The organism is Streptomyces sp. BE303 (assembly GCF_036290945.1).
GTDB lineage: Bacteria > Actinomycetota > Actinomycetes > Streptomycetales > Streptomycetaceae > Kitasatospora.
Genome location: NZ_JAQYWZ010000773.1, coordinates 56,425 through 112,435, shown reverse-complemented (window position 1 = coordinate 112,435; position 56,011 = coordinate 56,425). Strand labels below are relative to the sequence as shown.

Genomic DNA, 56,011 nt, shown 5'->3' with positions numbered 1-56,011 from the left:
CCACCGCCCCGGGTCCACGGCGACGGCCGCCGTGTGCAGGTCGGGGTGGTCGGGCAGTTCGGCGAGCGCCCGTTCGACGGCCTCGGCGGGGTCGGCGTCCTCGGGGAGCCGGTCGAGGCGGCGGGTGGCGGCGGCCGGGGTGCCCGGCGCGCCGCCCCGGCGCAGGCCCGCGCCCAGCCAGTGCCGGACGGCGGGCCGACCGAAGTCGGCGCTCAGCCCCCGGAATCCCGGGCCCCAGAGGAAGCCGTTCATGCCTTCGGCCGTGCGCCAGAGGTAGAACGGCGCGTACTGGTTGACGGGCGACCCGTCGAGGCCGCGCTCGCGGACCAGATAGGCCTTGAGTCCGAGACCGGGGTGGCCGTCGAGGAGGTGTCCCCTGGTGGCGATCCGCCGGTGGACGATCGTCATGTCGTAGTCGGCGGGGAGGGTGATCTCGTACTGCATGGCGTGCACGGGCGAACTCCCCGGGGGTCGGCGGAACGCGGGCGGGTGCGACGCGGGCGGGACGGCGGTCCTGCGGCCCCGTTCAGCCGGCCCGGTGCGCGGCGAGCAGGGCGGTGACACCGCGCACGGCCCGCTCGAACGGTTCGGCGCTCTCGGCGGCGCGGGCGAGGACGTAGCCGCCCTGGACGACGGCGACCACGGCGGCGGCGAGGTCGGCCGGGTCGGCGGCGGAGCGGAGCTCGCCGGTCGCCTGCCCCTCGGCGACGACCTCCGCGATCCGGCCGCGCAGCCAGGTGAAGGTCTCCTCGACGGGGGAGCGCAGCCGCGGGTCGGCGACCACCTCCGGGTCCTGGGCCATCCGGCCGATCCGGCAGCCGCGCAGGACGTCGCGCTCGCGGTTCAGGTAGGCGGCGATCCGGTCGCACGCGGTGCCGGGAGCCGCCAGGTCGGCCTCGGCGACGGCGCGCATCTGCTCGGCGCTGCGGCGCAGGGCGGCGGCCGCGAGGTCGGGCTTGCCGTCGAAGTGGTGGTACATGCTGCCCTGGCCGACGCCGGCGCGCTGCTGGATGGCCTTCGGGCTGGTGCCGACGTAGCCGCGCTCCCAGAGGAGCTCCTGGGTGCTCTCGACGAGACGGTCCTGGGTTGCCATGACGATCACGGTACCCACCGGAGGGCGCAATGTACATACCAGTAGGTACAGAACCCTCGGGAGGCCCGAAGGCCCGGAGACGCCCACGGGCCGTGGGCCGCCCTCCGGCGGTCCACGGCCCTGCGAGATCGTCGTCCCCGGCGGGGCCGGGCGGCATTCACCGCAGGACGGTGGCGCGCATCACTCCGCACACCGCCGGGCGTCACGGAGCGTCACGCCTGCGGCCGGACGGACGGCAGCTCGCGCCGGATCACGGGGGCGACCTCGCTCGCGAACAGCTCCAGCTGCTCGTGCTGGACGTCCTCGGTGAGCGCGTCCACCCCGATCCCGACCACCTCGTTGCCGAAGGCCTCGTGGTAGCGGTGGATCTTCTCGATCACCTGCTGCGGGCTGCCGACCAGCGCCGAACCGCGCTCCAGCGCGTCCTCCAGCGACTCGAACGGCGACTTGTTGTGCCGGCCCGCCGCCGAGTCGAACAGGGCGTCCCAGTACGGGCGGAACCCCTCCACCGCGTCCTGCGACCGCTCGGCGATGAACAGCCCGCCGAACCCGGTCCCCACCCGGGCGTCCTCGGGGGCGCGGCCGTAGTGCTCCCAGCGCTCGCGGTAGTGGTCGACCAGCGCCTTGTACTTCGGCAGCGGGTGGAACGCGTTCGCGGAGAACAGCGGGTCGCCGTAGCGGGCCGCGAGCTCGGTGGACAGCGTGCTGGTGGCGCTGCCGTGCCAGACCGGGATCGGGGTCTGGTACGGGCGCGGCCAGGTCGTGACCTCCTTCAGCGCCGGCCGGGTGGTGCCCTCCCAGCTGACCCCCTCCTCCCGCCAGAGCCTGCGCAGCAGGCCGTAGTTCTCGGCCAGCGCGTCCCACTGGCGGTCCTCCGGCAGGCCGAACAGGTCGAAGTGGCGCGGGTCGTTGCCCTTGCCGATGATCAGTTCGAGCCGCCCTCCGGAGAGCTGGTCGACCAGCGCGTAGTCCTCCGCGACCCGCACCGGGTCGAGGACGGAGAGCACCGTGACGGTGGTGAACAGCCTGATGGTCAAGGTGCGGGCGGCGATGGCGCTCAGCAGCACGGGCGGCGCCGGGGAGAGGAACGGCTCACCGTGCCGCTCCCCCACCCCGTAGCCGTCGAAGCCGAGCCGCTCGGCGGTGACGGCCTGGTCGATGACGTTGTGCAGCTTCTCGGACGGGGTGCGCTGCACGCCGGTGACGGGGTCGGGCCCGTTGGACACGAGGGACGAGACGGTGAACCGCACGACGGTCTCCTTGTTGACGTTCGATGGGGTGCCCGTCGGGACCGCCCGGGAGGGCCGTCGGACTCCGGGGTCCGGGCTCCGAGGTCCGGAGGGCCGGGGATCCGGCGACGCTCAGGAGGTCCGCGGGGCCCGGGACACCGGCGGCGTCGGCACCGGTGGGTTCACCCGGGCCGGAGCCGGGACGGGGGTCGGGGGCGGGGTCGGACGGCGGCCGGGGTGCGGCCCGACGGGGCCGGACGGCCGGCGCGGCAGCCCGGCGCAGCGCACCACGGACGGTCGCTCACGCCGGGGCAGCACCGGGAAGGGGATCACGCCGGAAGCCGGAGCTCCGGCCGGCTCAGCGCGAGGTGCTGCGGGAACGACAACAGCGAAGGAGGGTGGTACGAACGGACATCCGGCTCCCCCTTCGTCTCGCACACACACGATCCACCGCGAGCATAGGCACCGGTCAGGAGCGAGGCAAGGGTCGCCGGGCGAGCGGCGCCACGGGCTCGGCAAGTCCCTCGGCCGAACGCCCCCGGCCTGGCAGGATGTCCGGCATGAGCTACCTCGCCGCGGATGACCGCTATGCCTCGATGACCTACCGCCGGGCCGGCCGCAGCGGCGTGCTGCTGCCGGCCGTCTCCCTGGGCCTGTGGCACAACTTCGGTGACGCCCAGCCACTGGACGTCCAGCGGGCGGTGCTGCGCCGCGCCTTCGACCGGGGCATCACCCACTTCGACCTGGCGAACAACTACGGCCCGCCGTACGGCAGTGCCGAGCGCAACTTCGGCCACCTGTTCGCACAGGACTTCCGCCCGTACCGGGACGAGCTCTTCATCGCCTCCAAGGCGGGCTACGACATGTGGCCCGGCCCGTACGGCGAGGGCGGCAGCCGCAAGTACCTGCTGGCCAGCCTCGACCAGTCGCTGGGCCGGATGGGCCTGGACTACGTGGACGTCTTCTACTCGCACCGCTACGACCCGGACACCCCGCTGGAAGAGACGATGGGCGCGCTGGCCTCGGCCGTCCGGGCGGGCAAGGCCCTGTACGCGAGCATCTCCAACTACCCGGCGGAGCAGCACCGGGAGGCGGTGGCGATCCTGCGTGACCTGGGCACGCCGGTGCTCCTGAACCAGTGCCCGTACTCGATCCTCAACCGGTCGGTGGAGGACGGGGTACTGAACGCGGTCGGCGACACCCAGACCAGTCTGATCGCCTACTCCCCGCTCGCCCAGGGCCTCCTGACGGACCGCTACCTGTCGGGCGAGGTGCCGTCCGGTTCGCGGATGTCGGTCGGGCACTTCCTGAAGGAGGAGGCGCTCACCGGGCGGAAGCTGGAGCAGTTGCGGGCGCTGAACAAGGTCGCGGAGCGGCGCGGCCAGACGCTGGCGCAGCTGGCGCTGTCATGGGTGCTGAAGGACCCGCGGGTGGTCTCGGTGATCATCGGGGCCAGCAGCGTGGCGCAGCTGGACCAGAACATCGACGCGCTGGCCGGCGGTCCGCTGACGGCCGAGGAGCTGGCGGAGATCGACTCGCTCAGCGGCTGAACGGCCGAGGAGTCGAGCGGCTGAGCGGTCGGGCGGCGGCGGGCGACGCGCCCGCCGTGGCGCCCGACAGCGGCACCCGGTCGGTCACTGGTGCGTGACCGACCGGGTGCCGCTGTCGTTGGACCGTCCGTACGCGACCGTCGAGACACCCGGGAGCCACCGTGCGGACCTACCTGCTCAGGGCCGTCGTCCGTTTCGCCCGCCAGTTGGCGCTGACCTCACCGGTTCCGTTCCCCCTCGGACCGGGCACGCTACCGCCGGTTGACACCCAGGGCCGGTAGCACCGTCTCGGCGACCCGGTGGGCCTCCTCCAGCAGTGGATTGCCGGAGAGGATGAAGGTGTCCACCCCGAGCGACTCGAACTCCTGGAGCCGTTCGACCACCTGGGCCGTCGATCCGACGACCGCCGTCCCCGGGCCGGGACGGAACAGGCTCATCCCCGGCCAGAGGTTGGGGTAGACCTCCAACTCCCGCGCCCGCGCCGGGACCTTGCCGCCGTGCTGGCGGAACTGCCGCTGCCAGCCGACCCCGTCCTCGCCCCGCGCGTCGCCGAGCTGGCGGGCGTAGGTGGCCTCGCCGGTGACGTCGAGCAGCCGGTCCGCGGCGGCCCAGGCCTCGTCCTCCGTATCACGGACGATCAGGTGCAGCCGCAGCCCGATCCGCAGCGTCCGCCCGTGTGCGGCGGCGCGCTCGCGGACCAGGTCGAGCTTCTCCTTGAGGAGGTGCGGCGGTTCGCCCCAGGTCAGGTAGACGTCCACGTGTTCCGCGGCCATCTCGATGCCGGGCGCCGAACTGCCGCCGAACCAGAGCGGGATGCCGCCCGGCTGGACGGGGGTCAGCTCGCGCAGGCTCGCACCGGCGTTCTTCAGGTCGTAGAACTCGCCCTTGTGGTCGAAGACCTCGCCGGCGGTGAGCCGCTTGACGATCGACCAGTACTCCGCGCTGAGCCGGTAGCGGTCGTCGTGCTCGACGTGCAGGCCGTACTCGCGCAGCTGGGCGGTGGACCCGTTGACCACGTTGAAGCGCAGCCGCCCGCCGTGCAGGTGGTCGAAGCTGAGCGCCATCTTGGCCAGTAGGGTCGGCGACACCAGCCCGGGGTGAACGGCCAGCAGGGGCTTGAACGCCGGTGTGGTCGCGGCGGCCAGCGCGTTGCCGAGGTCCCAGACGTCGTAGAGGTCGGTCGCCAGCAGCGCGCCGGTGTAGCCCAACCGCTCCACACTGCCGGCGAGTTGCTGGAGGTAGCGGAGGTCGACCGGGCGCCGGCCGGCCGGCTCCCACGGGTAGTGGCCCTCGCGCGGGATGATGTACCAGAGGAACTCGGAGGCCATCGGTCAGACCGCCTTGGCGAGCGCGGCGGCCACCGGGGCCTCCAGAGCGGGAAGGTGGGCGTCGGCGACGGTCACCGCACGGTCGATGAAGCCGACGCCGTGGAAGATGTCGGCCGCCTCCTGCTGCTCGGTGACGAATCCGGCGGTGGCGGGCTCAAGCCGCCACGGCAGCAGGGCCAGCGCCGCCTCCCAGTCCTCGGCGCTCCCGCCCAGGTCCTCGGCGGCGATCGCGGCCGCCTCCGGCAGGTGGGCGGCCACCCAGGCGTCCGCACGGCTCAGGGCGGCACCGATCGCGGCGACCACCTCGGGGCGGTCGGTGGCGAAGTCCCGGCGGGTGAAGAAGACCGAACGGTCGGTGATGACGTCGCCGGTGCGGATCAGCTCGCGGAACCCCCCGGTGCGGCGGGCGGCGGCCAGCTCGGCACCCTGGGCGATCCAGCCGGCGATCTCGCCGTCGCGCAGCCGGCGCGCCTGGTCCTCGCCCGCGGCCGGGCGGACCGCGGTGATGTCGGTCGCGTAGGAGAGGCCCTCGGCGTGCAGGGCCTTCGCCAGCAGGTGGGTCTGCCAGGAACCGATGCCGAGGACGACGGTGCCGCCCCGGAGGTCACCGACGGTGTGCACCGGCCCGTCGGCGCGCACCAGGAGTGCGCCGTGGTCCGGGCGGGGCGCCGAGACCGCCGCGTACACCAGGTCGTGGCCGGCGGCCTGGGCGGTGACCGGCGGGGTGGAGCCGGTGCCGCCGAAGTCGATGGTGCCGTCGGCCAGCAGGGCGCCGGTGCGGGTGCCGTCGGCGTAGTGGTGGAACGCGCCGGTCTCACCGAGTGGGGCCAACTCCTGCTCCAGGTAGTCCAGTCGGGACAGGTAGTAGAGGGAGGGGTTGCTGGCGTGGACGCCGAGGGTGATGGCCATGGGGATCAGCTCCTGTGGTGCGGGCGGTGCGGGCGGGTGGTCCGGGCGGGGCGGGCCGTGCGGTGCGGGGCGGGCGTGACGGGTGGGTGCTCAGTGCACGCCCAGGTCGGCCAGCAGGCCCCGCCGCAGCTCGGCGAAGGCCGGATCGGCCGGGTCGCGCGGGTGCTCGACGGCGACCCGCTCGTCGCGGACGAGCTTGCCGTCGCGGAGCACGGCGACCCGGTCGGCCAGCCGGACGGCCTCGTCGACGTCGTGGGTGACCAGCAGGACCGCGGGGCGGTGACGGCGGACCAGGTCGCCCACCAGGTCCTGCATGCGCAGCCGGGTGAGGGCGTCCAGGGCGGCGAACGGCTCGTCCAGCAGGAGGAGCTGGGGCTCGCGGACCAGGGCGCGGGCGAGCGCGACCCGCTGCGCCTCACCCCCGGAGAGGGTGGCCGGCCAGGCGTCGGCGTGCCGCTCCAGGCCGACCTCGGCGAGCGCCTTCAGGCCGGTCTCCCGGGTGGCGGCCCCCCGTGGCAGGCCGACGGTGACATTGGCGAGCACCCGCTGCGAGGGCACCAGGCGGGGCTCCTGGAAGACCACCGTCCGGACCTGCGGGACGAGCACCGTTCCGGCGTCGGACCGGTCCAGAGCACCGAGGATGCGGAGCAGGGTGGTCTTGCCGGTGCCGCTCGCGCCGAGCAGGGCGACGAACTCGCCGCGGGCGATGTCGAGATCGACCCCGTCGAGGACGGCCCGGGTGCCGAACACCCGGCGCAGGCCCCGGAGGTGGACGGCCGGGGTCTCGGCGGGTGCGGGCCCGTCGGCCGGGGCGCTCCCCGGGGTCGGGGCGGTGCGGGTGGTGGGGACGGTCGGGGTGCTCATCGGCCGGCTCCTTGGGTGGCCTTGCGCCAGGGCATCAGGTATCGCTCCAGGAGGCGGACGACGCCGTCGGCGGTGAGCCCCAGCAGTCCGTAGATCAGGATGCACACGGCGAGGACGTCGGTGCGGGAGTAGTTCTGCGCCTGGGCCATCAGGTAGCCGATGCCCTCCGTCGAGTTGATCTCCTCGGCGGCGATCAGCGCGATCACGCTGAGGGTCATGGAGAGCCTCAGCCCGGAGAGGAGTGAGGGCAGCGCGCCGGGCAGGACGACGGTGCGGACGATCGCCCAGCGGCCGAGGCCGAAGCTGCGCATCGCCTCGATCAGCTTGCGGTCGCTGTTGCGGACCCCGCCGGAGGTCGACACGTACATCGGGAAGCTGGTGGCGACACCGATCAGCGCCACCTTGGCGGTCTCGGTGATGCCGAACCAGACCATGAACAGGGGCACCAGGGCGAGGAAGGGAACGGTGCGCAGGACCTGCACCGCCGAGTCGAGCAGTTCCTCGCCGAGCCGGAAGAAGCCGGTGACCACACCGAGCACCAGGCCGACGGTGGCTCCGAAGAGCAGGCCGAGACCGGCCCTGGTGAGCGAGACGGCGAGCGCGTCGGTGAGTTGGCCGTTGCCCCAGAGCTCGCCGACCGCCTCGGCCACCTGGGCGGGTGAGGCGAGCACGTCCTGGGTGAGGGCGCCGGTGGCGGAGGCCAGGGCCCAGCCGCCGAGCAGGGCGACGGGGCCGAGGGTGCGCAGGACCAGGGCGAGGGCGCGGGGGCGCGGGGTCTGGAGGCGGGTGCGCGGCTCGACCAGGCCGACCGCGCGGGCCGCGGCCGTGCCGGCTTCGGTGTCGTGGCCGGTGCCGGCGTCGGTGCCGGGCCCGCCGCCCTCGGGCCGGCCGTCGACGGCGCCGGCCGGGCCGGAGGCGTTCTTGGCCGTGGCGCCGGTCGGCGCCTGGGTGGTGGCGGTCACTTGGCGCCGTCCGCGAGCTTGCTGATGTCGATCAGGTAGGGCTTGACGTCGACCTGCTCCTTGGTGACCTTCTGGTCGGCGAAGAACTTCGCGACGGTCCCGAAGCGGGTGATGTCGGCGTCGCCGATGACGTCGGCGGTGGCTCCCTGCCTGCCGACGTTGACCGCGACCTCCTTCTCCGCGGGGGTGACGGCGGTCGGACCGGAGTCCGTGAAGACGTTGAGGTAGGCGGCCGGGTCGGCCTTCTCCTTGAGACCGTTGTCGTGCAGGTAGGTGTAGAAGGCCTTGACCACCTCGGGGTGCTTGTCGGAGAAGCCGTTGCGGACGGCCCAGACCGCGTAGTTGTCGGAGCCCACCTCCTTGCCGTTGACCAGGAAGTGCGAGCCGGAGTTGGCGATCGACGGGGTGGAGAAGGTGTTCCAGGTGGCCCAGGCGTCGACCTGGCCGGAGTTGAAGACGCCCGAGGTCTGGTCGGCCCGGAGGTAGACCCGCTCGACCTTGTCGGTCGGGACGCCGTTCTTCTCCAGCGCCTTCAGGAGGAGGTACTCGCTGGTGCCGCCCTGGCTGACCGCGACCTTCTTCCCGACCAGGTCCTGCACGGTCTTCACCGGGGAGTCGTTCTTCACCAGGATGCCCTCGCCGACCCCGTCCGGCGCGGTCTGCGCGAACAGCTTGAAGCCGGGCTTCTGGGCCAGTGCGGCGACGGCGGAGGTGATCGAGCCCTGGGCGACGTCGAGCTGGTCGGCGGAGAGCGCCTGGGCCGCGGGGGCGAACGGGCCGGCGCTCCCGGTCCAGGCGACCTTGGCGTGGACGGCGGCGAGCGCCTTGTCCAGCGAGCCGTCCTTCTTCCCCAGGGCGAGGAAGCCGTTGTTGCCCGGGTCGGGTACGCGGAGGACCACCTCGGCCTTGCCGCCGTCGGCGGAGGCCTTGGCCCCGTCGGCGGACGAGCCGCAGGCGGCCAGGGCGGTGGTGGCGAGCAGTGCGGTGGCGGCGAGCGCGAGGCGGGAGGGGTTCACGGGGTCGACTCCTGAGGAGAGCGGGGCTGACGAACGTTCGAAGGCCGTCGGCGGGCGGCCGGGGGAAGGCCGGGGGCGGGACAGCGGGGGGAGCGGTGGGGACTGCGGGGCCGGGGTTGACGGACGGCCGGTGGCGGCGGCCGTCAGCCGTCCGCGCCGCGGCGGGCGGCGAGCAGGGCGCGGGCGGCACGGAGCGGTTCGGGATCGGCCCAGGCGCGGACGTCGACCGGGGCCTCCAGGAAGCCGTGCCGGTGGAGGAACCGTTCCTGCTGCTCCAGCAGGCCCAGCCGCTCCTCGGAGAGGTCGAGGTGCAGGGTGCGGTGACTGCCCGGCGCGTACGCGCCGGCCACGCCCTCCTCCCCCGCGCCGGTCTCGGCCTGGAGGATGCGGCCCACCTCGGCGGGGTGCTCGGCGGCCCAGTCGGCGGCCTCCAGCAGCACCGAGAGGAAGCGTGCGACCAGGTCCGGGTGCTTGTCGAGGAGGTCCTGGTGGACGGTGATCGGGCGCGGCGTGCCGTTGTTGACCCGGGCTCGGCGGTCCGGCGCCACGTCCAGGTCGACGGCGACCTCCGCGCCGATGCGCCGGGCCGCCTCCACGGCCAGCGCGCCCTTCACGTACACCGCGTCCACGACGCCGTCCCGCAGGGCGGCCAGCTCCGCGGCCCACTGCCCGCCGTCCGGGGCGGCCGGGACGTCCACCCACTCGGCATCGTCCGCGGTGAGTCCGGCGAGCGACAGCGCACCGTGCAGGCCGGAGAGGGCCATCGCCCGCCAGAAATCGATCCCGATCCCATGACGTGGGACGGCCAGGCGTCGGCCGCGCAGCTGCTCCGGGCCTGCGATGCCGCTCCCGGCCCGGACCAGGACGACCTGCCGCTCCTCGATCCAGGTGAGCCCGACCAGCCTGGTCCGCTCGCCGCGCGAACGGGCCCAGAGCGCCGGCACGTTGCCGCCCTCGCGGAACAGACCGGTGAGGGCGTGGGTGTAGTGGTGGTCGGCGGCGACCTCCGGCGGCACGTCCTGGAGCGAGCGGACGGCGATGCCGTCGGCGGCGAACTCCCGGGCGAACCGGCCCTGGTCGGCGGCGATGCCGGTGGCGGTGGGGACGGGGCAGCGGGTGAACCACAGGGTCGGCGGGGCGTCGGCGGCGGACGCCGGCGCGGTGGCGGCGGTCCTGCTGGTGGGGCTGGGCACGGTGGCGGGTTCCTCTGCGACGGGGTGCACGCGGGTGCGGCGGTGCGCGGCACGGGGCGCGCACCGGCCTTGCGGCGGCGGGGCGTAGGCGGTGGGCGCGGACGACGCGTCAGCGACAACAGGCGCAGGAGGCGGGGCACCGGTGGGTCGTCACGGCGCTGCTCCTTCCTGCGGTCCGGCGCGGTGGACGGGGCTCGTCCGGTGCGCTGCGCCGAGCGTTCCACGACGAGGGAGCCAGAGGCAAGCCTTTGCCACATCGTGGGATCACTTGTTCATGAACGGCATCCCATTGCAACGCTGTTGACACAATCCCGCAGCACGGGCTGCCCTAGTCTGGGAGCGACTCCGGTGAACCGGCCGGAGCGCCGGACAGAACGTGAGGTGCCATGGCCGAGGCCGCCACCGCCGTCCAGAGCCCACCGGCCGGCGCCCAGGCCGTGCAGCGGGCCCTCGGCCTGCTGCACTGCTTCCACGACAACGGCCCCGACCTGAGCGCCTCCGACCTGGCCCGCCGGACGGGCCTGTCGGTCTCGACCGCGCACCGGCTGGCCCGCACCCTGGTCAGCGCCGGGTTCCTGGAGCAGGACGAGCAGTCGGCCCGCTACCGGCTCGGTCCGGCCGTCGCCGAACTCGGCCAGCTCTCCTTCCACCAGCGCGGCCTGCACCTGGCAGCGCCCGAGCTGGAGTTGCTCTCCCGGCGCACCGGCGCCACCGCCGACCTGGCGATCCGCAGCGGCCCGCACGCGGTGATCCTGGTCGGCGCGTCCGTCCGCCCGGAGAGCGGGCTCGGACTGCGCCGCCCGCTGCACTCGACGGCCCTGGGCAAGGTCCTGCTGGCCTGGCCGCGCCCGGGCGAGGCCGGGGTGTCGGCGCTCGGCCCGCTGCCGCCGTTCACCGACCGGACCATCACCGAACCGGAGCGGCTGGACGAGGAGTTGGCGAAGGTCCGGTCGGCCGGGTACGCGCTCAACGACGGCGAGTCGGCGGCCGGAGTGCGCACGGCGGCCGTACCGGTGCTGGACGGCACCGGTCACGCCCGGTTCGCCCTGGCCGTCCGCTCGACGCCGGCCCACCTCACCGACGACCGGCTCGACTGGTTCCTCGGACACGCGCGGTCCTGTGCCGACGCGCTCGCCGTGCTCCTGCTCCCACCGGACCAGCGGGCCTGACCGGCCGCGGCCACGCACGTACGGGCCGGGCGTTCAGGGGAACGCCCGGCCCGTACGGCCGTGCTCGACGACTCTCGGTGGTTCTCGACGGCCGCCGACGGCCGGCCCGCACCGCGGGACACGGCGCCCGGCACGGAGCGGGTGAAGCACGGCGGATCCGGCACATCTCAGGGGCGGTTCACGCCACCGGGGTGTACTTGTAGCCGACCCGACGGACCGTCACGATGCTGTCCCGGTAGGCCACGCCGAGCTTGCGGCGGAGCCGGGCGACGTGGACGTCCACCGTCCGGCCGTCACCGACGTGGCCGTAGCCCCACACGGCGGAGACCAGGTGGTCGCGGGTGTGCACGCGCTGCGGGTGCTCGGTCAGGTGCGCCAGCAGCTCGAACTCCAGGTAGGTGAGGTCGAGCAGCCGGCCGTCGACGTAGGCGTTGCGCCGCTCCACGTCCACGGCGATGCCGCGGCCGGCGGGCCGGACCGGGCGGACGGCGGCGGACGCGGCACCGGCCGGTGCGACGCCGGCGACCGGGGAGGCGGTCGGCGCCGCGGGAGCGGGGACGCCCGCGCCGGGGACCGCACCCGGGACGGCGCCGGCGGCCGACGCGTTCTCGGCCGGGACCAGCACCAGGTACCCGACCATCGGGTGACCGGCGGCGGCGCCGAACTGGGCACCGTACTGGGCCAGCAGAGCCTGCGGGAGCGTGCCGTGCGGCAGCGCCGCGACGACCGCCGCGCCTTCCGGCAGGGCCGCCAGCAGCGCCTGGGGCGGCACCGGGACCTGGCCGAGCTGCGGGACGTCCGACCCGTACGACGGGTGCGGGACCGACGGCGGAACCGCGGCCGCGGAGGGGACGGACTGGGCGCCCGCCGCACGCGGCGGCACCGGCCCGCCGTGCCATCGTTCGCCGTTCGAGGGGACGGAGCGGACCGCGCGCAGGTGCGGGGTCGCGGCGGGGAGGGGAAGGGTGGCCGTGGAGGAAGAAGACATGATGCCGCTCATTTCGCGCGTGACGGACGGGGTGGAGTCGTCTGCGCGTCGACCGGGCGTGCTGCCGAGAACTGACCCGAGGTCAGCGGAGGGAGAGCCGGGACGCGCTGGGCGACCCCGGACACGTCTGGTCGAACAGGTGCGGCTGCCGGGACGGCCAGAACGGCTGGAGGTCGAGGCGACGACCTCTGCTGCTGTCCGCGACGTGGTTCATGCGCCCATTCAACCATGTGAACGGACCGTTGCACCGCTCCGTCCGGGCAGCCCCGACCGCACGGGCGGTCATGGCGGCAGCTGCCGGAGGAAGGGCGGGACGGGATCGGTTCACTGGTGCTCTCCGCGAAGCGGGCAGGGTTGACGGCGGCCCACAGGACGGCTGTCCGGTGCTGCCGGGTCGACGAATTGATGGACCGTCAGATTCCGCGGAGGGGCCTGCGGTGCGGACCCTGGCGGGACGCGCGGACCGGGAGGTTCCTCGGAAGGACGACGACGGGTACGGCGACGGCTGGCAGGGTCACCGACAGCAGGCGCTGCAGATGAGCGCGTGGTCGATGTAGCGCCGAACGGTCAACGCCGGAGTGACCGGGGCCGGGGCGGGCGCGGCTGCTGCGTATCGCTGCTCGAAGCTCACGACACTGCCCTCCCCCTCTGGATCACGGTGCGTCCGCACGGCTCGTGCGGCACTGCGCCGCACGCGTTGCGTTCGCCGGTCGAGGCGTCCCGGCAAGGGGCCGGACGGCCTTCGTCGACAGAGCCTTCCATGCCCGGGCGGTCAAGGCAACCTACCCGGCCAAGATCGTCCGACATGTGGACACGAGAATGAGACACGGCCGTCACCGAGGCGTCACAAGTCCCCCGCCGGACCGCCTCAGTGCCCGGCGGGCCCGGCGGACCGGCGGCGGACGGCGGCGTGCTCGACCAGCGCGACCAGGATCTCCTTGCCGTCCTCGCGGAGGCGGGCGTCACAGAGCACGACCGGGATGTCCGGGTCCAGGTCGAGGGCGTCCCGGACCTCCTCGGGGGCGAACACCTCACTGCCCTCGAAGCAGTTCACCGCGACCAGGAAGGGGATGCCGCGCTGCTCGAAGAAGTCCACCGACGGGAAGCAGTCCGCCAGCCGGCGGGTGTCGGCGAGCACGACCGCGCCCAGCGCACCACGGGCCAGCTCGTCCCAGACGAACCAGAACCGGTCCTGGCCGGGCGTGCCGAACAGGTAGAGCGCGAGTCCGGGCTTGAGGTCGATCCGGCCGAAATCCATCGCCACCGTGGTGGTGCGCTTGGTCTCCACCCCGGCCGTGTCGTCCACCGGGCGGCCCAGTTCGCTCAGCTCCTCCTCGGTGCGCAGCGGACGGATCTCGCTGACCGAGCCGACGAGGGTGGTCTTGCCCGCGCCGAAACCGCCCGCGACCAGGATCTTCACCGCGACCGCCGGGCCGCCCCGCCACCGCGGGTCGCCGGACTGCGCCGCGGGCGCGGCCCGGCCGGGGGCGGAGCCGGGGACCGGGGCGGCGGCGGTCACGGGGAGGTCAGAGCGCACGGAGTCCATTGATCACGTCTCGCAACAGGCGCTCGTCCGGCAGCTCGGCGAGCGGAACGGGTCGGGTGACGCTGATCAGCTCGGCGTCGTAGAGGTCGCCGAGCAGGACGCGCACCACGCTGACCGGCAGGTCGGTGTAGGAGCCCAGTTCGGCCACGGAGAGCGGCCCCCGGCGGCACCAGGCCAGGATGGTCCGGTGCTCCGGGTCGAGCACGTGCGCGGGCACGGCCCCCGCGGCCGGAGCGGGATCGGCCGCGGTGACCAGCGAGATCAGGTCGAACAGGCCGTCCTCGACCGGCCTGGTCCGGCCGCGGGTCATCGAGTACAGCCGCACCACCGGGCCGGCGTCGTCGTCGAACCAGCGGTCGTCGACCGGGGTGCGGGGCCGGAACAGGTCGAGATCGGACGGGTCCGCACCCGGGCCGTCGCCGACCGCACCGTCGTCGGCCGGACCGCCGCCGACCGGACCGCCCCCGGCCCGGCCGCCCGGGCGCGGGTCGCCGGAATCCTGTTCGTCCACGATCCGCTCGCCCGCGGCCCGACCGTCCGGCGCGGGCCTCGACTCCTCCGCCACAGGGCCGCTCATCTCACCGGCGGGGCCACGTCGGCGCGCGGCTCGGCGGCCAGGTGCTCACCGACCCGCTTGACCAGCAGGGCCATCTCGTAGGCGATCTGGCCGATGTCCGCCTCGGCCTCGCTCAGCACGGCCAGGCAGCTGCCGTCGCCGGCCGCGGTGATGAAGAGGAACGCCTCGTCGAGCTCCACCATGGTCTGGCGGACCCCGCCGACCTTGAAATGCCCACCGGCGCCCTTCGCCAGGCTGTGGAAGCCTGCGGCGACGGCGGCCAGGTGCTCGGCGTCCTCCCGTTCGAGGCCCCGGGAGGCACCGGTGGCCAGCCCGTCGCTGGAAAGGATCACCGCGTGCCGCAGGGCCGCGACACGTCCTACCAGGTCGTCCAGAAGCCAGTTGAGGTCTCCGGACGACTGCGTCGACAAGGTCATGAATCTGTTCCTTCCGCTGGTGCGGGTGGTGCGGGTGGTGCGGATCGAGCCGGTCGTACGGGTCGTGCGGGCGAAGCCGGTCCTGCGGATCGTACGGGCGCTGCGGGTGGTGCGGTGCGTGCGGGCGGTCCCTCGGTCAACGGACCGGCGGGTGCGCCCGGTTCCGCGAGCGGGAGCGCGGCCGGGGCGATCCTGGCCGGCGGCCGGACGGGCGCGCGGCGCGCCAGGGGCGCGGTTTCGCCCGCGGCGGGACCGGGCAACGCCGGGGGCGCCGGTGCCGGAGCGATCGCCCGGCGGTCCGGGTTCTGCGGCAGCCAGGCGGCCACGGGCGGGGGCGCCGTCGCGGGCCCGGCGTCCGCCGCCGGGCGCCCCGCCCCCGACGGGCTGCCGGCGGTCCGGCCCCGGGTGAAACCGCGTTGGAAGGAGGCGAAGGTGGCCCGGGCCTCCTCGGGCGAGCGCTCGCGCGCAGGGTCGGCCTCGACGCCGTCGGATCCCGCGCCCTGCCGGGCCGCAGCCCGGTCCCGCAGCTGCGGGGCGAGGCTGGCCTGCCGGACGCGGCGCGGGAGGGCGCCCGGGCCGGCGGCCCCGGCGGCCGTGACGCTCCGTCCGGGCGCGGCGTCCTGCGGGACCGTGCCCGCGGCCGGCGCCCCGTCCGACGCCGCCCCGGCGGCGGGCACACCGTCCGGCGACAGGACCCCGGGGGCGGAGCCGTCCTCCCGGCGGTGCCGTCCGGTCCCCTGCCCGGCGGGCTCGCCGGCGGGCGCCGGCACCAGGACCGGCCCGCCGCCACGGGAGCGGCGCGGCAGACCGCCCGGTGTGCGGGCAGGCTCAGGAGCCGAGGGCCGCGGTCCGCCGGCGCCGCGGTGCCGTCCGCCCTGACCGCTCGCACCCGCCGACCGTCCGGCGCCGCCCGGGCCGTCGGCCCGGCTGTCCTCGCCGGCACCGTCCGGGCCGAGCGCGGGCACCGCGACGAGGTCCCGCTGCCCGCGCCGCCCCGCCACCGGGCGCCGTCCACCGGACGGGCCGGTCGCCGGTCCGGCGGCCGGGCCGCCGTAGGCGCCGCCGGTGCCACCGCCGTACGGGCCGCCCGCCGAACCCGTGGCCGGCGGCGGTTCGGGCAGTCCGTCCGGCGCCTCGGCCAGCAGTTCGCGCGGGATCAGCACCACCGCGGTGGTGCCGCCGTACGGCGAGGGCCGCAGGTGGACCCGGATGCCGTGCCGCCGGGCCAGCCGGCTGACCACGAACAGGCCCAGCCGGTCGGTGTCGGCGAGGTCGAACTCCTGCTCCACCGCGAGTCGTTCGTTGATCTCGGCGAGCGCCGAATCACTCAGCCCGAGTCCGCGGTCGTCGATCTCCAGCGCGAAGCCGTGCGCCACCACCTCGCCCTGGACGGTGACCTGGGTGCTCGGCGGGGAGAACACCGCCGCGTTCTCGACCAGTTCGGCGACCAGGTGGGTGACGTCCGCGACCGCGCTGCCGAGCAGCCCGGTGCCCGGGAACGGCCGGACGATCACCCGCGCGTAGTCCTCGACCTCGCCCACGGCGGCGCGCACCACGTCCACCATCCGCACCGGCTTGCGCCAGGCCCGGCCGGGCGAGCCGCCGGCCAGGATGATCAGGCCCTCGGCGTGCCGGCGCATACGGGTGGTGAGGTGGTCGACCTTGAACAGGTCCTCCAGCTCCGCCGGGTCCTCGGTGCGCCGCTCCATGGTGTCCAGCAGCGTCAGTTGGCGGTGCAACAGCACCTGGCTGCGGCGGGCCAGGTTGACGAAGACCGCCGAGACGCCGCGGCGCAGTTCGGCCTGCTCGACCGCCGCCTCGACGGCGGCCCGCTGCACGGCGTTGATGGCCCGCCCGACCTGGCCGATCTCGGCGGAGCCGAACTGCAGCTCGGGCGCCTCGGTCGCGACGTCCACGGCCTCGCCCTTGCGCAGCCGCAGCATGACCGAGGGCAGGCGGGTGCCGGCCAGTTCGTTGGCCGCGTTCCGCAGGCCGATCAGCTCGCGGGCCAGGCCGCGGCCGATCCGGTAGGAGATGACGATCGACAGCACCACGGCGACCAGGCCGATCACACCGGCGATGCCGCCGCGCCAGAGCATGCCGATCGCGTAGGAGTGCTCGCGGTCGTCGATCGTGCCGGCCAGCCGGGTGTTGATCGCCGCGAGGTCGCCCAGCGCACGGTCCGCGGTCTCCCGCCACGCGTCGCCGTTGATCGCCTGGACCACCCGCTCCGGCCCGCCCGCGCCGACGAAGTCGGCCTCGGCCCGCGCCAGCGCGGCCCACGCCTCACCGCCGCGCAGCGCGATGTAGTCGGCCTGGTCGGCCGGGTCGAGCTCGGCGATGTAGACGGTGAACAGCGCCTGCTGGTTGTGCAGGGCGTCGATGGCCACCTGGTACTGCTCCGCGGTGGGCCGACCGGTCGCGGTCCGGAGCCCCTCCATGGCCGCGTCCTCCTGGGCCAGGTACTCGCGGGCGCGCACCAGCTCGATGAGGATCGTCCCCTGCCGGGGCAGTTGGCCGCTCTGGCGGGCGACGAAGGCGGACCGGAAGCCGAAGGTCGGCTTGATCAGGTCGCTGTACTGGCCGAGCGTGAACTCCCAGTTGAGCGCGCCGCGGTTGATCTGGGAGCGCAGCGGTGCGAGCTGGTCGGCGGCGGCGAGGACCTGGAGGAGTCGCCCGCGCTGGGCCTCGTCGAGCCGGCCGCCGTCACCGTCCTTCAACTGCCGCAGCAGGGTGAGGCTCCGGTCGGTGGTGGCCTGGGCCTGTTCGAAGGCGTCCCGGGTGGCCCGTGAGGCGGGGTCGGCCAGCCGCTTGACGGCGGCCCGGCGCTCGACCTGGAGATCGTGTGCGTACCGGTCGACCGGGGGCCCGAACTTCCTGTACGTACTGCTGATCTCCAGCCGGCTCCAGACGTCTCCGGTGGTGGCGAGCGTCGCGTACACCCAGAGGGCGGTCAGGGCGACGATGGGCACCAGGAGCAGCGCGATGATCTTCGCGCGGATCGAGCTGCTGCGCAGACGCATGGAGTCCTCGGTCGGGAAGTGCCAGGCGCGGACGGGGTGCGGGGGTGGAGCGGTGCGCGGACGGGCGTCCGAGCGGGGTCCGGACCTGGGCTCCGGGCTTGGGAGCCGGGCTGGGCGGGAGCGGTGTGGGGGCGGAGCGGGCGTGGAGCCGGGCGGGGCGGGCGGAGCGTGAGCGGGGCGACGCGGCACGGGGGCGGGCGGAAGGGAGTGCGAACGACAAGTGGTACAGACCAAGCCTGGATCGAGTACGGACCGGTGCCGATTCGGGCCCGGCCGGGGAGGTCCGGCCCGAAGTCTGCGAGAGCCTACTACGCCCTGACCACTCGTTCGAGGGTCGAACCCGTCCTCTTCCCGCACCCGGCCGGATCGTGTCCGGATCGTTCCCAAGATCCCGGATCCCGCCGCATTCCCCCGGGTCCGGAGCCGCCCCCACCCCGGCACTCCCCCCCTGGACCGGTGCCGATCTCGTCGCGTCACGGTCACAACCCTGGGCAGTCGGGGAGCTATCCGATAGTTTCGCTCCACCTGCAGGAGGGATCGGGGTGATCGGGGGGATCGTGCGCGAGTTCACCACCCCCGCCCCCGCCGGACCACCGGTCACCGGCGGACTGGCCGACTCGCTGTACGACACCGCCGACCGCTCCCCCGGCCTGGTCCAGCTGGCCCGCCGCGACGGCGGGGCGCACGGCGCCCCCGGCGGCGGGTGGCACGAGGTGACCGCCGCGGCGTTCCGGGACGAGGTGCTGGCCCTCGCCAAGGGCCTGCTCACCCGCGGCGTGCGCTACGGCGACCGGGTGGCCCTGATGTCCCGCACCCGCTACGAGTGGACGCTGTTCGACTACGCGCTCTGGTCGATCGGCGCGATACCCGTCCCGATCTACCCGACCGCCGCCCCGGAACAGGTCCGCTGGATCCTCGCCGAGACACAGGCGGTCGCCTGCCTGGTCGAGAACGAGGACCACGCGATGACGGTCGGCGCGGTCTGCGACGCGTTACCCGAGCTGACCGGCATCTGGCAGCTGGACCGGGACTGCGTCGCCTCGATCGTCGAGGACGGGCGCGGCGTCCCCGACGCGCTGGTCCACCGTCAGCGGCTCGGCGTCTCGCCGGAGAACATCGCCACCGTCGTCTACACCTCGGGCACCACCGGTCGCCCCAAGGGGTGCCTGATCACGCACGCCGGCCTGGCGTCGGCGGCCGACGCGCTGCTCGACGGCTGGGGCGACATCTTCGCGGACACCGGCGGCGGCCAGGCGTCCACCCTGCTCTTCCTCCCGCTGGCGCACGTGTACGGGCGGATGGTGCAGATCGCGGCGGTCCGCGCCGGGTTCCGGATCGGCCACGTCCCCGAGGTGTCGACCGACTTCCTGCTGCCCGCCCTCGCCTCGTACCGCCCGACCTTCCTGCACGTCGTCCCGTACGTGCTCGACAAGGTGTTCCAGCAGGCCCGGCGGGCCGCCGAGGAGGCGGGGCGCGGCGAGCTCTTCGAACAGGCCCGTCAGGTGGCGGTCGACTGGGCGACCGCACGGGAGCAGCGCGCCTTCGGACAGGGCCCCGGTCCGGGCCCCGGCCTGCGGCTGCGTCACCTGGCCTACGAGCGGACGGTCTACCAGCGGCTGCGCGCGGTGTTCGGGGGCCGGGTGCGCGGCGTGATGTGCGGCGGTTCGACGCTCGACCGCGAGGTCGCCCTCTTCTTCACCGGGATCGGCTTCCAGCTGTACGAGGGGTACGGGCTGACCGAGACCTCGGCCGCCGTCACCGCCAACCCCGCCGGACGCCGGCGGGCGGGCACGGTCGGCCGGCCGGTCCCCGGCGCCACCGTGGCCATCGCCGACGACGGCGAGGTGTGGGTACGCGGCCCCGGCGTCTTCGACGGCTACCTCAACCACCCGCGCTGCACGGCCGAGTCGCTGTACGACGGCTGGTTCGGCACCGGCGACCTCGGCAACCTGGACGAGGACGGCTACCTGACGATCACCGGCCGCAAGAAGGACCTGATCGTCACCAGCAGCGGCAAGAACCTCGCCCCCACCGCCCTGGAGAACCGCGTGGAGGCGCACGCGCTGGTCTCCCAGTGCCTGGTGGTCGGCGACGACCGCCCGTACGTGGCCGCGCTGATCACGCTCGACCCGGCGGCCCTGGCGCACTGGCTGAAGTCGCGCGGACGCGAACAGCTGGACCCGTGGGCGGTGCTCTCGGACGCGGACCTGCACGCCGAGATCCAGCGGGCGGTGGCGGCGGCCAACACGGCCGTCTCCCGGGCCGAGTCGATCCGCGCGTTCCGGCTGCTGCCGCGCGAGTTCGGGCTGGACCAGGGACTGATGACGCCGTCACTGAAGCTTCGGCGGGCGGCGATCACGGAGTACTACGCGGACGACATCGAGGAACTGTACGTCCCCTGACGGGTCGTCTTGTCCCGTTTGCCGCCCCGGAGACGGCGCACGGTTCACCGGCGGTTCCCTTGACGATCCGAGTGGTCCAGTCCATTGTTGCCTCGGTCTGAGTGCGGCACGCCCAAGGCTCCCGCCCCTCGGGGAGCGCCCCAACCCGTTCTCCGCGCGCCCTCCCCACGGGCGCGTCCCCCACGCAGGAGTCGCCACGTGTCCATGTCCTCGCGCCTGTCCGCGCGCCTGTCGCCCCGCCCGGCGGCGCACGTCCCGCCCCGCCCGGCCTCCCCGCGCGCCACCTCGCGGGTCGCCGCCCGCCTCTCCGCGCTGGCCGCCTCGGCGGCGCTGCTGGCCGCCGGCTTCGCCGCGCCCGCCTCCGCGGACGCCCCGAACGCCTCCGCGCCCTCCGTCAACATCGCCACCAACCCCGGGTTCGAGATCCCCGCGTCCTCGCTCGCCGAGTGGGGCAGCGTGCCCGGCTGGCGCTGCACCGGCGGTCCGGCCGAGGCCGCCCTGACCACCGTCGCCCCCCACTCGGGCACGTCCGCCCTCGGTGTCACCCCGGTCGGCGACGACTCCACCGGCGAGTGCGTGCAGACCGTCTCCGTGCAGCCCAACACCACCTACACCGCCTCCGCCTGGGTCCGCGGGAAGTACGTCTTCCTCGGCGCCACCGGAACCGACCGCCCGACCGCCCCCGCCTGGACGGAGAACACCAACGGCGGCTGGCAGCGCCTGACCACCCGCTTCACCTCCGGACCGACCGCGAGCACCGTCCGCCTCTACGTGCACGGCTGGTACCAGCAGGGCCCGTTCGCCGTCGACGACGTCCAGGTGGACGGAGCCCTGCCCGCCCCCGCGACCGGTGCGGGCTCCGTGCCGACCAGCGACAAGGTGGTCTTCTTCACCGTCGACGACGGCTGGCAGCGCACCCCCGAGGCCGAGCGGTTCATCACCGACCACAAGCTGCCGATCACCGCCTTCCCGCTGCCGATGCCGGCCGCCGCCGACCCGGGCTTCTTCCAGCGGGTCACCGCCGCCCCCGGCTCGTCCATCCAGAACCACAGCGTCTCGCACGCGGACCTCAGCACGCTCTCGCTCGCCGAGCAGCAGGTGGAGATCTGCGACGCCCGGGACGCCCTGACCCGGACCTTCGGCACCACCCCGACCGTCTTCCGTCCGCCGTACTTCGCGTGGAACGCCGTCACCCTGCAGGCCGCCGCCAACTGCGGCTTCCGCCACGTGCTGACCGCCAACGCCGACTTCAGCTGGGGCGCCTCCAACGTCTGGCACGAGGGCACCCTCTCGCCCGGCGACGTCGTGCTGCTGCACTGGACCGACACCCTCGCCACCGACCTCCCGCGCGCGCTGGCCGCCGCCGAGGCCGCCGGCCTCAAGCCTGCGGGCCTGGCCTCCTACCTGCGCTGAGACCTCCGCGGCAGGGCGCGTCGCCGGTCCCCAGGGACGGGCGGCGCGCCCTTCGTCCTGTCGCGACCGGGTGACGGCGCGGGTGGGTGAACGCGTGGGCGCGTGGCGGCCCGGGCGCGTGGCGGCCGTGCTCCTCGACGCCGCCCCGACCGGCCCGGCGGCCCTCCGGATCCCGCTCGTTGACAGACGGCGGGCCCGGTGGCTCTAATGATCAGGTGCAGCGTGGCGCCGGCCAAAGAGAACTGGGCCGGCCGGTGGCCGAGCGAGCACCTTTCACCGAGGGACGATGCGCGATGAGTTCACACTCCGCTCCCCTGATCTGACCCGAGCGGCCGCGGCGGTTGCCCGCGCGCTCGCTTCGTCCTGTCGCCTGCCGCGCCGGAACCGGTGTGCCGCTGTGGCCTTCACTCCCCTCGTTCGGAGACTCCACAGACGTATGTCCGTTTCTGCCAGTCCCATCTCCCCGTCCGATCCCCCCGGCTCGTCCGGTTCCTCCGATTCGCTCACCCCGCCCGGCTCGTCCGACGCGCCCGATCCCCGGTCCTCCGGTTCCTTCGACTCGTTCAACCAGGCGGTCGTCGCGGAGTTCCGGTCCAACGGCGGACGGGTCGGCGGCCCCTTCGAGGGCGGCGACCTGCTTCTCCTCACCACCTCCGGGGCCGTCACCGGCCGGCCGCACACGGTACCGCTCGGGTACGTGCGGGCGGAGGGGCTGCTCCTGGTCATCGCCTCGGCGGCCGGGGCGCCCGAGCACCCGCAGTGGTACCGCAACCTGCTCGCCAACCCGGTGGTCGGGGTGGAACTCGGCACCGGGACCTTCGACGCGGTCGCCGTTCCGAGCGAGGGCCCGCGACGGGACCGCCTCTTCGCGGCCGCGGTGCGCGCGGCCCCCGGGTACGGCGACTACCAGACACTCACCGACCGGGTGCTCCCCGTCGTCGCGCTGGAGCAGTCCGGCACCGAACCGGCCGGGGCCGGGTCCCCGGAACCCCGTGAGGTGGCGAACCTCGCCGACAAACTCCTGGAGGTGCACACCTGGCTGCGCTCCCAGTTGCGGCACGTACGGGCCGAGACCGAGGCGCACTTCGCTCGCGGCCCGGCGGCCGCGACCGGGCGGGCGCCGGAGGGCCGGTCGGCGACGGGCGGCCGGTCGGCGGCGGGCGGAGGTCCGGCCGCGGACTCCGGGAACGCTCCGGCGCTCGGACTGCAGATCCGCCAGCACTGCCTGACGTTCTGCCAGGGCCTGACCGTGCACCACACCGGCGAGGACCACGGCGTCTTCCCGGCCCTGGCCCGTAGCCACCCGCACCTCCGGGAGGTGCTCGACCGGCTGGCCGAGGAGCACCGGGTGGTGACCCGGCTCAAGGACGAGCTGGTCGCGCTGGTGTCCGACATCGGCGCGGCCGAACCTGAGCGGTTCCGGGCCGAGCTGGCCCGGATGTCCGCCGAACTGGAGGCCCACCTCGCCTACGAGGAAAGGGAGCTGCTGCCGGTGCTCGCCCTGATCCCCTTCCCGCCGGGGCGGTGAAGGCGGCGCCCGCCGGTCCTGCCCCGTGGGCAGGACCGGCGGGCGCCGCGCGGTGGGCGGGTGAGCGCCGCGCGGTGGGCGGTCGGCCGGACGGGCGGTCAGGCCTGGGCGGAGAAGACCGGCAGGTAGCCGCCCGAGTGGCCGGAGGCCTTCGGGTGGTAGCTCTCCTCCACCGGCAGGGTGGTGCTGTTCAGCCAGGTGGTGGAGGAGCCGCAGATCTCGTGCTCCCGGAACACCGAGCGGACGTCACCGAAGGCGAAGCCCGCGTTGGCGGCGCGCTTGGCGAGCACGTCGGCGAGGACGTCGGCGGCGCTGTTGATGGCGGCCCGCTTGGTGTCGCCGATGCCGAAGATGCAGTTGCCGCCGACCTTGTAGAGGTGCGGGTAGCCCAGGACGACCACCCTGGCGTTGGGCGCCTTGGCGTGGATGGCCGCGTAGACCTGGTCGAGCTTGCCGGGAAGCGTGGTGGTGGCGTAGTTCTTCGCGGTGGCGACGGCGTTGAGGCACGCGCTCTCGGAGTCCAGCACGCAGGTCTGCATGGTGCCGGCGAAGCCCGCGTCGTTGCCGCCGACGCTGATGCTGACCAGCGTGGTGCCCGAGTTCAGCGCCGAGAGCTGGCTGTTGAGCACGTCACCGGTCTTGGCGCCCGAGCAGGCGACGAAGGCGAAGGAGGACGGCGCGTGCGCGTTCTTCCAGAGGTACGGGTAGGCGTTGGTGCTCCGCTTGCAGTTGCCGCTCTCGCCGGTGTAGCTGCCGGCCCCGAGGCCGGACGCGTACGAGTCGCCGAGCGCGACGTAGTTGACGCCGGCGGCCTGGGCCGAGGAAGCCGTGAAGAGGGTGGTCAGGGAGAGGAACGCCGCGAGGGTGGCGACGGACATGGCACGGGCAGGACGTAGCATGACACCTCCTGGGAGTGACGTGCGTCACATCATTTGATACCAGGCGGTAGGTATCGCGGGAAGCGGTCATGCCAAGGCAATTGACAGTCGGTCTGACAACGATGGAGTGAACTGCCGTGCCGGCGACGGAAAGTGCGACGTGCACGCCGGTGCGACGGACAACCCGTTCGGGGGACACGAGGGCAGCTCCGGGGCACGGCGCCCCGGGTCGTCGACGCGCGGTGCCGGGGACGACGGGGGGACGACGGCGGTGTGGCGACCCGACGTCAGGTCACCGCACCCCTGTGGGCGGTCTCCGTTCGACCGGCCGACGGACGATCAGGCGCGGCGGCCACCAGTGCCCGTACGGTCGGTCAGCGATCCTTCGGTCCGACCCGGGCTCGGTGGCGCGGAGCGGTCCCGCGCCCCGGCCCCGAGCCCCAGGCCCGAGCCCCCCGGATTCACGCCCCCGGATTCACCCCGGGGAACACCTCGCAGCCCTCCACCGGGAGCTCCTCGATGGCCTCGTTGGCAGCGGCCGGCACCCCCAGCCTCCGGACGGCGGTCGCCACGGCCGCCCGGGCCTGGCGCAGCCCGGGCGCACCCCAGCCGAGCAGTTCGACCGCGAGACCGGGCGCGACCAGCAGCCGCCGGTAGTGCCGCCCCGAGGCCGGGTCCGGGGCGCTGGGGCCGACCGCCCGCAGCGCGGCGGCCATCCGGACGCGGGCGCACTCGTGCCCGCCGTTGGCCGAACCGACCCGGTCGTAGAGGTAGCCGAGGTAGTACGGCGTGCCGATCAGTGCCTGGGCCTCCTCGGCCGCCTCCCGGGCCAGCGCGGAGCCCGGGTCGCCGGCGTCCTCCGGTTCCAGCGACCCGCCGGGGAGCGAGACGATGCCGTCCTTGGGGTTGACCAGGGTCAGTACCCGGCCGTCGGGGGCGAACAGCCACCCCCAGGACTGCTTGACCGGGAGCCCGGCGGGCACCCGCTCGCCCGGCCGCCACGGCCACCCCGCGGTGGGGCGACGGCGCACCTTCCCGAGCAGTTCGGCGACCTCCGCGCTGAACTCGATCCGGCCCATGCGCCCCCCCCTTTCGGTCTCGGGCTCGCCGGACCGACGGGGCGCGGGGTGGACCCGCAGTGCGCGCGGTTCGGGGCTGAGCGGCGGGGTCGGCGGCGTGGGGCACCGGCCGTTCCCACTGTTGATCTTCCCCGAAATCTTCCCCGAACAGGCGGTCGATGAACAGTCCCCAGCGCCGCTCGGTGGACGCGCCGGACCGAAAGGGCAGGTCAGCCCGAGGGCCCACCGTCCTCCCCGGGCCGCGCGCCGGCAGGCCGTCCGCCGGGCGCGCCCGGACCGCCCGGCGGCGGGTCGGCGGAGGAATCCGGGCCCTCCGGCGGCGCCTGCGGGAGCGGGAACCCCGGCAGCGGGACCGCCGCCGGCGGGAAGGGCATGCCCCGGCCGACGTCGTCCGCGAGCGAGTCGAGCACCTCCCGGACGGTCATCGGCCGCAGCCGGCCCCCGTCGAGCGCCCAGCCGCGCACCGTCTGGCCTCCGGGCGCCGCCGGGTCGCCGTGCAGCACCATCGCGCCCGCGCCGCCGCCGGCCACACCCGCCGCCAGCGTCACGCAGAACGCCTCGGTGTCCCGCCCGCCCGCGCGGAGGCGTCCGCGCTCCACCCGGACGTCCGCCGCCGAGGACAGCTCCTCGCCGTCCTCGGGGCCGTGGCAGCGGATCGTCACGAGGTGGACGCCCTCGCCCGCACCCCCGGCCAGCGCGAGGAGGACACCGACGGCGTACCTCGTCACCGCCGCCGACCGCCGCTCCGCCGCCGGCCCCTCGCCGACCGCCGACAGCAGCGCGGCCATGGCGACCGAGATCCGCACCCTGGCCCGGTGGTCGTCGGCCAGTTCGGGGAGGAGCGCCACCAGCCGCTGGCCCGCGTAGACGAACGGCTCCCCCGCCAGCTCGGGATCGGCCGCGTACGCGACCCGGGCCGCCGCGTCCGCCGGGTCGAAGCCGAGCGCTTCGCAGTAGTCCTCGAAGTCGGCCGGGTCGAAGACCCTCAGGTGCACCTCCAGGCCCTGGCCGTACAGCGCCCGGAGCTGGACCGCCGCACGCCTCAGGTAGGCCCGGAAGGGCAGGTCGCCGAAGAGGCCGTGCCGGGACAGGTCGGCGAAGTCGGCGGCGCGGACGACCAGCGCGAGCGCCACCGGCTGCGGCGGCGGCGCACCGCGCGGTCGCCACCGGCGCCGGTCCCCGGTACCGGGCCCGGTCGGACCGGCCGACCCGGGGCCGCTCGCTCCCCCGCCCGGGGGACGCCCACCGGGGGGACCGGCCGGCACGCCACCGGCGGCCGGTCCCCCCGGTCCGGGGCGGCGCCGGGCCGGACCGGCCGCCCGAAGCCGCACCGCCCGCCGCGCGGCAGCACCGGCCCGGGCCCGCCGACCGGGGCCGGGGCGGTCCCGCAGGCCCGGGGGATCGAGGTGGTCGAGGAGATCGAGGAGGTCGTCGGGGAAGGGGAAGCGGAACTGCCCGGTCATGGCCGTGTCCTTCCGTTCGGTCGTTCTCGCGGTCGCCGCCGGACCGCCCCGCACCTGCGGGCTCCCGGCGACCGCGAACATACACACCGTCACTGACAATCGACCGAGAGCGACCTCCGCCGGACCGGGGCAGGCCACGGCGGACGGGCCGCCGTCCCCGTTCCGGACCGCGTTGTCGGTGACGCCCGTTATGGTCGGGGACCATGCGACTGCTGCATACCTCCGACTGGCATCTCGGACGCTCGTTCCACCGGGAGAGCCTGCACGACGCCCAGCGCGCGTTCCTGGACCACCTGGTGGCGGTGGTCCGGTCCGAACGCGTGGACGCCGTGCTGGTCGCCGGCGACGTGTACGACCGGGCGCTGCCCGGCCTGGAGGCGGTCGCCCTCTTCGACGACGTCCTGCACCGGCTCGCCGACCTGGGCGTGCCGACGGTGTTCATCAGCGGCAACCACGACTCGGCCCGCCGGCTGGGCGTCGGCGCGGGCCTCATCGGCCGGGCCGGCGTCCACCTGCGGACCGACCCGGGCGAGTGCGCCGCGCCCGTCGTGCTCGCGGACGCGGACGGACCGGTCGCCGTCTACGGGCTTCCGTACCTGGAACCGACACTGGTGCGGGAGCGGTTCGGGCTGGCCCGCGGCGGTCACGCCGCGGTGCTCGGCGCCGCGATGGACCAGGTCAGGGCCGACCTGGCGGGCCGCTCGGCGGGCACCCGGGCGGTCGTCCTGGCGCATGCCTTCGTCACCGGGGGCGAGCCCAGCGACAGCGAGCGGGACATCGCGGTCGGCGGCGTCGCGGCGGTGCCCGCGTCCGTCTTCGACGGCGTGCACTACGCGGCCCTCGGTCATCTGCACGGCTGCCAGACCCTCGCCCCGCACCTGCGCTACAGCGGTTCCCCGCTCGCCTACTCCTTCTCCGAGACCGACCACCGCAAGACGATGTGGCTGGTCGACCTCGCGGCGGACGGCTCGGTCGCCGCCGAGCGGGTCGACTGCCCGCAGCCCCGGCCGCTGGCGCGGCTGCGCGGCCGGCTCGACGAGCTGCTGACCGACGAGGGGCACGCCGCCGCCGAGCAGGCGTGGGTGCAGGCGACGCTCACCGACCCGAGCCGTCCGACCGAGCCGATGGAACGGCTGCGACGCCGCTTCCCGCACACCCTCCAGCTGCTCTTCGAGCCCGAGGCGACGACGGCGGACGCCTCCCCGTCCTATGCGGCCAGGGTCAGCGGACGGACCGACCTGGAGATCGCCGAGGGCTTCCTGCGGCACGTCCGCCCCGGTGCCGATCCGGACGCCGACGAGCTGGGCTGGCTGCGTGAGGGCTTCGAACGCGTCCGGCAGACCACCGACCGGAAGGCCGAGCTGCCCCGATGAGACTGCACCGGCTGACCGTCACCGCCTTCGGCCCGTTCGCGGGCAGCGAGACGGTCGACTTCGACGCGCTGGCCGCCGGCGGGCTCTTCCTGCTGCGGGGAGCCACCGGCGCGGGCAAGAGCAGCGTGCTCGACGCCGTCTGCTACGCCCTGTACGGCGAGGTCCCCGGCACCCGGCGGGCCAACCGGCTGCGCAGCGACCACGCCGATCCGAAGCGGCTGACCTCGGTCCGGCTGGAGCTGACGCTCGGCGGGCGGCGGCTGGAGATCACCCGGCTGCCCGAGCAGCCGCGGCCGAAGAAGGTCGGCAAGGGCACGACGGTCGAGCGTGCCCAGACCCTGCTCCGCGAGTGGTCGACGGACGGCGGCGACGCTACCGGGGCCGGGTCCGGGTCCGGGGGGAACGGAGACGGCGACGGGAGCGGCGGGCCGGGCTGGCGGGCGGTCAGCAAGTCGCACCAGGAGGCCGGCGAGGAGATCCACCGGCTGATCGGGATGAGCAGGGACCAGTTCTGCCAGGTGGTGCTGCTGCCGCAGGGTGACTTCGCGCGGTTCCTGAGGGCCGACTCGGAGGAGCGCGGCAAGCTGCTGCGGCGGCTGTTCGACACCGAGCGCTTCCAGTCCGTCGAGTCCTGGCTGGCCGAGCAGCGCCGGGCCCAGGAGGCGGCCGTCCAGACCGGCCGCCGCCGGCTGCGGGACTTGGCCAGCAAGGCCGAACAGGCGGCCGGCCCGGACGCCGAACCCGTCGAGGGCTGGGTGCCGGCCGAGGACGAGCCGGTCGCGCCGACCGGCGTGCAGGCCGGCACCGAGCTCACCACCGGGGTGCTCGGCTGGGCCGCCGTGCTGCGCGGCGGCGCGGCCGAACAGCTCGCCGTGACCGAGAACGCGCTGGCCGGCGCGGAGGAGGCCCATCTGGAGGCCCAGCGGGCGGGGGCCGCCGCCGAACAGCTCGCCGACCGGCAGCAGCGGCACCGGCAGGCGGTGGCCGAGGCCGCCCGCCTGGCCGGGGACGAGCCGGCCCGGACGGCCGACCGCCGCCGACTGGCCGCGGCCCTGGCGGCGGTCGGGGTCGAGTCGGTGCTGCACCTGCGCGACTCCGCCGCGGTCGCCCACCGGACGGCCCGCGAGGAGGAACGACGGCACCGCGCGGCACTGGCAGCCGCCGGCGGCCCGGACGGCGAGGGCCGCGCCCTGGCGCACGCCGAGGCCGAGGAGCTGGCCGAGGCCGAACGCGGGCTGCGCGCCGAGCTGGTCCGGCTGGAGGCGGCGGCGGCGGACGAGCGGCGCTGCGCCGAGCTGGACGGCGCACAGGCGTCGCTGGCCGCCGACCGGCAGCGCGCCGACGACCTCGCCGAGGAGGCGGCCGACTGGCTGTCCGGCTTCGAGGCGCGGTTCGCCGCCCTCCAGGAGGAGCAGTCCGTCGCGCGGGACGCGGCCGCGCAGGTCGACCGGCTGGACGTCCGGCGCAGCGAGCTGACCGGCCGCCTGACCGCCGCACGCGGCCGGGACGCGCTGCAGCGGGAGATCGACCGGGCCCGGCCGCAGGCACTCGCGCTGCGCTCCGACGCGCTGGACGCCCGCCGGCACAGCCAGGACCTGCGCGAGCTCCGGCTCGCCGGCATGGCCGCCGAACTCGCGGCACAGCTGCGGGCCGGGGCGCCCTGCCGGGTCTGCGGCTCCCCCGAACACCCGGCGCCCGCCCGACCGTCCGGCGAGCAGGTCCGCGCGGCCGACGAGGACCGCGCCCAGGCCGCCCAGACGGCCGCCGAGCAGGCGGCCGACACCGCCGAACGGGAGCTCGCCGACCTCCAGGTGCGCCAGGCCGCCGCCGCCGGGGCCGCCGGCGCGGAGAGCACCGACGCCCTGGCCGAGGCCCTCGGTGGGCTGGAGCGGGAGCACCGCACGGGGGTCCGGGTCGCGGAGGGGCTCGGCGCGATCGGGCGACGGATCGAGCAGACCACCCAGGAGCAGGCCGCCCGGCTCACGGCCCTCGGCGACGCGCGTGAGCGGAGTGCCGAGCTCGGCGCCCGGATCCGCACCCTGCACGCCGAGCGGGAGGAGCGGGGCGGCCGGGTGGCGGCGGCCCGGGGCGGCGCGCCGTCGGTCGCCGCCCGCGCGGCCGGCCTGGCCCGCCTCGCGTCGGCCGTGTCCGCCCTGGCGGGCGCGGCCCGGACGGCTGCCGAGGCGGCGTACCGGCTGAAGGAGGCCGAGGGCGAGCTGGCGCGGGCCGCCGTCGCGGCCGGGTTCCCGAGCGCGGAGGACGCCGTCGCCGTCCTGCTGCGCCGGGAGGAGCGCGAGCGGCTGGAGCTGCGGCTGGAACGCCACCGCGCCGAGCTGGCGGCGGCCGAGCGGCGGCTCGCCGAACCGGAGCTCGCCTCGGCGGCGGCCTGCCCGCCGGCGGATCTGCCCGGCACCCGGGCCCGGCTCCACGCCGCCACCGACCGCCTGCGGGCGGCGCACGCCGCCCGGGACGCGGCGCGCGCCCGCTGCGACGCGCTCGCCGGGATCGGACGGCAGCTCGCCGAGCTGGCCGGCTCGCTCGCCCCGGCGCTGGCCCGGTACGGCCGGATCAACCGGCTGGCCGCGCTCGCCGCCGGCACGTCCGCCGAGAACCGGCTGCGGATGCGGATGGAGTCGTACGTCCTGGCGGCCCGGCTGGAGCAGGTGGCCGCGGCGGCGAGCGACCGCCTGGTCCGGATGTCCGGCGGTCGCTACACCCTGGTCCACAGTGACGACCGGGGCACCGGCACCAAGCGTTCGGGGCTGGCCCTGCGGGTGGTGGACGCCTGGACCGGCACGGAGCGCGACACCGCGACCCTCTCCGGCGGCGAGAGCTTCTTCGCCTCGCTCGCGCTGGCCCTGGGCCTGGCCGACGTGGTCACCGACGAGGCCGGCGGCATGCCGCTGGACACCCTGTTCATCGACGAGGGGTTCGGCAGCCTCGACGAACACACCCTGGAGGAGGTGATGGACGTCCTCGACGGTCTGCGCGAGCGGGACCGCGCCGTCGGCATCGTCAGCCACGTCGCCGACCTGCGGAGCCGCATCCCGACCCAGCTGCTGGTCCGCAAGGGCCGGCACGGCTCCACGCTGGCCCTGGCGGGGCGGGAGGACGCCTGACCGGGGGACCGGCGGCGGGCGTTCGGAACGCCGGGGAGCGCAGGGCCCGGCGCGGTCAGCCGGAGCAGGCGATCCGCTGCGCCTGCTGCCAGGCGCACACCGGGCAGAGCGTGGTGCCCGGGTGGTCGGCGGGCAGCTCGGTCGGGTCGCCGCACAGGACGCAGTCGGCGCGCGGACCGGTCAGCTCCGGATCGTGCACCAGCGCCGCCTCTGCGCCACCGGGCGCCAGGGCACAGACCCCGCTGTCCGTGGCGTCCGTCGCGTCTGGGACGTTCCGGACGTTCCGGGCGTCCTCGTGGTTCGTGACCGCTTCGCTCATGCCGCCTTCCTACTCCGCACCCCGGCCCTGCCGCAAGGCGCCGGGGAGACCGCCCCGGGGGCGCGGCGCGAGGAACCGGGCCACCGCGGACGGCGAGACCTCGGGCGAAGGGCACGTCCTGACGTCCGGGAGGCGGCGGGTACGGTGAACCGCATGCCCGACGCCCCTGCGCCGCCCCCCGCCCTGCACCGACGGCTGCTGACCGCCCGGGCCGCCGAGCCCAGCTACCCGGAGGTCGGCGCCACGCGGGACGCCAGGCTGCCGGACGGGTACGCGCACCTGCGACGACGCGTCCATCTCGGACGCGGGCCCGAGGTGCTGGAGCGGGCCGGACGGTACGTACTGGGCTGGGGCAGCCAGCTGGGCACCGGCTTCGCCGTGTATCCGCACGCGCCCGCCGAGCCGGGGGCGACCGTCCTGCTGCGCCTCAGCCTGCCCGGCACGCGCCGCCCCCGGATAGTGATCCCGTGCCGGGTGGTGTGGACCGTCGACGAGCCGGACCGGATCGGCTTCGCCTACGGAACGCTGCCCGGCCACCCGGAGTGCGGCGAGGAGGCGTTCCTGGTGTCCATGGACGCGGCGGGCGAGGTCTGGTTCGAGGTGACCGCGTTCTCCCGGCTCGCCGCCCGGTACGCGCGGATCGGCCGACCGGTCGCGCTGCTCTGCCAGTACCTGGCGATCGAGCGGTACCTCGCCGCCGTGGCCTCCGCCGCCGTCGGCCGCCCCCGGACCGGCCCCGACGACACCGGCCCCGCCGAGGTGGCGGCCCGGCCCGCGCCGGACGCGCGGCGTACTCCACCGACGGTCGCCGCTCCGTAGCCGGCGGCCGCCGGGGCCCGGACGCCCGGGCCCGGTGCGGCCCGGCCCGGGCACCCCTGGCCCGGCCCGGGCCGGCCCGGATCAGCCCAGGAACGAGAGCCGGACGGACCGCCGGGGGTTGTCGCCGTTGGTGTCGATCAGGACCACGGACTGCCAGATGCCCAGGGCCAGTTGGCCGCCTATCACCGGCAGGGTGGCGTGCGGGGCGACCAGTCCGGGAACGACGTGGTCGCGGCCGTGGCCGGGACTCCCGTGCCGGTGACGCCAGCGGTCGTCGGCCGGAATCAGCTCGCGCAGCGTGGCCAGGAGGTCGTCGTCGCTGCCCGAGCCGGTCTCCAGTACCGCGATGCCCGCCGTGGCGTGCGGCACGAAGACGTTGAGCAGGCCGTCGCGTCCGACCGCGTGGTCGTTGAGGAACCGCGTGCAGCGGTCGGTGATGTCGAGCGCGACCTCGCGGCTGCCGGTGGTGATCTCGAAGGTCGTGGTCCGGAAGGTCGTGGACGTGGTGTAAGTGTGGTCCGCCATGCCGTCATCCTGGCTCACGCCGGGGGGTGCGGCTGCCAGCCTCGCCGACTCCCCGTGCCGGGGCGGCAAGTCACCGTAGAGTGAGAGGTTCAGACCTCTCGGAGGCCCGGGCACCCGGTCCCGCAGGTCGCCTGCGGGAGGCGTGCGGGGCGCGGCGAAGACCCGACGGTTCTGTGAGGATCCGCCGGGCCGGTGCTGGTGGGTGCGAGGGATGACGGGCACCCCGGGGCCTGGGGCCCTCAGCCGCGCCCACCGAAGAGACCCCGTCGCAGCCGGCGCAGCGGCGCCAGCAGCTTGACCCGTGCGTGACGGCGCGGCGGCGCGGTCGGGGCACTGGCGCCGCGCGGCGTCAGCTCCCTTATCAACCCGAGCGCCTCGGCGGTGTCCACCGCCGGGAGTGCGGGCGCGCCGAGCACAGCCAGGTGACGCTCGATCCGGCGGCCGGTCGCGCCGACACCGCACTGGATCGCCGGCACGCGGGGCCGAGTCCGGACTTGCATCTGTTCCATCAGTTTCCCACCCCTACGAGGCGCCAGGGCCGTGAGGCGAAGACTATCCGTGAGAGACGGCCTTCGCGCAACCGTCCTAGTGTGCTGCCACCGTATCGTGCGGCGTCAACTGACACTGCACCAGGGGCCGCTCGGCCGGTCACGACTAGGCATCAATGATGGTGCACGACCGGCCGCACGTCAGCGGGGCCTTCGGGGCACACGCCCGGCGCCCGCCCCGAAGGTGTGCGCCGGGGCGCACGGAGTCACCGCCGCCTCACCTCCCGTAGCCTCCGGGCGGGCGGTGGAGCGAGGGTCGAGCGAGGGTGGCCGGCCACAATCGGAGTCCGACTGTCCGTTTAGGAAGTGAACACAGACGAGGGATTGACGCGAGCCTTGGCTCCAAGCAATATCTCTAACGACCGCGCAGGCGTGATCCCCTTCCGCAGGCCCGTTCGACTGATGAAGATTCCGGCTCCCCCGAGCCACTGCCGGGCCGCCTCGACGCTGCGGCGACCCGGCTCGGGCGGTGCCCGGACCGGCGGCCGGCCGTAGAGGGTCGGCCGGGCCGCCACCAGGCTGCCGGTGCCGCCCCGCACGGGTCCGGCACCGGCGGTCCCGGGAGTCCCCGCGTCCACCCCGTCCCCGCCCGCACCCCGCCCCTCGGACCGGCCGCAGTGCGCCGCCGGGACCGCCCCGTCCGGCGGGTACGCGCACGCCGCTCGGTAGACTCGGCCAGCGTGCCAGTTCTCCTCAGCATCGTGCTTCCGGTCCACGGGGTGGAGCGCTTCCTGCCCCGCTGCCTCGACTCCCTCCTGGCGGACGCCCCCTCGTCCGAGTCCCGCTTCGAGGTGATCGCGGTCGACGACCGCTCGCCCGACGGCTGCGGCGCGATCCTGGACGCGTACGCGGCCCGCGACCCCCGGCTGCGCGTGCTCCACCTCGCCGAGAACCAGGGCCTCGGCGGCGCCCGGACCGCCGCCCTCCCCGAGGTCCGCGGCACCTACGTCTGGTTCGTCGACAGCGACGACTGGGTGCCCGAGGGCACCGTCGCAGCCCTCCTCGACGAACTCGCCGGCGAAGCGGCCCGGGAGGAGCGGGGCGAGACCCCCACCGACGTCCTGCTGACCGACTTCACGCACGTGTACCCGGACGGCGGGACCGAGCCCAACCCCTGGCGGCACGTGCTGACCGGCTCGCCGCTGGTGGCCGGATGCACGCTGGCCGAGCACCCGGCGCTGTTCAGGACCGTGATGTCGGTCTGGAACAAGGTGTTCCGGCGCGAGTTCCTGCTCGCCCTCGGGGTCTCCTTCGGCCGCGGCTACTACGAGGACATCTCGGTCACCTACCCGGCGCTGCTCGCCGCCGGACGACTGCGCTACCTCGACCGCCCCTGCTACTTCTACCGGCGGGGCCGCGCCGGTGCGATCACCAGCACGGCCTCCCCCCGGCACGCCGACGCCTTCGCCCAGTACGACGCGATCTTCGACTTCCTGGACCGGGAGCCGGAGGCCCGGCCCGGCCCGCCCGTCCCCGAGTCGCTGCGCACCCTGGTCTTCGAGCGGACCGTCCAGCAGGCGCTCACCGTGTACGACACCCCCGGGCTGGTGCCGGTCGGGCTGCGCCCCGAGTTCTTCCGCCGGATCGCCGGGCACTTCGCCCGCCACCGCCCGGCGGGCTACCGGTTCCCCGGCGGCGTGCGCGGCGTGCAGTACCGGCTCGCGGCGCGCGGCTCACGGCGCGCGTACGCCGAGCTGCGCCGCACCGGCCGGCTGCCGCGCGAACTCGGACGCGGGGCCCGCGCGGTGGCGCCGGCCCTGAAGAAGGGCGTGCGCAGCGGCGCCCGGTTCACCGCGTACAACGCGTTCCGCCGGCTGCCGCTGGACCGGCACCTGGCGGTGTACGCGGCGTACTGGCACCGCGGTTACGCGTGCAGCCCGGCGGCGATCTACGAGAAGGCGAAGGAGCTGGCGCCGGGGATCCGCGGGGTCTGGGTGGTGGAGAACCGCAAGCAGGCGGCGACCCTGCCGGCCGGCGTCCCGTACGTGATCGTCAACACGCCCGCGTACCTGAGGGCGATGGCCACCGCCAAGTACTTCGTGAACAACGTCAACTTCCCGCGGACGATGGCGAAGCGTCCCGGGACGGTACACGTCCAGACCCAGCACGGCACGCCGTTGAAGGCGATGGGCATGGACCTCAGGGACCACCCGGTGGCCGCCGACGGCATGGACTTCGACCGGCTCCGGGAGGCCGTCGACCGCTGGGACTTCCTGGTCTCCTCGAACCCGCACACCAGCGAGCACTTCGCCCGGGCCTTCCCCGGCCGGTACGAGATGCTGGACACCGGCTACCCGCGCAACGACCGGCTGGCCGTCGCCGCGCCGGCCGAGGTGGCCGCGATGCGCGAGCGCTTCGGGCTGGAGCCCGGGCGCACCGCCGTGCTGTACGCGCCGACCCACCGGGAGGCGCGCGGCGGGTACGTGCCGCTGCTGGACGTGCGGGACCTGGCGCGTCGACTCGGTCCCGGGTTCACGCTGCTGGTGCGCACCCACTACTTCCACACCGGCGGTCCGGGCGACCTGGCGGCGGACGAGGGCGCGGCCGAGATCCTGGACGTGTCGGCGCACCCGACCGTGGAGGACCTGTACCTGGCGGCGGACGTCCTGGTCACGGACTACTCGTCGATGATGTTCGACTACGCCGTGCTGGACCGGCCGGTCGTGATCTTCGCGCCGGACTGGGAGGAGTACCGGCGGGACCGCGGCGTCTACTTCGACCTGTTCGAGCAGCCGCCGGGCGCGCTGACCACGGACCCGGACGGTCTGGCGAGCGCCCTGCTGGCCGGGGACCCGGAGCCGGAGGCGCGGGCGGCGTTCCGTCGGCGGTTCTGCCCCTGGGACGACGGCGGGGCGGCGGAACGGGTGGTCCGCCGGGTGTTCCCGACGACCGGCTGAACCCCGCGGAGCCGCCGGCCCGGGCGGGCCGGAAGGCGGCGGGCGGGCCGGAAGGCGGCGGGCGGGCCGGAAGGCGGCGGGCGGGCCGGAAGACGGCGGGCGGGCCGGAAGGCGGCGGGCGGGGCCCGGAGGGATCCGGCGCCCCGCCCGAGCGGCCTCAGCCCTGGCGCGCGGCCAGGAACTCCTCGAACGTCAGCTCGCCGTCGTGGTTGGTGTCCATCTGCTTGATGACGGCCTCGGCCACGGCGATCGAGGTGGTCAGGTCGCCGAGCTCGCGGGCGACCTTGGCGTACTCGGTGGCGGTGATACGGCCGTTGCCGTTCACGTCGAACTTGTCGAACGCCGCGCGGATGGTGTCGACGTCTGCCATGGGTGGCCCCTCCTGAGGACTGATGAACTGCCGATCCCCCGAGCCCGCGATCTGCTGATCCATTGATCTACAGATCTGCTGATCCAGAAGACCTGCTGATGTGCGTTTCCGACGGCCGTACCCTACCCGGCCGTGGTGAGCGCCACGGTCGGCGGGAGTGGACGGGCTCGGGGGTGGGTGTCGTAGTCTGCGGGTCTGATCCCGGCCCGGCCGGGGGAACGACCGCCGTTCGTCGTATCTCAGGCCCGGGCACCTCTCGGGCGTGCTCGTCCAGGGAGGGACCATGCTCGATCTCGTCACCAGGCTGGTGCTGAAACCGCTCGCCCGGGGGATCTGGCGGCCCACCATCGAGGGCATGGAGAACGTACCGCGCAAGGGCGGCGTCATCCTGGCCAGCAATCACCTCTCCTTCATCGACAGCGTGGTGATCCCGCTGACCGCGCCGCGCCGGGTCCACTTCCTGGCCAAGGCCGAGTACTTCACGGGCACCGGGCTCAAGGGCTCGCTGTCCAAGGGCTTCTTCGAGGCGATCGGCGCGGTGCCGGTCGAGCGCGGCACCTACCGGTCGGCGCAGGCCTCGCTGGAGTCCGCGCTGGAGATCCTGGAGGACGGCAAGGCCTTCGGCATCTACCCGGAGGGCACCCGTTCGCTGGACGGCCGCCTCTACCGGGGCAAGACGGGGGTGGCCTGGCTGGCCCTCACCGCCGGTGTCCCGGTGGTTCCGGTGGCCCTGGAGGGTCCGGACCAGATCCTGCCGATCGGCAAGCGGGTCCCGCGCGTCCGGAAGGTCACGGTGCGGTTCGGGGAGCCGCTGCACTTCGACGACCTGCACGGCCAGGCCCGCTCGCTCAAGGCCCGCCGGCAGGTCACCGACGAGGTGATGGCGGCGATCCAGAAGCTCTCCGGCCAGGAGCGCGCGGAGACCTACAACGAGATCCCCAAGGCGGCCTGAACCGGGCCCGCCGGCACCCGTGTCGACCGCAGGGCGGCCACCCCACCGGGTGGCCGCCCTGCGGCGTGCTGCGGGCACCCGGTGGCGTCGGTCGGGCGTGCCGGGCGCCGCGGACGCGTCGGCGGGGCCGTCAGGCGCGGCCGGGGACGGCGGCCGGGGTCCGGTCGTGGCCGGACGCCTGCGGCGCGGCGGCCGGGACCTCGCGGCGGAGCAGCGCGGCGTAGCGGCCGTCCGCCTCCAGGAGCTCGTCGTGGGTGCCGAGTTCGGCGATCCCGCCGCGGTCGAGGACGGCGATCTGGTCCGCGGCGCGGACGGTGGAGAGGCGGTGCGCGATGGTGATCGTGGTGCGGCCCGCCGCCAGGGTGTCGATGGCCTGCTGAACGGCACGCTCGGTGCTGTTGTCGAGGGCGCTGGTGGCCTCGTCGAGGATCAGCACGGGCGGGTTGCGCAGGATGGTGCGGGCCAGCGCGAGCCGCTGCTTCTCGCCGCCCGAGAAGCGGTATCCGCGTTCGCCGACCAGGGTGTCGAAGCCGTCGGGCAGGGCGGCGATGGTGTCGTGGATCTGTGCGGCCCGCGCGGCGGCGGCCAGTTCCTCGTCGGTGGCGTCCGGCTTGGCGAAGCGCAGGTTGTCGGCGACCGAGGCGTGGAAGAGGTAGGTCTCCTGGGAGACCACGCCGACCGCCCGGGACAGGGTGTCGAAGGAGAGCTCGCGGACGTCGACGCCGTCGATGGTGACCCGGCCTCCGGTGACGTCGTAGAGCCGGGGCACCAGGTAGCTGAGGGTGGTCTTGCCGGAGCCGGTCTCGCCGACCACGGCGAGCGAGCTGCCGGCCGGGACCTTCAGTTCGAGGCCGGCCAGCGTGGGCCGCTCCTGGTCCGGGTCGTAGCGGAAGTCGACGCCCTCGAAGCGGACCTCACCGTGGATGGTCTCCAGGGTGACCGGGCGGTCGGGTTCGGCGATCTCCACCGGCAGGTCGAGGTACTCGAAGATGCGCTGGAACAGCGCGAGCGAGGTCTGCACCTGGACGCCGGTGGAGAGCAGGCTGACGGTCGGGCGGAACAGGCCCTGCTGGAGGGAGACGAAGGCGACCAGGGTGCCGACCGAGACGATCGGCGCGCCGCCGGCCGCCGCCAGTCCGGCCGCCCAGTAGATCAGTGCGGGCATGGCCGCCATCACGATCTGGATGGTGTTCATCCGCCAGCGGCCCGCCATCGAGGCGCGCACTTCGAGGTCGGCCAGCCGGTCGGACTGGGCGGTGAACTCGCGGGAGAGCGAGTCGGAGCGGCCCATGGTGCGGCCGAGCAGGATCCCGCTGACCGAGAGCGACTCCTGCACCGCCGAACTCATCGCGGCCAGCTGCTTCTGCCGGTCGCCGGTGATCTTCTTGCGCTCCTGGCCGACCCGGCGGCTGATCCACACGAACAGGGGCAGCAGGACCAGGGAGACCACGGTGAGCCGCCAGTCCAGCGCGGCCATGGCGACCACCGAGGCGATCACGGCGGTGAAGTTGGAGACCAGCGAGGTGGCGGTGGAGGTCACCGTGGACTGCATGCCGCCGATGTCGTTGGCGATCCTGGACTGGACCTCGCCGGTCCGGGTCCGGGTGAAGAAGGCGAGCGACATCCGCTGGAGGTGGCTGTAGACGTCGGTGCGCAGGTCGTGCATGACGCGCTGGCCGACGGTGGTGGAGATCAGCGTCTGCAGCACGTTGAAGATGCTGTTGACGACCGCGGCGGCGACCATGCCGAGCGCGAGCAGGGTGAGCAGCCCGGTGCGGCCCTGCGGGATGGCGGTGTCCAGGACGGCGCGGAGCAGGAACGGCGTGGTCACCGAGACCACGGCGGAGGCCGCCACGAGCAGGCCGACGGTGGTGAGGCGGCCGGAGTACGGGCGGAACAGGCCGAGGATGCGCCGCCACTGGGTCGGCGGGCGGGGTTCGCCCTCGGCGAGGGCGGGCGGGGTCCACTGGGTGCGTTCGGGGCGCACGGGCGCTCCTCCCCGGGTCGGCCGCCGCGCGGGCGCCGCGCACGGGGCGCGCGCCGACGGCGGGTGGGCGGTCGGTCGCCCGCCAGCATAGCGAGTGAGGCTCATAGTTAGCAAAGCTAATAGTGAGACGGCCTCTGCTCCACCCGGCGCACGTGCGGCCCGACCGCTCCGCCCCCGCCGCCGGTCAGGTGGTGCGATAGGTGCGCGCCGCCTTGGAGGAGACCCCGCCGAGCCTGCCGGACGGCAGCACCCGGGCGATCGCGACCGCCAGCTTGTACCGCTTGCTCGGCACCGAGAGCGACCGCCCCCGCGCCAGGTCGCGCATGGCCTCGTCGACGACCCGCTCGGCGGAGAGCCAGCCCCAGGCCGGGATGTTCCCCGTCCCCATGCCGGCCCGCTCGTGGAACTCGGTGCGGGTGAAGCCCGGGCAGAGCGCCATCAGCCGCACGCCGGTGCCCCCGAGGTCGCGCATCACCCCCTGCGTGAAGCTCACCACCCACGCCTTGCTCGCCCCGTAGGTGCCGCGCGGGAGGAAGGCCGCCACCGAGGCGACGTTGACGACCGCGCCGCGACCGCGCTCGCGCATCCCGGGCAGGGCGGCCGTGGTCAGCCGCAGGATCGCCTCGACGTGCACCTTCAGCATGTCCAGCTCATCCTGGAGCGGCACGGTCGAGAACGCGCCGCGGTTGCCGAAGCCGGCGTTGTTCACCAGGAGGTCCACCGGCCGGACCCGGTCGGCGAGCCGGGCCTCGACGGCCGCGATGCCGTCGTCGGTGGCGAGGTCGGCGGTGAGCACCTCCGTCTCGACGCCGAACCTCCCCCTCAGGTCCGCGGCGGAACGTTCCAGTCGCTCGGTGTCCCGGGCCACCAGGACGAGTCGGTAGCCGCTCCGGGCGAGCCGACGGGCGAACGCGGCTCCGATGCCGGCGGTCGCGCCGGTGATCAAGGCAGTGGTGGTCATGCACCCGACCGTACCTACTCACGGGTACCCGGCGGTACCACGGCAGGCCGCGCGGGCATCCCCCCTCCCGGAAACGGTCACGGAGCGTACTGCGGTGGCGGCCGATGGTTCGCACTCGTATCGTCTTTCGAGGGGGGCGCCGCCGGACCAGGCGGTGAAGATCCGATGAGGAGGCACATCTGATGCTTGCTCAGCACCTGACCGGAAGGGCCCCGGCGCCGCTCGCGACCCGGGCCGAACTCGACGCACTCGGTGCGCTGATGGTGGAGGACGAGGCCGTCGTGAGCGACGCGCCCACGTACCGTCCCGAAGCCGCTGCGCTGCTGCTGGTGGGACTCGCACTCCTGCTGTCGCCGAAGCAGCCCAAGGAGAAGACCCGGTAGCCGGAACCACCCGGCCCCCCGGGCCACCCGCGGAGTCTCCCGACCCTACGGCTCACCGGCCCGACCGGAGCCGCGAACCGACGGGCAGGGGCCGCAGGCCATGAGCCCGGGCCCGGCGGAACCTCCGACACGCGGACGCGCCACCGACACGGGGACGCACCGCCGTCACGCGGGCCCGCCGCAGCCCTGAGACACCGCGACACCCCTCAAGGAGAATCACGCACCATGCCAACCGCCGATCTCTCGCTCCGCGACGAGTACGCCGCAGCGGTCGAGCGGCTGGCGGGCCGCACCCTCGACGCCCTCCGGGGCGTCGAGGGTGCGGTCGCGCTCGCCGATCCCGGTACCGGAACCGCGCCGCGTCCGGTCCTCGCCGCCGCCCGGGTGCTCGGGCCGGACCTGCTCGCCCCACGGCTGCTCGGTGCGGCCGGCCCCGACGACGAGGCCGTCCTGCTCCTGGCCGAGGCCCTCCTCGCCTTCCCGCCCGCCGCACTCCCCGCGGGCGCCGCGTCGGCGCCCCCCTCCCCCGGCCTTCCGTCCGGCACCGCCGCCTCCCCCCGGCACGGTCCCGACGGACACGGTCCCGACGGCGGACCGGACGGGCTCGGCCCCGACGCCACGGCGGTCGTCACCGCCTGGCGGGACTGGGCGGCCGGAGCCCTGCTCACCCGGGCCCTGGCGTCCACCGCCGACCTCGCCCGCCTCGCCGCCCCCGGCGTGAACCTGGCCGCGCCGCAGCCGGACCGCGTCCCGCGGCTGGAACCCCACGCCTGGCAGGTCTGGTCGGTCCGGATGGCCCAGCTCTCGTCGCTCGCCCTCCCGGACCTCGACGGCCCCGTCCACGACGCGGCCCGCGCGAACACCCTCGCCCTCGCCCGCGGGGCCGTCCGCTCGATGCTCCGGCGCGACCACCGGGTCGCCGCGCGGCTGGCCCGCTGGCTCGCCTGGGCCGCCGCCGACGGCCGGCCGGTGCCGCTGGAGATCGCCCCCGTCCTGGAACGGATCCAGGTCGTCGGCGACGGCAGCGCCCGCACCGCGCTCGAACTCTCCATCGCGGACGCCCTGCTGAGCGGAGCCACCCCATGACCGACCACCGGATCCTCTCCACCGCGCAGCAGATCGGCTCGCGCGCGATGGCCTGGCTGCACGCCTCCCACGAGATCGGGTTCGGCAAGCTCTCCGACAACATCACCATCGACCTCGCCGACCCCAACAACGCCTACAAGCCGCTCGGTGAGTGTGCGCTGGCCGCCTCGCTCGTCCTGCGCGACGGCGTCACCGGCCCGCACGACGCACGGATCGCGCGCGAGCTGCTCGACTTCGGCTGGGCCCAGCTCCGGGAAGGGAACCTGCTGTACGAACGGCAGTTGCGCCACCTGGTGATGACCGACCCGCTGGAGACGTACGTCCACTTCGCCAGGTCCGGCTACCGGCACCCCCCGATGGACGAGCTGCTGGAGTCGCTCGCCAAGCTCCGCGCCGTCCAGGTCGCCGAGATCCTGCCCAGCCGGCGGCTCGCGGTCGCCAACGCGCGCCGCGTCGTGGGCCTGCGCAACCAGCCCGACGACTGGGCCGCGCTCGCCGCCGGGACCTGGCTCGGCGCCACCCCCGAACCGTGGGCCGTCGACTGGATGACCGGGTACGACATCACCCACACCGTCTTCCACATCACCGACTGGGGCGCCCGGCCCGAGAACCTGCCCGAACCGATGCGCGACTACGTCCGCGCCTGGCTGCCCGCCTGGGTCGACATCTGGCTGGAGGTCGGCCAGTGGGACCTCGTCGGGGAACTGCTCGTGGTCGACTCCTGCATCGGCGAACCGGTCACCGGGGCACAGGGCTGGGAGGCGCTCGCCGCCGTCCAGCGCGAGGACGGCCTGATCCCGCGCGACAACTCCGAACCGGTCTCGGACGACCCCGAACAGGCCTTCCGCGACCACGAGCACACCGCCGTCGTCGCGGTGGTGGCCGGTACCGTCACGCTGTCGCGCGCGCTCGGCGGCGCCGCGGTCGCGGCCTGAACGCGATGCCCGGCCCGGACGCGGTGGCAGGCCCGGACGCGACGGCAGGCCCGGACCCGGCCTCCCGGCGGGCGGCAGGCCGTCCGGGCCCGTCCGCCGGCACCGGCGCGGTGGACGGCCGCGGTGGCGTCACGGACGCCCGGGGCCGCGAGGCGGCGGACGGCGAGGACAGCTCCGACGGTCCGGGCGCCGCGCAGGCCGCCGCGCTCGTCCGGGCCGCCGCGCCGCACGCCACCGCCGTCACCCTGGCCGTGGCGCGCGGAGACCGGACCGCCGTGCACTGCCACGGCCGGACCGCCGTCGACGGGGAACCCTGCACACCCGACACCGTCTTCGAACTCGGCTCCGTCACCAAGACGTTCACCGCCCTGCTGCTCGCCGTGATGGCCGAGCGCGGTGAACTCGCCCTGGACGACCCGATGGAGCGGCACCTCCCGCCGAACTGGCAGGCGCCCGAAGTCCGTCGGGGCGGCCCGATCAGGTTGTTGCACCTCGCCACCCACACCTCCGGCCTGCCCAGGCTCCCGCCCGGACTGCTCGCGACCGCCCTCCCCGCCTGGACCGCCAACCCGTACGCCGGCTACGACGAACGGCTGCTGCGCGCCGGTCTGGCCCGAACCACCGTGCGCCACCGACCCGGTGAGCGGTACGGCTACTCCAACTTCGGCGTCGGGCTGCTCGGCCGGCTGCTCGCCGAGACCGGCCGCACCGGCTACGCCGAGTTGCTCGCCGACCGCGTCTCCCTCCCCCTCGGCCTGCGCGCCACCACCTGCTCCCCCGACGCCCCGCACCGCGCCACCGGCCACCGGCGCGGCCACCCGCTGCCGCCCTGGCGCATCCCCGGCCTGCCGGGCGCCGGAGCCGTCCGCGCCAGCGGCACCGACCTGCTGCACTACCTCCGCGCCCACCTCGCCCCGGAAACCGACGCGTTGGGGCGCGCCCTGCGCGAGGTCCGGCGCCCGCGGCTGCGCCTGCCGCGCTCGGCCGACCGGCTCGGGCTGGTCTGGAACTGCCGGACGACCGCGGACGGGCGCGACCTCCTGTTCCACTCCGGCGCCACCCGCGGGTTCACCGCACTGGTCGGCTTCTGCCCCCAGACCGCGACGGCGGTCGCCGCCCTCACCAACACCGGTCCGTCGCTCGACGGGCGCTTCGTGCAGGCGGCCTACGACAGCCTGAAGCAGCTCGCGGAGCCGACGGGTTGACCGAGGCCGCGGACGCTGCGTGCCCGCCGTCCGGGCCGGACGGCGGGCACGGGGGTCACTGCTGCTCGGACCGGGCCGCCGTGTCGGCCTCGCCACCGGCCCCGACGGGGCGCAGACGGGAGGCGGCGGTGGCCGCGAGCTGCGGGGCGAGGCGCGCGACGTCACGGGAACCGACCGCGGCGATCAGGGCCGGCAGCATCCAGCGGACCGGCTGCATGCCGCGGAGCCACGCCTGGGCGTAGACGTGCGCGGAACGCCGGGCGATGCCGGCGACCAGGCGGTCCACGGCCGGGTCGAGCGGGTAGGTCTTGTTGGCCGGCCACGGCAGGCGGTCCCGCATCTGCCGCAGGACGGCGTCCTCGTCGGCGCCGCGCACCATGTCCGTGTCGGTCCAGCTCAGGTAGCCGACACCGACCTTGACGCCCTGGTGGGCGACCTCGGCACGGATCGCGTGGGCGAACGCCTCGACCCCGGACTTGCTGGCGCAGTACGCGCTCATCAGCGGCGCCGGAGTGAGCGCGGCCAGCGAGGCGATCTGCAGCAGGTAGCCGCGGCTCTCGGTGAGGGCGGGGAGGAAGGCCCGGGCGGTGGCCACGCTGCCGAGCAGGTTCACCTCGATGACCCGGCTGAACGCCCGGTGGTCGCTGTCCAGCAGCGGGCCCCCGATGGCGATGCCGGCGTTGGCCACGACCGTGTCGATCCGGCCGTAGTGCTCCTTGATCCGGCCGGCGACCTCGGTGAGCGCGTCGACGTCGGTGACGTCGGCCTCCCAGGCGGTGGCGGACGGGCCGCACTGCGCGGCGACCGCCTTGAGTTCGGCCGGCTCCAGGCCGACCAGCGCGACCCTCGCCCCGCGCCGGGCGAGCGTGCGGGCGAGGGCGGCGCCCACACCTCGGGCGGCTCCGGTGACGACGGCGACCTGGGCGGAGAGCGGCGGGGTGGCGGTCATGCGGCGGCGGTCCTCTCAGGGGTGGCGGTACCGGTGACGGACGGGGAGCCGGCGGGCCCGGAGGGCGCAGCGGCCCCGGCGGGCAGGCCGGTTGCCCGCCCGGCGGCCGCGCCGGGCAGATGGGCGACGGCGAGCCGGTCGATCTCGTCGGCCACCTCGGCCGGCCGCTCGATCGGCGCCATGTGACCGACGCCGGGCAGCAGGAGCAGCCCCTGCGGGTCGGCGAGCGCGGCGACGATCCGGTGCGCGTGCACCGGCGGGGTGAGGCGGTCGTCGGTGCCGACCACGACCGCCGTCGGCACGGTGAGCCGGGCCAGTCCGGCACGGACGTCCAGCCGGTCCAGCACCAGGGCCCAGTTGGCCCGGACCGCGGTCGGGCAGGCGTGCACGATCCGGGCCGTCACCTCGACCCGGTCGGCGGGCGAACCGGCGCCCATTGTGCCGTACTTGAGGCCGGCCCGGGTGACCGGACCGATCGGCCCGAGCGGCAGCCGGGAGCGCAGGATCCGGCGGTGCAGGAAGCGCCGCAGCCCCGGGGAGCGCACCGCGTCCGGGACGACGCGCAGATCGGCGACCAGGTCGGACGAGCCGGTCGAGATCAGTACGGCGGCGGCCGTCCGCTCGGCGACCTCGGGCCGGCCGGCGGCGGCCATCACGGTCATGCCGCCCATGCTGTGGCCGGCCAGGACGGCACGCTCCCCCGCCGGGACGGTCCGGTCGAGCACGGCGGAGAGGTCCTCGGCGAGCGCGCGGGTGGAGTAGCGGGCCCTGCTGGGCGGGACCTCGCTGCGGCCGTGGCCGCGCTGGTCGTAGGCGACGACCCGGTACCGGTCCGCGAGCCGGTGGATCACCGGGGCCCAGAAGCGGGTCGAGCAGGTCCAGCCGTGGGCGAGCACGACGGTGGGCGCACCGGGCTGTCCGTACACCTCGACGTGCAGCCGGGTGCCGTCGGCCGAGCGGACGTCCACCTCCTCCGTCGGGGCGGGCGGCACGCAGTCGGCGGGAATCGTCGGGCGGCTCATACCAGGACCTCCTCGGCCTCGGTGGTGGTCGTGCCGCCGGCGGCGTCGCGGCGGTGGATCAGCTCGTACTCGGTGAGGTCGACCCGGCGGGTCGCGCGGCGGAAGGAGCTGGTGGAGGCGGGCCAGAGCACCGTGTTCCTGCCGCTCTTGTCCAGGTACCAGCTGCGGCAACCGCCGGTGGTCCACACGGTGCGGTCCATCCGGTGCTGGAGTTCGAGGTTCCAGCGGCGCTGGGCCCGGGCGGTCGGCTGCATGGCGGCGGCACCGGTCGAGCGGAGCGTGGTCAACGCGTCGATCAGGTAGTTGAGCTGGGACTCGATCATCAGGATCATCGAGCTGTTGCCGAGACCGGTGTTGGGGCCGATGACGAAGAAGAGGTTCGGGAAGCCGTGGACGGTGGAGCCGCGCAGCGCCTCCGCCCCGTCCTTCCACTCGTCGGCCAGGCTGGTGCCGGCGGCGCCGAACACCCGGGCCGCCACGGGGATGTCGGTGACGTGGAAGCCGGTGCCGAAGACGATGGCGTCCACCTCGTGCTCGCTGCCGTCCGCCGCGACCAGGGTCGATCCGCGCACCTCGCCGAGTCCGGAGGAGACCACCTCGGTGTTGGCCGCGGCGAGCGCCGGGTAGTAGGTGTTGCTGAGCAGGATGCGCTTGCAGCCGATCCGGTAGTCGGGGGTGAGCCTGGCGCGCAGGGCGGGGTCGGCGACGCCGTCGGCGAGGTGCCGCTCGGCGAGCCGCTGGACCACCTTGAGCAGGCCGGGCCGCCGGACGAAGGCGTCGACCTGGACCTCGCGGAGGGCGAAGAGGACGCCGCGGCGGAGCTTCGCGGTGGCCGGCAGCCGGCCGTGCAGCCACTTCTCCAGCCGGGTGATCTCGCGGTCGCGGCGCGGCAGGACCCAGGCCGGGGTGCGCTGGAAGACCGTCAGGCTGCCGACCTGCGGCTGGATCGCGGGGATGATCTGTGCGGCGGAGGCCCCGGTGCCGACCATCGCGACGCGCTGCCCGGCGAGCCGGTAGTCGTGGTCCCAGCGGGAGGAGTGGAAGACCTTGCCGGGGAAGGTGTCCAGGCCGGGCAGGTCCGGGATCTGCGGGTCGGCGAGCGGTCCGGCGGCGGCGACGACGGCGTCGGCGGTCCACCGGCCGGCCGTGGTGACGATCCGCCAGTGGGCCCGCTCGTCGTCCCAGCGGGCTTCGGTGACCTCGGTGCAGAACCGCAGGTGCGGGCGGAGACCGAAGACGTCGGTGACCTTCTCCAGGTACGCGCGGATGTCCGGCTGGCCGGAGAAGCTGCGCGGCCATTCGGCGTTGGGGGCGAAGGAGAAGGAGTAGAGGTGGGACGGGACGTCGCAGGCGCAGCCGGGGTAGCTGTTGTCGCGCCACGTCCCGCCGACCGAGTCGGCGCGCTCCAGGATGACGAAGTCGGTGATGCCGGCACGGCGCAGCCGGACGCCGGCGCCGAGGCCCCCGAAGCCCGACCCGATGACGGCGACGCGGACGTGGGGGACGGGGGACTCCTCGACCGGGCCGGCCCCGTCGGTCACGCCGGTCTCGGCGGTCACACCTGCCTCGTCGGTCGCACCGGTCGCACCGGTCGCGCCGGTCGCACCGGTCGCACCGGGGCGGGGGCGCTTGCTGCTGGATGCCATGCGGCGTCCTCCTGGGAGTGGGGCCGTGAGGGTACGTGCTGCCACTGCTCGGCGGGGCGCCGGGTCGCGTCGGTCGTTCCACGCGGACCTCGGGCGCCGATCGAGCCAACCATGCCAGCAATCACTGGCACGATTGGCAGGGTAGCCCTTGCTGACAGTTGATGGAAGAAGCGCGACCGTCCCGGTTCGGCGACCGCCCGTCCTATGCTGATCGCCGTGGACAAGGTCAGCGCAGCCGCCGAGGACAGACAACGCGAGTTCCGGGTGGAGGAACTCGCCAAGGCCGCCGGCATCACCACCCGCACCCTGCGCTTCTACCGGGAGCGCAAGCTCCTCCAGCCGCCGCGCCGGGAGGGCCGGATCGCCTGGTACGGGGAGACCCACCTGGCCCGCCTGCGCATGATCGCCGAGCTGCTGGAGCGCGGCCACACCCTGGGTGGCATCGCCGAACTGATCGGCGCCGGGGAGAGCGGCCGCGACGTGGCCGAGCTGATCGGCCTGGAGGCGGCCATCGTCGCCCCCTGGTCGGACGAGGCGCCGGTGCACCTCGGCTGGGACGAACTGGGGGCGGCCTTCGGGGACCAGCTCACCGAGGAGAACACCGCCGAGGCCGTCGCCCAGGGATTCGTCACCGTCCGGGAGGACGGGATCACCCACGTCAGCCGGCGGCTGATGGACGCCACGACGGCCCTGGTCGCGGAGGGCGTACCGCTCTCCGTCGTCCTGGAGTCCAGCCGGCGGACCCAGGAGCACGTGACCGCGATAGCCGAGATCTTCACCTCGCTGGTCCGCGAGCACTTCCTGGGCGCACTCACCGACGAAGCGCCACTGCCTCCGGGCGAGGCCGCCCGGCTGACCGAACAGATCCTCCGGATCCGCCCGCTGGCCCGGACGGTCACCGACGCCCAGTTCGCGCTCGCGATGGACCGGCGGGTGCACGCCGAGTACGAGGGGCTGCTGCGGCAGCGGCTGGAGAAGCAGGAGGACGACTGACGGCCTGCGGGTTCCGCGCGCCGGCGTCCGACCGCCGCCCGAGCGCCGTCCGAGCGCCGTCCGCCCTCGATCCTCCCGCAGCGCGCCCGCCGTGCGCCCTCCGTCACCGGACGTGACCCTCCGGCGGCGTAGCGAACCGCTTCCCCGGGCAGGGATGGGGCGCCTCGCCGCCTGCCGGAACGGAGTCGCCCGATGCCCGATGCCGCCGCTCGCTCCCTCCCCCGCCGCTCCCTGTTCGCCCTCGCCTCCGGACTCGCCCTCGCGGCCTGTGGATCCGGCGGGGGCGGCGGGTCCGGCGGGGGCGGAACCGGCCCGTCGCCCGGACCGGCCGGGCCGAGCGCCTCCGGCCCGTCGGGCGGCGCTCCCCGGGTCGTCCGGCACGCGCGCGGCGAGAGCACCGTCCCGGCCCGTGCCGCCCGCGTCGTCGTGCTGGACACCGACGCCCTCGACTCGGTCGTCACCCTCGGCCTCACCCCGGTCGGCGCCACCACCGTGGCCGCCGGCGCGCCGCTCTCCGCCTACCTGCCCGCCGACCGGCTGACCGGCGTCAGGACCGTCGGCACCATCGGCGCGCCCAACCTGGAGGCGATCGTCGCCCTGCGGCCCGACCTCATCCTCAGCAACCAGGTCCGCGACGACAAGCGCTACGACGAGCTGTCCAAGATCGCACCGACCGTGCTGAGCGCGACCACCGGCCCCGCGTGGAAGGAGAACGCCCGGCTGCACGCCGAAGCACTCGGCCGGCAGGCGGAGGCCTCCGCCGTGGAGGAGAGCTACCGGACGAAGGTGCGCGAGCTGGTCACCGCGCTCGGCGGCCCGACGAAGGCAGCCGCGCTCAAGGTCGCGATGGCGCGCTTCCTGGCCGGCGCCCCCACCCGGCTCTACCTCAACGACACCTTCGTCGGCTCGCTGTTCAAGGACATCGGCGTCGGCCGCCCCGCCGACCAGGACAAGCCCGGCTTCTCGATCGAGATCAGCCCCGAACAGGTCGACAAGGCGGCGGCCGACGTCATCTTCTACTCCGTCTACGGGGACCAGGCCAAGTCCGACCACGGGAAGATCGTCTCGGGTTCGCTCTGGAGCGGCCTCGCCGCGGTGCGCAACGGGAAGGTCTACCAGGTCGACGACAACCTGTGGATGCTCGGCATCGGCTACACCGGCGCGGGCCTGGTCCTCGACCAGATCCGCCGGAGCCTGACGGCCTGACGAGGCCGTCCGTGCGGCTGCGGCCCCGGGGCCCCGCACCGGGCGTGGGACCAGGGCTGCGACGGTCGACGAACGGCTGCGAAAACCAGGGTGTCCGCGCAGCCTTACGGGCCTACCATCCGATCATGATCGAAGGTAAGGCCGTAAGGCTGCGCGCCCTGCGCGCGGAGGACGCGGAGCACCAGCTCCGGTGGCGCAACGACCCGGAGGTGGTGCGCTGGGCGGCGGCCGGGGACCCGCTGTTCGGGCCGACCACCGCCGAGGCGCTGGCGGACCGCTTCGGCCGGATCCTGCGGCTGAACCCGCGCGAGGCCGCCATGTTCACCGTCGAGGAGACGGCCGGTGGCCGTGCCATCGGCCTGGTCGACTACCGGGGCCTCGACCCGTACGAGGGGGTCGCCGAGGTCGGGATCGCCATCGGTGAACAGGAGTTCTGGGGACGCGGGTACGGCTCGGAGGCGCTGGGGCTGCTGGTGGACCACCTGTTCGGTGCCTACCCGCTGCACCGGATGGAGCTGGACACCTGGAGCGGCAACGAGCGCGCCGCCCGGTCGTTCACCCGCCTCGGCTTCCGCGAGGAGGGACGCCGCCGCGGTGCGGTGCTGCTGGGCGGCGAGCGGTACGACCGGCTGCTGTTCGGCATGCTCCGGGCCGAGTGGGAGGAACGGCGCCGTCAGGGCGCCTCCGACGACCGGGGTTCGAGGAGCGCCACCGTGAGGTAGGGCTCGCCCGGCCCCGGCGGCGGGGGCGCCCAGGACGGGTTGGCGAAGGTGTGCAGCCGCCCCTCGGTGAGGGCGAACCGGGGCAGGCTCACACCGAACTCGACGGCGAGGGCGGCGAGGACCTCGCACTCGCCCTGCCGCCCGTGCCGGTCCGGACCGAAGTGCCCGTCCGGGTCGAGCGCCGCCGGGACCGCCTCCCGCCCGGTGCGGTCGACGGCCGTCCCCCGGGCGGTGAACGCGTAACGCTCCTCCCCGCCCCCGGCCACCGACAGGTGGAAGAACCGCTCCTGCGGCGCGACGAAGACCGCGACCACGCGCCCCCCGGTCCGGCCCGAGACGGCTGCGGCCGGGGAGGTGAAGCGATCCACGTCGAACCGGGACGGTCGCAGGTCGAAGGCGAAGCTCCAGGGAGTGGCGGCGTCACCCGCGCGGCCGACCACGGCGGGCTCCGACCCGTCCAACGCCACGAACCCGCCGCCCGCCGGTCGACGGACGGCGGGCTCCCGGCGGCTCGTCGGCGGATCGAGCCGAGCGGCCTCGTCCGCGGCGACGACGACGGGCAGCGCGTCCGGCGCGACGCCCTCGACCAGCACGAAGCGGTAGGGCTCGGGACGCCCGCCCGACGTCGGCTCCGCCGCCAGCCAGGCGAGCCCGTCGGCCTCCTCCGGCAGGTCCGCCCCGTCCGGCCCGTCCGCTGCCGCGACCGGCGTCGGCCGGGGTACGGCTGCGCCGCCCCTCGGTACGCCCAGGAGCTCGTGACCGCGCTCCGGGGTGAGCAGCGGTCCGAGCAGCGGGTCGGCGAGCAGCCCGACGGGCGCGAGGTGGTCCGGCGCGACCGGCGTCCACTGCGGCAGTGCCGCGCGCAGCGTCCGCCAGGCGGCCTCCGTCCCGCCCCAGCGGGCCTGTTCCCGCGCTCGCTCGACGGCCTCGCCGAACGGACCGGGCGCGGTGTAGCGGAAGGTGCGCTCCCGGACCTGCCGGAGCACCGCGTCGGCTTCGCCCCGCAGGCCCTCGGCGAGGATCCCGGTCAGGCGCCCCCAGGACGCGTCGTCGCGGCCCGACCGCACATGGTCGGCCGCGAGGACCGCCACCACCTCACCGAGGAGCCGGGAATCGTGCGGCAGCGCGCCGAACGCCCCGTGGCCCGACGGTCCCCGGAGCCGGCGCAGCTGGCCGTACAGCCCGACGGCGCGCGGCCGACCGAACTCGGCGGCCTCGGCCAGCGCCGCCTCCGCCCGTTCGGACGCCCCGGCCAGCGCGTCCAGCCGAGCCGCCTCGACCCGGGCGTCCTGCTCACGGGTGGTGGCGTTGCGGAACGCCTCGCCGTGGTCACTCGTCGCGGACCGGTGGAACTCCCGGTACATCGCCTCCATGAACGCGCGGAACGAGCCGAACCGCTCCGGCGGGGCCGCCCGCCACGAGGCGAAGGAGTACGCCGCCCACTCCCCGTCGGCGTCCCGGTCCTCCGGATCGAGCAGGACGAGCACCAGGTCGGACTCGACGTCCAGTTGGAGGGCACGCTCCCACATCCCCGCCAGCCCGTCCTCCCCCCAGTACTCGCTGATCGCGTGGCCGTCCAGGTGCCAGCGCGCCTCGTCGGTGCCGGCGAGGCGGTAGACGAAGCCCCCCGCGTGCCGCCACCCGTCGCTGACGGCGAGGAACTCCCGGTACGACGGCGGCAGCGCGCAGCCCAGCTCCTCCTCCATCGCCGCGATGCGCTCCTCCGGCGCCGGGTCGAAGCCCAGCCGGTGCGGGCGCCCGGCGTCCTCCCCGCCGGGCTGACGGCCCGTCGGGTCGGTGTGCACGTCGGCCCACTCCTCGCTCCAACGGGTGAGGAAGAGCCGCCAGTCGAAGGTCTGCTCGGTCATGGTCGCGATCCTTGCACGCACCACCGACAGATCCCTTGGACGCCGGGAACGGTCCCGTCCGGCAGCCCTCCGCACCCGTCCGCGCCGACGCGGCCGACGGCTTCCCCGGGAACCTGGCGGCCGACCGGCGCGCCGACAACGACGGCCCCGACCGGTACCGCCCGGCACGACGGGTCCGGTTCGCCGTCGACCGCCGCGGATCGGGGGCCCTCAGCAGCAGCGACCGGCCGCTCCGCGCAGGACCGGCCGGAGGCTCCCGCACCGCTACCGCACCAGGAGTTCTTCCTTCGGTCACCGCCTCGTACGGGTCGGGCCGGCCGTCCACGACCCCACCACCGGCCGGTCGGGGCCGAGGCCGTCGCGCTCCGGCGGGGGCCCCACGACCGGCTCCGACCACGGCCCTCGACACACCCCCGCACCGTGGACCGCCCCGCCTCCGGCGGTCAGACTGCCACCATGGCCGATCTCCGCATCCTCACCCCCGCCGACCCTGCCGACTGGCCGGTCTGGCGGGACGCCCGGCTCGCAGCGCTGGCCGACGCCCCGCACGCCTTCCGGGTGCGGTCCGCCGACTGGCACCACGGTGGAGAGGCACGGTGGCGCGCCCGGCGGGCTGCTCCCCGACGGCGTCACCCGGGAGCTCGTGATGGCCAAACGGCTCCGGACCGCGTAGCACAACCCCCGTGCCGCGCCTGCGGATCGCCATGTGCGCCGGAGGCGGGAGCCGCGTAGAGTCCGCGACCATGGCTGAGACGACAATTCCGATCCTGCCCTGCCAGACCCTCCCGCCCGTGCTGGAGTTCTACACCGCCCTCGGCTTCGAGGTGACCTTCCAACAGAAGAGCCCCAACCCCTATGCCGTCGTCGTACGCGGCGGCGTCCAGCTGCACTTCTTCGGCATGAAGCGGTACGACCCGGCCGCCTCCCACAGCACCTGCCTGGTCTGCACCGACGACGTGGACGAGCTGCACGGCGCCTTCCGGGCGGGCCTCAAGTCCGCCTACGGCCGGGTACCGATCCGGGGCCTGCCGCGGATCGGCCCGGTCGGCGACACGTCGCACGGGGTCCGGCAGTTCCTGATGACCGACCCGGGCGGCAACTGCCTGCGGATCGTGCAGCCGATCGATGACGACCAGAGCCACCGCCCCTCCCCCGAAGAGCCGTTCGCCAAGGCGCTGTACCACGCGGCCCTGCTCGCCGACTCCAAGGAGGACCTGACCGCGGCCGCACGGATCCTGGACCGGGCCCTGGAGAAGGAGGACGAACAGCCCCCGCCCGCCACGCTGTTCCGCCTCCTCGTGCTGCGCACCGACCTGGCCCACCGCACGGCGGACACCGCGGCCGCCGCCGGCCTCACCGCCCGGGCCCGGGCCGCTGCCGCCGAACTCACCGACGAAGAGAAGGAGTTGCTCGACGACGACTTCAGGCGCCTCGAACAGCTCGCTCCCTGAGGTTCCGCGAACCGGTCAGAGCGAGCGCTTCAGCAGGGCGAGCAGTGCCGCCCAGTGCCGGGCGTCGGCCTCGGGCCGGTAGGAGGCGGTGTCGGACTGGGTGAAGCCGTGCGGCGCGCCCTCGTAGACCTCGCAGGTGTGGCGGACACCGGCTTCGGTGAGCGCCTTCGCCAGCAGGTCGATCTGCTCCACCGGCAGTGACTCGTCCTGGTCGGCGTGGCCGAAGTACAGCTCGGCGCGGACCAGTCCGGCGAGCAGGTGCGGGCTGTCCGGCTCCGCCGTGGCGAGCAGGCCCCCGTGGAAGCCGGCCGCCGCCGCCACCCGCTCGGGGCGGGCGGCGGCGGTCTGCAGCGCGAGCTTCGCGCCCAGGCAGTAGCCCGTGATGCCGACCGGCCCGTCCGTCGCCGCCGGCGATTCGGCGAGCCACCGCAGGTAGGCGTCGGCGTCTCGGGCGAAGAGTTCCGCGGTCAGCGAGTCCATCATCGGGCCGAGGCGCTCGAAGAGCGTCGGGTCGGTCCGGGTGCTGATCAGCTCGGGCGGCTCGGGCAGTCGGACGAGCGGCGCGCGCCCGAGCCGGTAGAACACGTTGGGCACCAGCACGGTGTACCCCTCGGCGGCGAGCCGGTCCGCCATCGCCTCCAGGACGGGCCGCAGCCCGAACGCGTTCATGTACAGCAGGACGCCCGGATGGGCCTGCCCGTCGTCGGGGTGGGAGAGGTAGGCGTCGGCGACGCCGTCGGCGGTCGGGACGTCAACGGAGCTGCTGCGCACGGCGATCGTCGTCACGTTCGGTTCTCCTCGGCTCTCGGCGGTCCGGCCCGCAGAGTATCGGGGACCCGGGACGATTCGTCCACGCAGTTACCGACCTGTCGCCGACCCGCCACCGGACACCGGCGTCGGGCCGCAGGTGGCCGCCCGCGCACGCAGCAGGACTCCGGCCCCGCGGTCACGGGCAGGCGGGTTCAGGACGCCCAGCCGCGGGTGCAGAGGACGAGGCGGTATCCGTCGGGATCGGTGACGGTGACCCCGAACTCGTCCCAGTAGGGGTTGTGGGCGGGGACGACGGTGCCGCCGTGGGACCGGAGGCGGTCGAGGAGGGCGGGCTCCACCGGCGCACCGAGGTAGACGACGAACAGGTCGTCGACGGTGGGGGTCGGCTCCACCGGGTGGTCGGGGTCACGGGTGAGCTCGAAGTGCCAGCCGCCACCGGACGGCCCGACCATCAGGAGGTCGTGCTCACCGGCGACCCGCTCGGTGCTGCGCCACAGGACGGCGAGGCCGAGGCCCTCGACGTAGAAGCGCTCGGCGGCGGCGAGGTCCCCGGACGGGCGGGCGACGCGGACGTGGGTGGTGGAGTCGATCATGTGCGGGAGCGTACCCGCCGCGCCGCAGGGCTCGTCAGAGTCTGCGCAGCCGTTCCTCGTCGGAGGTGCGCGGGCAGGTGAGGCAGGCGTTGCCGGGCTCGATCGCGTAGTAGAGGCAGCAGCCGAGACGGGTGCGGGTGTGATGGGCCCGACCGTCGGCGCCCCGCAGGAGGCGGAAGTCGGCGGCGCCGGGGAGCGGTTCGGTCCGGCCGGGCAGGACGGCCCCGGCCGCCGCCACCGCGGTGGCCTCGCCCGGGCCGATGCCCACGGGGGCGACGACCGCGGGGGCGACGACCGCAGGAACGACGTCCGCGGGGGCGGCCGCAGAGCCCGCCTCGGAGACGGGGTGCCCGGACAGCGAGTGCCCGGAAGCGGCGGGATCCGCAGCGACGACCCCGGTCGGGGGCTCCGCGTCGAGCATGCGCCCGAGGTACCAGATCGCCGAGGCGAGGTCGTCGGTGACCATGCCCCACAGGGCCCTGGTGCCGCGCCGGGTGGGAGCGGCGAAGGCGGCGAGCAGCGGTTCGACGTGGCCGACGACGGCGGCCCGCAGTTCCGCGCGGAGCTCGTCCTCTCCCTCAAGGGTCACGTGGGCGCGCGGCCTGAGGACCAGGTCTCCGGTGGGAGCGTGCAGCCAGAGGTCCGTGCCGCCGATCGACGGCACCCGGCGGGCCAGCTGCCAGGG

49 protein-coding genes (2 of these 49 running past the window's edge) are annotated in these 56,011 nt (G+C 74.9%); 18 read left to right on the top strand and 31 right to left on the bottom strand.

Features of this window, described 5'->3' with window-relative positions:
* From PUR56_RS24800 to PUR56_RS24790, 3 genes are all read right to left on the bottom strand, one after another.
* On the bottom strand, positions 1-453 hold the 5' portion of the coding sequence (locus PUR56_RS24800; protein WP_329950508.1) for a DUF4865 family protein. The gene continues 123 nt to the left of window position 1, outside the view; 453 of the gene's 576 nt are visible here — the first part of the coding sequence; it begins with the start codon at positions 451-453; its stop codon lies off the left edge, out of view.
* Between the two features lie 73 nt (positions 454-526).
* Positions 527-1,093 carry a TetR/AcrR family transcriptional regulator gene (locus tag PUR56_RS24795; protein ID WP_329950507.1) on the bottom strand — a complete coding sequence of 189 codons (567 nt, stop codon included), beginning with the start codon at positions 1,091-1,093 and terminating at the stop codon, positions 527-529.
* Between the two features lie 212 nt (positions 1,094-1,305).
* Positions 1,306-2,343, bottom strand: a complete 1,038-nt coding sequence (locus tag PUR56_RS24790; protein ID WP_329950506.1) for an LLM class flavin-dependent oxidoreductase — start codon at positions 2,341-2,343, stop codon at positions 1,306-1,308.
* A gap of 539 nt (positions 2,344-2,882) precedes the next feature.
* Here PUR56_RS24790 and PUR56_RS24785 point away from each other — a divergent pair.
* A complete protein-coding gene (locus PUR56_RS24785) occupies positions 2,883-3,872 on the top strand; it encodes an aldo/keto reductase (RefSeq protein ID WP_329880523.1) in 990 nt (329 codons plus the stop codon).
* A 251-nt stretch (positions 3,873-4,123) separates the two neighbouring features.
* On the opposite strand, the gene PUR56_RS24780 is transcribed toward PUR56_RS24785, so the two are convergent.
* The 6 genes from PUR56_RS24780 to PUR56_RS24755 form a co-directional block, all read right to left on the bottom strand.
* The gene (locus PUR56_RS24780) at positions 4,124-5,200 is read right to left on the bottom strand and encodes an LLM class flavin-dependent oxidoreductase (protein WP_329950505.1); all 1,077 of its coding nucleotides are present in this window, start codon (positions 5,198-5,200) and stop codon (positions 4,124-4,126) included.
* A gap of 3 nt (positions 5,201-5,203) precedes the next feature.
* A complete protein-coding gene (locus PUR56_RS24775) occupies positions 5,204-6,109 on the bottom strand; it encodes an ABC transporter substrate-binding protein (protein ID WP_329950504.1) in 906 nt (301 codons plus the stop codon).
* Positions 6,110-6,199: 90 nt separating this feature from the next.
* On the bottom strand, positions 6,200-6,973 hold the full coding sequence (locus PUR56_RS24770; protein ID WP_329950503.1) for an ABC transporter ATP-binding protein: 774 nt from the start codon (positions 6,971-6,973) through the stop codon (positions 6,200-6,202).
* A complete protein-coding gene (locus PUR56_RS24765; protein ID WP_329950529.1) occupies positions 6,970-7,776 on the bottom strand; it encodes an ABC transporter permease in 807 nt (268 codons plus the stop codon). Before PUR56_RS24765 ends, PUR56_RS24770 begins: the two co-directional genes overlap by 4 nt.
* 155 nt (positions 7,777-7,931) lie before the next feature.
* Positions 7,932-8,951: an ABC transporter substrate-binding protein gene (locus PUR56_RS24760; RefSeq protein WP_329880529.1), complete on the bottom strand. Its 1,020-nt coding sequence runs from the start codon at positions 8,949-8,951 to the stop codon at positions 7,932-7,934.
* 143 nt (positions 8,952-9,094) lie between these two features.
* The gene (locus tag PUR56_RS24755) at positions 9,095-10,144 is read right to left on the bottom strand and encodes an ABC transporter substrate-binding protein (RefSeq protein ID WP_329950502.1); all 1,050 of its coding nucleotides are present in this window, start codon (positions 10,142-10,144) and stop codon (positions 9,095-9,097) included.
* Positions 10,145-10,530: 386 nt separating this feature from the next.
* Between PUR56_RS24755 and PUR56_RS24750 the strand changes: the two genes are divergently transcribed.
* Positions 10,531-11,313 carry an IclR family transcriptional regulator gene (locus tag PUR56_RS24750; protein ID WP_329880532.1) on the top strand — a complete coding sequence of 261 codons (783 nt, stop codon included), beginning with the start codon at positions 10,531-10,533 and terminating at the stop codon, positions 11,311-11,313.
* A 178-nt stretch (positions 11,314-11,491) separates the two neighbouring features.
* Here the strand turns inward: PUR56_RS24750 and PUR56_RS24745 are convergent, their stop codons facing one another.
* The 6 genes from PUR56_RS24745 to PUR56_RS24720 all read right to left on the bottom strand — a co-directional run bounded on the left by PUR56_RS24745 (position 11,492) and on the right by PUR56_RS24720 (position 17,863).
* Positions 11,492-12,301 (bottom strand): winged helix-turn-helix domain-containing protein, encoded by an 810-nt coding sequence (locus PUR56_RS24745; RefSeq protein ID WP_329950501.1) that lies wholly within the window; start codon positions 12,299-12,301, stop codon positions 11,492-11,494.
* Between the two features lie 82 nt (positions 12,302-12,383).
* Positions 12,384-12,515: a hypothetical protein gene (locus tag PUR56_RS24740; RefSeq protein WP_329880535.1), complete on the bottom strand. Its 132-nt coding sequence runs from the start codon at positions 12,513-12,515 to the stop codon at positions 12,384-12,386.
* Positions 12,516-13,169: 654 nt separating this feature from the next.
* On the bottom strand, positions 13,170-13,847 hold the full coding sequence (locus tag PUR56_RS24735) for a GTP-binding protein (RefSeq protein ID WP_380362055.1): 678 nt from the start codon (positions 13,845-13,847) through the stop codon (positions 13,170-13,172).
* A complete protein-coding gene (locus PUR56_RS43570; protein WP_380362063.1) occupies positions 13,828-14,157 on the bottom strand; it encodes a DUF742 domain-containing protein in 330 nt (109 codons plus the stop codon). The genes PUR56_RS24735 and PUR56_RS43570 overlap by 20 nt, the downstream gene beginning before the upstream one ends.
* A 263-nt stretch (positions 14,158-14,420) precedes the next feature.
* A complete protein-coding gene (locus PUR56_RS24725) occupies positions 14,421-14,840 on the bottom strand; it encodes a roadblock/LC7 domain-containing protein (protein ID WP_329880538.1) in 420 nt (139 codons plus the stop codon).
* Positions 14,837-17,863: a sensor histidine kinase gene (locus PUR56_RS24720; protein WP_329950499.1), complete on the bottom strand. Its 3,027-nt coding sequence runs from the start codon at positions 17,861-17,863 to the stop codon at positions 14,837-14,839. Before PUR56_RS24720 ends, PUR56_RS24725 begins: the two co-directional genes overlap by 4 nt.
* Positions 17,864-18,420: 557 nt before the next feature.
* Between PUR56_RS24720 and PUR56_RS24715 the strand changes: the two genes are divergently transcribed.
* The 3 genes from PUR56_RS24715 to PUR56_RS24705 all read left to right on the top strand — a co-directional run bounded on the left by PUR56_RS24715 (position 18,421) and on the right by PUR56_RS24705 (position 23,206).
* On the top strand, positions 18,421-20,265 hold the full coding sequence (locus PUR56_RS24715) for an AMP-dependent synthetase/ligase (protein ID WP_329950527.1): 1,845 nt from the start codon (positions 18,421-18,423) through the stop codon (positions 20,263-20,265).
* 204 nt (positions 20,266-20,469) lie between these two features.
* Positions 20,470-21,678, top strand: a complete 1,209-nt coding sequence (locus PUR56_RS24710; RefSeq protein WP_329950498.1) for a polysaccharide deacetylase family protein — start codon at positions 20,470-20,472, stop codon at positions 21,676-21,678.
* A 436-nt stretch (positions 21,679-22,114) separates the two neighbouring features.
* Positions 22,115-23,206, top strand: coding sequence for a nitroreductase/quinone reductase family protein (locus PUR56_RS24705; protein WP_329950497.1), 1,092 nt, complete (start codon positions 22,115-22,117; stop codon positions 23,204-23,206).
* 98 nt (positions 23,207-23,304) lie between these two features.
* On the opposite strand, the gene PUR56_RS24700 is transcribed toward PUR56_RS24705, so the two are convergent.
* From PUR56_RS24700 to PUR56_RS24690, 3 genes are all read right to left on the bottom strand, one after another.
* Positions 23,305-24,105 carry an SGNH/GDSL hydrolase family protein gene (locus PUR56_RS24700; protein WP_329950496.1) on the bottom strand — a complete coding sequence of 267 codons (801 nt, stop codon included), beginning with the start codon at positions 24,103-24,105 and terminating at the stop codon, positions 23,305-23,307.
* A gap of 440 nt (positions 24,106-24,545) precedes the next feature.
* Positions 24,546-25,163 (bottom strand): hypothetical protein, encoded by a 618-nt coding sequence (locus PUR56_RS24695; RefSeq protein WP_329880544.1) that lies wholly within the window; start codon positions 25,161-25,163, stop codon positions 24,546-24,548.
* Positions 25,164-25,372: 209 nt separating this feature from the next.
* Positions 25,373-26,626, bottom strand: a complete 1,254-nt coding sequence (locus tag PUR56_RS24690) for a hypothetical protein (protein ID WP_329950495.1) — start codon at positions 26,624-26,626, stop codon at positions 25,373-25,375.
* Between the two features lie 203 nt (positions 26,627-26,829).
* Here PUR56_RS24690 and PUR56_RS24685 point away from each other — a divergent pair, with 203 nt between their 5' ends.
* Entirely contained in the window at positions 26,830-27,999 is a 1,170-nt protein-coding gene (locus tag PUR56_RS24685; protein WP_329950494.1) for an exonuclease SbcCD subunit D, read from the top strand.
* Entirely contained in the window at positions 27,996-31,118 is a 3,123-nt protein-coding gene (locus PUR56_RS24680; RefSeq protein ID WP_329950493.1) for an SMC family ATPase, read from the top strand. Before PUR56_RS24685 ends, PUR56_RS24680 begins: the two co-directional genes overlap by 4 nt.
* Before the next feature lie 55 nt (positions 31,119-31,173).
* Here the strand turns inward: PUR56_RS24680 and PUR56_RS24675 are convergent, their stop codons facing one another.
* Positions 31,174-31,437, bottom strand: coding sequence for a hypothetical protein (locus tag PUR56_RS24675; protein WP_329950532.1), 264 nt, complete (start codon positions 31,435-31,437; stop codon positions 31,174-31,176).
* A gap of 153 nt (positions 31,438-31,590) precedes the next feature.
* Between PUR56_RS24675 and PUR56_RS24670 the strand changes: the two genes are divergently transcribed.
* Positions 31,591-32,256 carry a DUF1990 family protein gene (locus PUR56_RS24670; protein ID WP_329880550.1) on the top strand — a complete coding sequence of 222 codons (666 nt, stop codon included), beginning with the start codon at positions 31,591-31,593 and terminating at the stop codon, positions 32,254-32,256.
* An 81-nt stretch (positions 32,257-32,337) separates the two neighbouring features.
* On the opposite strand, the gene PUR56_RS24665 is transcribed toward PUR56_RS24670, so the two are convergent.
* Positions 32,338-32,781, bottom strand: a complete 444-nt coding sequence (locus PUR56_RS24665; protein ID WP_329950492.1) for a secondary thiamine-phosphate synthase enzyme YjbQ — start codon at positions 32,779-32,781, stop codon at positions 32,338-32,340.
* A gap of 239 nt (positions 32,782-33,020) precedes the next feature.
* Complete coding sequence (locus tag PUR56_RS24660; protein ID WP_329880554.1) at positions 33,021-33,290, bottom strand: hypothetical protein; 270 nt, start codon at positions 33,288-33,290, stop codon at positions 33,021-33,023.
* A 719-nt stretch (positions 33,291-34,009) separates the two neighbouring features.
* Here PUR56_RS24660 and PUR56_RS24655 point away from each other — a divergent pair.
* Positions 34,010-36,226: a bifunctional glycosyltransferase/CDP-glycerol:glycerophosphate glycerophosphotransferase gene (locus tag PUR56_RS24655; RefSeq protein WP_329950491.1), complete on the top strand. Its 2,217-nt coding sequence runs from the start codon at positions 34,010-34,012 to the stop codon at positions 36,224-36,226.
* A 157-nt stretch (positions 36,227-36,383) separates the two neighbouring features.
* Here the strand turns inward: PUR56_RS24655 and PUR56_RS24650 are convergent, their stop codons facing one another.
* Positions 36,384-36,596: an EF-hand domain-containing protein gene (locus PUR56_RS24650; RefSeq protein WP_329880556.1), complete on the bottom strand. Its 213-nt coding sequence runs from the start codon at positions 36,594-36,596 to the stop codon at positions 36,384-36,386.
* 283 nt (positions 36,597-36,879) lie between these two features.
* On the opposite strand from PUR56_RS24650, the gene PUR56_RS24645 reads away from it, so the two are divergent.
* Entirely contained in the window at positions 36,880-37,548 is a 669-nt protein-coding gene (locus PUR56_RS24645) for a lysophospholipid acyltransferase family protein (protein WP_329880557.1), read from the top strand.
* Positions 37,549-37,678: 130 nt separating this feature from the next.
* Here the strand turns inward: PUR56_RS24645 and PUR56_RS24640 are convergent, their stop codons facing one another.
* A complete protein-coding gene (locus tag PUR56_RS24640; RefSeq protein WP_329880558.1) occupies positions 37,679-39,535 on the bottom strand; it encodes an ABC transporter ATP-binding protein in 1,857 nt (618 codons plus the stop codon).
* 184 nt (positions 39,536-39,719) lie between these two features.
* A complete protein-coding gene (locus PUR56_RS24635; protein ID WP_329950490.1) occupies positions 39,720-40,496 on the bottom strand; it encodes an SDR family NAD(P)-dependent oxidoreductase in 777 nt (258 codons plus the stop codon).
* A gap of 182 nt (positions 40,497-40,678) precedes the next feature.
* On the opposite strand from PUR56_RS24635, the gene PUR56_RS24630 reads away from it, so the two are divergent.
* From PUR56_RS24630 to PUR56_RS24615, 4 genes are all read left to right on the top strand, one after another.
* Positions 40,679-40,879 carry a hypothetical protein gene (locus PUR56_RS24630; protein WP_329880560.1) on the top strand — a complete coding sequence of 67 codons (201 nt, stop codon included), beginning with the start codon at positions 40,679-40,681 and terminating at the stop codon, positions 40,877-40,879.
* A gap of 225 nt (positions 40,880-41,104) precedes the next feature.
* Positions 41,105-41,965 (top strand): hypothetical protein, encoded by an 861-nt coding sequence (locus PUR56_RS24625; RefSeq protein ID WP_329880561.1) that lies wholly within the window; start codon positions 41,105-41,107, stop codon positions 41,963-41,965.
* Complete coding sequence (locus PUR56_RS24620) at positions 41,962-42,900, top strand: DUF6895 family protein (protein ID WP_329880562.1); 939 nt, start codon at positions 41,962-41,964, stop codon at positions 42,898-42,900. The genes PUR56_RS24625 and PUR56_RS24620 overlap by 4 nt, the downstream gene beginning before the upstream one ends.
* Positions 42,901-42,905: 5 nt before the next feature.
* Positions 42,906-44,105 (top strand): serine hydrolase domain-containing protein, encoded by a 1,200-nt coding sequence (locus PUR56_RS24615; RefSeq protein ID WP_329950489.1) that lies wholly within the window; start codon positions 42,906-42,908, stop codon positions 44,103-44,105.
* Between the two features lie 55 nt (positions 44,106-44,160).
* On the opposite strand, the gene PUR56_RS24610 is transcribed toward PUR56_RS24615, so the two are convergent.
* The 3 genes from PUR56_RS24610 to PUR56_RS24600 are packed head-to-tail and all read right to left on the bottom strand — an operon-like array spanning position 44,161 to position 47,722.
* On the bottom strand, positions 44,161-45,054 hold the full coding sequence (locus PUR56_RS24610; protein ID WP_329950488.1) for an SDR family oxidoreductase: 894 nt from the start codon (positions 45,052-45,054) through the stop codon (positions 44,161-44,163).
* Entirely contained in the window at positions 45,051-46,076 is a 1,026-nt protein-coding gene (locus tag PUR56_RS24605) for an alpha/beta fold hydrolase (RefSeq protein WP_329950487.1), read from the bottom strand. Before PUR56_RS24605 ends, PUR56_RS24610 begins: the two co-directional genes overlap by 4 nt.
* A complete protein-coding gene (locus PUR56_RS24600; protein ID WP_329950486.1) occupies positions 46,073-47,722 on the bottom strand; it encodes a flavin-containing monooxygenase in 1,650 nt (549 codons plus the stop codon). Before PUR56_RS24600 ends, PUR56_RS24605 begins: the two co-directional genes overlap by 4 nt.
* Before the next feature lie 216 nt (positions 47,723-47,938).
* Here PUR56_RS24600 and PUR56_RS24595 point away from each other — a divergent pair, with 216 nt between their 5' ends.
* The 3 genes from PUR56_RS24595 (at position 47,939) to PUR56_RS24585 (ending at position 50,643) form a co-directional block, all read left to right on the top strand.
* Complete coding sequence (locus PUR56_RS24595; RefSeq protein WP_329880567.1) at positions 47,939-48,715, top strand: MerR family transcriptional regulator; 777 nt, start codon at positions 47,939-47,941, stop codon at positions 48,713-48,715.
* A 192-nt stretch (positions 48,716-48,907) separates the two neighbouring features.
* Positions 48,908-49,921 (top strand): ABC transporter substrate-binding protein, encoded by a 1,014-nt coding sequence (locus tag PUR56_RS24590; RefSeq protein ID WP_329950485.1) that lies wholly within the window; start codon positions 48,908-48,910, stop codon positions 49,919-49,921.
* Between the two features lie 125 nt (positions 49,922-50,046).
* A complete protein-coding gene (locus PUR56_RS24585; protein WP_329950484.1) occupies positions 50,047-50,643 on the top strand; it encodes a GNAT family N-acetyltransferase in 597 nt (198 codons plus the stop codon).
* Here PUR56_RS24585 and PUR56_RS24580 read toward each other — a convergent pair.
* Entirely contained in the window at positions 50,595-52,511 is a 1,917-nt protein-coding gene (locus PUR56_RS24580) for an SMI1/KNR4 family protein (protein ID WP_329950483.1), read from the bottom strand. The genes PUR56_RS24585 and PUR56_RS24580 overlap by 49 nt on opposite strands.
* Before the next feature lie 743 nt (positions 52,512-53,254).
* On the opposite strand from PUR56_RS24580, the gene PUR56_RS24570 reads away from it, so the two are divergent.
* Positions 53,255-53,962, top strand: a complete 708-nt coding sequence (locus PUR56_RS24570) for a bleomycin resistance protein (RefSeq protein ID WP_329950482.1) — start codon at positions 53,255-53,257, stop codon at positions 53,960-53,962.
* 15 nt (positions 53,963-53,977) lie between these two features.
* Here PUR56_RS24570 and PUR56_RS24565 read toward each other — a convergent pair whose 3' ends face one another.
* The 3 genes from PUR56_RS24565 to PUR56_RS24555 all read right to left on the bottom strand — a co-directional run.
* Positions 53,978-54,748 carry a dienelactone hydrolase family protein gene (locus PUR56_RS24565; protein WP_329950481.1) on the bottom strand — a complete coding sequence of 257 codons (771 nt, stop codon included), beginning with the start codon at positions 54,746-54,748 and terminating at the stop codon, positions 53,978-53,980.
* A gap of 176 nt (positions 54,749-54,924) precedes the next feature.
* Positions 54,925-55,326: a VOC family protein gene (locus PUR56_RS24560; protein WP_329880582.1), complete on the bottom strand. Its 402-nt coding sequence runs from the start codon at positions 55,324-55,326 to the stop codon at positions 54,925-54,927.
* Positions 55,327-55,360: 34 nt separating this feature from the next.
* Positions 55,361-56,011, bottom strand: the 3' portion of a protein-coding gene (locus PUR56_RS24555) for a (2Fe-2S)-binding protein (RefSeq protein WP_329950480.1). 330 nt of this gene lie beyond the right edge of the window; the window shows 651 of its 981 coding nt (coding positions 331-981); the start codon falls outside the window, past its right edge — the gene reads right to left on this strand; it ends in the stop codon at positions 55,361-55,363.

Bases quoted from the DNA above. Each gene is read 5' to 3' on its own strand.
- PUR56_RS24660 (WP_329880554.1), bottom strand. From the start codon at position 33,290: ATGGAACAGATGCAAGTCCGGACTCGGCCCCGCGTGCCGGCGATCCAG.
- PUR56_RS24570 (WP_329950482.1), top strand. From the start codon at position 53,255: ATGGCTGAGACGACAATTCCGATCCTGCCCTGCCAGACCCTCCCGCCC.
- PUR56_RS24625 (WP_329880561.1), top strand. From the start codon at position 41,105: ATGCCAACCGCCGATCTCTCGCTCCGCGACGAGTACGCCGCAGCGGTC.
- PUR56_RS24740 (WP_329880535.1), bottom strand. From the start codon at position 12,515: ATGAACCACGTCGCGGACAGCAGCAGAGGTCGTCGCCTCGACCTCCAG.
- PUR56_RS24560 (WP_329880582.1), bottom strand. From the start codon at position 55,326: ATGATCGACTCCACCACCCACGTCCGCGTCGCCCGCCCGTCCGGGGAC.
- PUR56_RS24630 (WP_329880560.1), top strand. From the start codon at position 40,679: ATGCTTGCTCAGCACCTGACCGGAAGGGCCCCGGCGCCGCTCGCGACC.
- PUR56_RS24785 (WP_329880523.1), top strand. From the start codon at position 2,883: ATGAGCTACCTCGCCGCGGATGACCGCTATGCCTCGATGACCTACCGC.
- PUR56_RS24690 (WP_329950495.1), bottom strand. From the start codon at position 26,626: ATGACCGGGCAGTTCCGCTTCCCCTTCCCCGACGACCTCCTCGATCTC.
- PUR56_RS24650 (WP_329880556.1), bottom strand. From the start codon at position 36,596: ATGGCAGACGTCGACACCATCCGCGCGGCGTTCGACAAGTTCGACGTG.
- PUR56_RS24685 (WP_329950494.1), top strand. From the start codon at position 26,830: ATGCGACTGCTGCATACCTCCGACTGGCATCTCGGACGCTCGTTCCAC.
- PUR56_RS24675 (WP_329950532.1), bottom strand. From the start codon at position 31,437: ATGAGCGAAGCGGTCACGAACCACGAGGACGCCCGGAACGTCCGGAAC.
- PUR56_RS24710 (WP_329950498.1), top strand. From the start codon at position 20,470: ATGTCCTCGCGCCTGTCCGCGCGCCTGTCGCCCCGCCCGGCGGCGCAC.
- PUR56_RS24580 (WP_329950483.1), bottom strand. From the start codon at position 52,511: ATGACCGAGCAGACCTTCGACTGGCGGCTCTTCCTCACCCGTTGGAGC.
- PUR56_RS24775 (WP_329950504.1), bottom strand. From the start codon at position 6,109: ATGGCCATCACCCTCGGCGTCCACGCCAGCAACCCCTCCCTCTACTAC.
- PUR56_RS24725 (WP_329880538.1), bottom strand. From the start codon at position 14,840: ATGACCTTGTCGACGCAGTCGTCCGGAGACCTCAACTGGCTTCTGGAC.
- PUR56_RS24635 (WP_329950490.1), bottom strand. From the start codon at position 40,496: ATGACCACCACTGCCTTGATCACCGGCGCGACCGCCGGCATCGGAGCC.
- PUR56_RS24665 (WP_329950492.1), bottom strand. From the start codon at position 32,781: ATGGCGGACCACACTTACACCACGTCCACGACCTTCCGGACCACGACC.
- PUR56_RS24590 (WP_329950485.1), top strand. From the start codon at position 48,908: ATGCCCGATGCCGCCGCTCGCTCCCTCCCCCGCCGCTCCCTGTTCGCC.
- PUR56_RS24620 (WP_329880562.1), top strand. From the start codon at position 41,962: ATGACCGACCACCGGATCCTCTCCACCGCGCAGCAGATCGGCTCGCGC.
- PUR56_RS24605 (WP_329950487.1), bottom strand. From the start codon at position 46,076: ATGAGCCGCCCGACGATTCCCGCCGACTGCGTGCCGCCCGCCCCGACG.
- PUR56_RS24680 (WP_329950493.1), top strand. From the start codon at position 27,996: ATGAGACTGCACCGGCTGACCGTCACCGCCTTCGGCCCGTTCGCGGGC.
- PUR56_RS24700 (WP_329950496.1), bottom strand. From the start codon at position 24,105: ATGCTACGTCCTGCCCGTGCCATGTCCGTCGCCACCCTCGCGGCGTTC.
- PUR56_RS24585 (WP_329950484.1), top strand. From the start codon at position 50,047: ATGATCGAAGGTAAGGCCGTAAGGCTGCGCGCCCTGCGCGCGGAGGAC.
- PUR56_RS24750 (WP_329880532.1), top strand. From the start codon at position 10,531: ATGGCCGAGGCCGCCACCGCCGTCCAGAGCCCACCGGCCGGCGCCCAG.
- PUR56_RS24735 (WP_380362055.1), bottom strand. From the start codon at position 13,847: ATGGACTCCGTGCGCTCTGACCTCCCCGTGACCGCCGCCGCCCCGGTC.
- PUR56_RS24615 (WP_329950489.1), top strand. From the start codon at position 42,906: ATGCCCGGCCCGGACGCGGTGGCAGGCCCGGACGCGACGGCAGGCCCG.
- PUR56_RS24780 (WP_329950505.1), bottom strand. From the start codon at position 5,200: ATGGCCTCCGAGTTCCTCTGGTACATCATCCCGCGCGAGGGCCACTAC.
- PUR56_RS24695 (WP_329880544.1), bottom strand. From the start codon at position 25,163: ATGGGCCGGATCGAGTTCAGCGCGGAGGTCGCCGAACTGCTCGGGAAG.
- PUR56_RS24610 (WP_329950488.1), bottom strand. From the start codon at position 45,054: ATGACCGCCACCCCGCCGCTCTCCGCCCAGGTCGCCGTCGTCACCGGA.
- PUR56_RS24795 (WP_329950507.1), bottom strand. From the start codon at position 1,093: ATGGCAACCCAGGACCGTCTCGTCGAGAGCACCCAGGAGCTCCTCTGG.
- PUR56_RS24770 (WP_329950503.1), bottom strand. From the start codon at position 6,973: ATGAGCACCCCGACCGTCCCCACCACCCGCACCGCCCCGACCCCGGGG.
- PUR56_RS24645 (WP_329880557.1), top strand. From the start codon at position 36,880: ATGCTCGATCTCGTCACCAGGCTGGTGCTGAAACCGCTCGCCCGGGGG.
- PUR56_RS24600 (WP_329950486.1), bottom strand. From the start codon at position 47,722: ATGGCATCCAGCAGCAAGCGCCCCCGCCCCGGTGCGACCGGTGCGACC.
- PUR56_RS43570 (WP_380362063.1), bottom strand. From the start codon at position 14,157: ATGACCCGCGGCCGGACCAGGCCGGTCGAGGACGGCCTGTTCGACCTG.
- PUR56_RS24720 (WP_329950499.1), bottom strand. From the start codon at position 17,863: ATGCGTCTGCGCAGCAGCTCGATCCGCGCGAAGATCATCGCGCTGCTC.
- PUR56_RS24705 (WP_329950497.1), top strand. From the start codon at position 22,115: ATGTCCGTTTCTGCCAGTCCCATCTCCCCGTCCGATCCCCCCGGCTCG.
- PUR56_RS24745 (WP_329950501.1), bottom strand. From the start codon at position 12,301: ATGTCTTCTTCCTCCACGGCCACCCTTCCCCTCCCCGCCGCGACCCCG.
- PUR56_RS24670 (WP_329880550.1), top strand. From the start codon at position 31,591: ATGCCCGACGCCCCTGCGCCGCCCCCCGCCCTGCACCGACGGCTGCTG.